Source organism: Skermanella stibiiresistens SB22 (assembly GCF_000576635.1).
Taxonomy (GTDB): Bacteria; Pseudomonadota; Alphaproteobacteria; order Azospirillales; family Azospirillaceae; genus Skermanella; species Skermanella stibiiresistens.
Genome location: NZ_AVFL01000013.1, coordinates 1 through 54,526, shown reverse-complemented (window position 1 = coordinate 54,526; position 54,526 = coordinate 1). Strand labels below are relative to the sequence as shown.

The window sequence follows — 54,526 nt, the reverse complement described above, 5'->3', positions numbered from 1 at the left end:
TTGCCCCAGTGGTTGCACGGCTCCAGCGAGACATAGACGGTGGCGCCCCGCGCGGCGTCACCGGCCCGCAGCAAGGCCTCGGTTTCGCCATGGGGCCGCCCGCCCGGCTGGGTCCAGCCGCGCCCCACCACCACGCCGTCGCGCGTGATGACGCAGCCGACCGACGGGTTCGGCGCCACCGTGCCCAGGCCGCGCCGCGCCAGCGCGATGGCGGCGCGCATGAAACCGGCGTCGGCGGGGGAGTATGAAGCTGGCGCGGAGGGTGCTGAAGACATCGGAGGTCCTAGGCGGAACTAGCCGGGGCGGAACTGGCCGGGAGCGAACTGGTCAGGGGACTTCCGGCTTCAGCGCGCCGACGAATTCATTGAAATCGGACGCCTCGCGGAAGTCCTTGTAGACCGAGGCATACCGGACATAGGCGACCTGGTCCAGGTTGAACAGGGCGTTCATCACCATCTCGCCGATCTGCTTCGATGGGATCTCGCTCTCGCCGGACGATTCCAATTGCCGGACCAGGCTGTTGACCAGCCGATCGATGCGGTCGGCATCGATCGGCCTCTTGCGCAAGGCGATGCGCATCGAGCGCAGCAGCTTGTCGCGGTCGAACGGTTCGCGCTGCCCCATGCTCTTCACGACCGTCAGTTCGCGCAGCTGCACCCGCTCGAAGGTGGTGAAGCGCGCCCCGCAGCCGGGGCAAAAGCGGCGCCGACGGATCGCCGAGTTATCCTCGGTCGGCCGGCTGTCCTTTACCTGGGTATCGTCGTGTCCGCAGAACGGGCAGCGCATTTAAGCCATGGCCTCACAGGTTGGGATAAATCGGGAAGCGCCGGCACAGGGTCAGGACGCGCTCGCGCACCTGGGCCTCGACCTCCGTGTTGTCGCCGGAATTGCTGGCGGCCAGACCGTCGAGCACCTCCGAGATCATAGCGCCGACCTGGGTGAACTCCTCGACGCCGAAGCCGCGGGTGGTCGCCGCCGGGGTGCCGAGCCGGACGCCCGAGGTCACCATCGGCTTCTGCGGATCGAACGGCACGCCGTTCTTGTTGCAGGTCATGCCGGCGTGCTCCAGCGTCGCCTCCGTCGCCTTGCCGGTCAGGTTCTTCGGCCGCAGGTCGACCAGGACGACGTGGCTGTCGGTGCCGCCGGACACGATGTCGACACCGCCCTCGATCAGGCGCGCCGACAAGGCGCGGGCGTTGTCCACCACCGCCTGGGCGTAGGTCTTGAACTCGGGACGCAGCGCCTCGCCGAACGCCACCGCCTTGGCGGCGATGACATGCATCAGCGGCCCGCCCTGGAGGCCGGGGAAGACGGCCGAGTTGATCTTCTTGCCGAGATCGGCGTCGTTGGACAGGATCATGCCGCCGCGCGGACCGCGCAGCGTCTTGTGCGTCGTCGTCGTGACGATATGGGCGTGGGGCAGCGGCGAGGGATAGACGCCACCGGCCACCAAGCCGGCGAAGTGGGCCATGTCGACCATGAACCAGGCGCCGACCTCGTCAGCGATCTTCCGGAAGCGGGCGAAGTCGATGGTCCGGGGATAAGCCGAGCCGCCGGCGATGATCAGCTTCGGCTTGTGCTCGCGCGCCAGCGCCTCGACCTGGTCGAAGTCGATCAGAGCGGTGTCGCGCCGGACGCCGTACTGGATCGCCTTGAACCACTTGCCGGACTGGTTGGCGGCGGCGCCGTGGGTCAGGTGGCCGCCGGCGTCCAGCGACATGCCGAGGATGGCGTCGCCCGGCTGGAGCAGCGCCATGAACACGGCTTGGTTGGCCTGCGCGCCGGAATGCGGTTGCACATTGGCGAAGGAACAGCCGAACAGCGCCTTGGCCCGGTCGATCGCCAACTGCTCGGCGACGTCGACGAACTCGCATCCGCCGTAGTAGCGGCGGCCCGGATAGCCCTCGGCGTATTTGTTGGTCAGCACGGAGCCCTGGGCCTCCAGCACGGCCGAGGAGACGATGTTCTCCGACGCGATCAGTTCGATCTGATCCTGCTGGCGGGCCAGTTCGCGCGCGATGGCGGATGCCAGCTCGGGATCGCCGTCGGCCAGCGAGGCGCCGAAGAAGGTGTTGGCGGAGGCTTGGGGAAGGGAGGACATGGCACGGTTCCTTATGGTCTTCTCTCGGCCGAGCTTCGTCTCTCGGCGTTTCGTCTCTGGGCGTTTCGTCTCTGGGTGGGCCTTGTTCCAGCGATCCGGCGCGGCGCCGGTTCAGCCCATCTTGTCGACGCGGCGGCCGTGACGGCCCCCCTCGAACGGTGTGGCGAGGAAGGTGGCGAGGCAATCCTTCGCGACTTCGATGCCGGTGACGCGGGCACCCAGGACGATGACGTTGGCGTCGTTGTGCTGGCGGGACAGGCGGGCGCCGGTCGTGTCGTGGCACAGCGCGGCGCGGATGCCGGCGTGGCGGTTGGCGGCGATGCTGATGCCGATGCCGGTCCCGCAGATCAGGACACCACGCTCGGCGGTCCCTTGCTTGATGGCCCCGGCGAGCGCCGCTGCGATATCGGGATAATCGACGCTATCCGTGTTGTGGGCGCCAAGATCGATCACCTCGTATCCTTGGCCGGCGAGCGTTTCCTTCAACGAAGCCTTGAAGTCGAAGCCGGCATGATCGGAAGCGATGACGATTTTTTGTTGAGACATCGAAGCAAAACCCATTTCCAGGGGACCAAACCAACCTTCGGAGCCCGACCAAATCTTGGTGACGAAGCGGCCGGGACGCCACCACCGGCACCTCGCCACCCGCCCCCGAAGCACCCCGGCGGAGCCCGTGACGGGACCCTGGGGGCACCCCCTGGGGGCGTCACCGGCCGGACCCTACCAGATATCGAAGCGACGCGCTAGAATCGCACCCCGTTCCAAGCGGCCCCGACGTCCGGGCAGATCCGCGCGGGACGCAAGTGTGGGTTGAGCCATGCGCACAGCGCGCGGCGGCCATGCGGCTTGAGAAACGACGACTCTGAAGCAAAAGCCCTGTTCTCAGTCCCGGGGCTGAATTTATGGGCAAGTGGCCGGGTGACAACCACGCTGAAATGCCATTTCGCCACGACTAAAATAGCTTCAATCCACTGGGTTTGTCAATTTGGCCACCGATCTATGGGTTCCCAATCTTGCCGTGTGGATGAAATCCATAACCGAATTAAAATAACCTTTGAACCTCTTGCGGAAATTTTATTGACACCCAAATCCCCATGTGCGACTTGAAGAGCATCGAACACAATGAATAATCAGGATACTGGGCATGAGTGACCAGCTTGAACACGACGCGCCGGACGGGGCCATTCTGAGGATGACGGCGGATATAGTATCCGCTTACGTCAGCAAGAATGTGCTTCCCGCGACCCAAATCCCGGAAGTCATCAATACGGTTTTCTCCTCGTTGACTGGTCTGAATGGCCAGCCGCGCGAGGTTCAGGCCGAGCCGCAGAAGCCCGCCGTGCCAATCCGCAAGTCGGTGACGCCCGAATACATCGTTTGCCTGGAAGATGGCAAGAAGCTGAAGATGTTGAAGCGGCACCTGCGGTCGACCTATGGGATGACTCCGGACGAGTACCGCGCGAAGTGGAACCTGCCGCCGGACTATCCGATGGTGGCGCCGAACTATGCCGCGCAGCGGTCCGAATTCGCCAAGAAGATCGGCCTCGGCCGTTCCTCCGGCAGGCAGACCCGACGCAAGGCGTCCTGAACCCCGCCGCTCCCCGCGATCGGCTTGGCGCCGCGTTCCCTCCCGCCGGATCCGGTCACCGGATACAAGGTTACGGAGCCGGCGGCGAAGCGCGCCAGTGACGCGGAAATCAGGTGGAGCGACCAGACGAGCGGGATGAAACGAATTGCCAGCCCGGCGTTCTGACAAGTCGACAAGCATGGACTGACTAACGGACAGGTTGAACGGACATCATGCTCCGTTCACCTGTCCGTTTTTATTTTCAGCTCTTCCCGCGGTTGCCCCGTGTCGTCATGCCGCACGTCAGGTGATCTCGCGACAGCCGCCAGGGATGCCGGCTGGTGCCATCTAACGTGGTGGCGCGCCAGCCTTCCGGGCGAGGACGTATTCGAGCTTGGCGATGACGGTGCGGCGAAGCAGTTCCTGACTGTGATTGACCGGGCCGACCACGCTGACCTCCGTCATCGTCTCGGGGTCCATCGCCGTCGCCTTCATGTATGAACCGACCCGCTGGAACTCCAGCAGGACCTCGCGACCCGGCGGCTTAGCCATCCCGTTCCTCCATCCGGCGGCCATGCCACCGGTAATCGCCTGTCCGGCGGCCATGCCGCCGGTAATCGACGGCATCGACTCAGGTGCTTAGTGCCGGAAGCCTTTCGATCCGGTAAATTCGTCCAACGACCGGGTGCCGCTTGGCTCGTCACGCCAGGATCGGTCCCGGAAATCGAGTCGGAGAATCAACAATGACCGCGAACCCGAACGTCGCGACGACCGAAGCGGCACCTGGTGATGAAGCAGCCATGACGGTGCCGCCAGCCATGACCCCAGAGGCCGTTTCCCAAAAGACCGCGTTCCAGTGGGAAGATCCGCTGCTGCTGGAGGATGAGTTGTCCGAGGAGGAGCGGATGGTGCGCGACAGCGCCCGCGCCTATGCCCAGGACAAGCTGATGCCGCGCGTGCTGGAAGCGAACCGGCATGAGCGCTTCGATCGCGAGATCATGACCGAGATGGGCGAGTTGGGCCTGCTCGGCCCGACTATCGACGGCTACGGCTGCGCCGGCGTCGGCTATGTCAGCTATGGCCTGATCGCGCGCGAGGTCGAGCGGGTCGACAGCGGCTACCGTTCCGCCATGTCGGTCCAGTCGTCGCTGGTGATGCACCCGATCCACGCCTATGGGACGGAGGAACAGCGCCAGAAGTACCTGCCCAAGCTGGCGACCGGCGAATGGGTCGGCTGCTTCGGCCTGACCGAACCGGACGCCGGTTCCGATCCGGGCGGCATGAAGACGCGGGCGCGCAAGGTCGACGGCGGCTGGTCGATCAGCGGCTCCAAGCAGTGGATCACCAACTCGCCGATCGCCGACGTCTTCGTCGTCTGGGCCAAGGACGACGCGGGCGAGATCCGGGGCTTCGTGCTGGAAAAGGGCATGAAGGGGCTGACCGCGCCCAAGATCGAGGGCAAGTTCAGCCTGCGCGCCTCGATCACCGGCGGCATCGCAATGGATGACGTGTTCGTGCCCGACGACAACCTGCTGCCCAACGTCAAGGGGCTGAAGGGGCCGTTCGGCTGCCTCAACAACGCCCGCTACGGCATCTCATGGGGGGCGATGGGAGCGGCGGAGTTCTGCTGGCATCAGGCCCGGCAGTACACCATGGACCGCAAGATGTTCGGCAAGCCGCTGGCGGCGACCCAACTCATCCAGAAGAAGCTGGCCGACATGCAGACCGAGATCACGCTGGGGCTGCACGGCGCGCTGCGGCTCGGCCGGCTCAAGGACGAGCATCGGGCACCGCCGGAGGCGATCAGCCTGATGAAGCGGAACAACTGCGGCAAGTCGCTCGACATCGCCCGCGTCGCCCGCGACATGCTGGGCGGCAACGGGATCTCGGACGAATACCACGTGATCCGCCACGTCATGAACCTGGAGGCCGTCAACACCTATGAGGGAACGCACGACATCCACGCGCTGATCCTCGGCCGGGCGCAGACCGGCTTGCAGGCGTTCGGCTGAGACCGGTTCCCCTGGGATTTCTTCCCAGCGGGGAAATGCGCGGACTGGACGGTGTTGGGTTGACGCCCAACACCGCTCTGGGACCAGCTGCACGCCGGGCCGCGATGGCGACGCTTCTGGTCCCCCCTTCGCCGCCTCAGGCGGCGGAGGTGACCGGGAAGCCGCTGTAGTCGAGGGACGACGACCAGAAGCGCTCGAGCTTGCGCATGGTCTCGTTGGCCTTGATCAGCTCCTCGTCGGCTAGACCGGCCTTGTCCAGCGCCTTGATCTGACGCTCGAACATGTTGCTGATCTTGTCGCGCAGATCGAGCCCCTTGTCGGACAGGCGGACCCGGACCGAGCGGCGGTCGTGAGGCGACCGTTCCTGGCCCAGATAGCCGTTCTCGACCATCTTCTTGACGTTGTAGGACACGTTCGAGCCAAGATAGTAGCCGCGCGCGGTCAACTCGCCGACGGTCAGCTCATCGTCACCGATGTTGTAGAGGATCAGGCTCTGGACGTTGTTGATGTCCTGGATTCCCAAACGATCCAATTCGGTCTTCAGCACCTCCAGAAAGTGTCGATGCAGACGCTCGATCAGGAGGATGCTGTCATAGTAGGGCTGTCGCACGGCTTTCTCCATTCTCCCGGTTCCGAAGTCCATCAAGGTCAAGGACTCCGGCGCCTTTCTAGTAATACGTTAACTCAACACGTTCCACGAAGCATCTTGATAATCGCGGAAAAATCCAGCTTGCCACTGCCGTTATTGGCGAAAACCGTATAGAGCGCCGCCGCTTCGGCACCCAAAGGCGTCGCCGCCCCGGAATTACTCGCCGCCTGCTGCGCAAGCTTCAGATCCTTCAGCATCATCTCCGCCGTGAAACCCGGCTGGTAGTCCCGGTTGGCGGGTGAGGTTGGTACGGGTCCAGGCACCGGGCAGTAGGTCGTGAGGGACCAACACTGTCCGGATGATTTAGAACTGATATCAAACAATTTCTGGTGGTCCAAGCCCAGCTTTTCGGCGAGGACGAAAGCTTCGCCCACGGCGATCATCGAGATGCCCAGGACCATGTTGTTGCAGATCTTGGCGGCTTGGCCGGTGCCTGGGCCGCCCGCGTGGATCACGGCCTTGCCCATCAGGGCCAAATAGGGCTCGGCCCTGGCGAAAGCCTCCTCCGGACCGCCGACCATGAAGGTCAGCGTGCCGGCCGCGGCGCCACCGGTCCCGCCCGACACCGGCGCGTCGAGCATGGCGAACCCGGCATCCGCCGCGGCGGAGGCCACCGCCCGCGCGCTGTCCACGTCGATCGTCGAGCAATCGATCAGCAGGGCGCCGGGCTTGGCGGAGGCGAGCACGCCCCCTCCATCCTGACCGCCCCCGGCCCCGCCCCCAGTCCCGCCCCCAGTCCCGCCCAGGTAGACCTGCCGGACATGGTGGCCGGCCGGCAGCATGGTGATGACGACATCCGCCGCCGCCACCGCCGCTCCGGCGCTGGCGGCGGACTTGCCGCCAGCGCTGGTGAGACCGTCCAGGTTGGACGCCGAGACGTCGAACCCGGTGACCTCGTGGCCCGCCTTGACCAGATTGAGGGCCATCGGCAATCCCATGTTGCCGAGACCGATGAAAGCAACGCTCGCCATCTCAGATGTCTCCCCCGGATCGTGTTCTTTGGCTGTTTTCCATTATGTCGAGGATTTCAGGAGAAGCTGAGATCTTGGGCGCCGAGCGGCGCGAAATACCGCTCCACATCGTCGGCGCCGACTTGGCCGAGGCTGGACGGGCGCCACTTGGGCGACCGGTCCTTGTCGACCAGGAGGGCGCGGATGCCCTCGTAGAAGTCGTCCCCTTGAATGAACGCCTGACTCATCCTGTACTCCATGATCATCGCGTCATCGAATGACAGGCTCGCGCCCAGCCTGATTTGCCGCAGGGTGACCTTGAGGCTCGTTGGAGACATCTGACTTAAATTTTCCAACGTGGAGACCGACCAATCGGTTCCGTCCTTTTCCAGGGCGCCCAAAATCTCCTCAACCGAATCAAAGCCGAAGCAGCGGTCGATCGCGTCGCGCCGGGACGCGAGCGGCGGCTCGCCGGCCGGCTCGGCGAACCCTTGCAGGACACCATCCACCGTGGCGTTGGCGCCGCCCGACCAGTCGGCGGCGGCCAGCGCCTCGACCAGGCCGGCGATCCGGTCGCTCGCCACATGATGGGTGGCGAGCCCGGTGTATAGGGTGTCGGCCGCGTGCATCCGGGCGCCGGTCAGGGCCAGGTAGGTCCCGATCTCGCCGGGGCAGCGCGGCAGGTACCAGCTTCCGCCGACATCGGGGAACAGGCCAATGCCGGTTTCCGGCATGGCGAACAGGGTCTTGCCCGTCACGACACGGTGCGAACCGGGGACCGACAAGCCGACGCCGCCGCCCATGGTGATGCCGTCGAGCAGCGCGATGTAAGGCTTGGACAGGGTATGGATGCGCCGGTTGAGGACGTATTCCTCGCGGAAGAAGTCGCGGGTCAACGCGCCGTCGCCGCGTCCCTCCCTCAGGGCCTTGCCCGCCTCCGCCACCGCCCGGACATCGCCGCCGGCGCAAAACGCGCGGTCGCCGCCGCCCCGGACGATCACGGCCTCGACCTCGGGATCGGCGGCCCACTCCGCCAGCCGGGGATCGAACTCGCGGATCATGCCCAAGGTCAACGCGTTCAGCGCCTTGGGCCGGTCGAGCGTCACGATGGCGAGGGGGCCTTGGCGGTCGAACGTGATTTCAGGGGCGCTGGCCGCTCCCGATGAGGCTTGGGCGGTGGTCGTCATGGGGTCCGTTTCGTGGCCGTGGATGGTGATGGTGGGATGGGGACGCGCCGCGGGAGTGGGCGGAGGGAAAAAGTCGGATGGATCAGGCGGACAGGAGGCGCCGGGCGATGATCAGGCGCATGATCTCGTTGGTGCCCTCCAGGATCTGATGCACGCGGACATCGCGGAGATAGCGCTCCACGGGATACTCCCTGATGTAACCGTAGCCGCCGTGAAGCTGCAAGGCTTCGTTGCAAATCTTGAACCCGGCATCCGTGGCGAAGCGTTTCGCCATGGCGCAATATAGCGTGGCCTCCGAGCCGCCGTCATCCAACTTCGCCGCACCGCGATGGACCATCAGCCGCGCCGCCTCCAGTTCGGTCGCCATGTCGGCCAGCCGGAACTGGAGCGCCTGGAAGTCGGCCAGCTTGCGGCCGAACTGCTGGCGGACGTTCATGTGGTCGCGCGCCAGTTCCAGGCAGGCGCGGGCTCCCCCGAGCGAGCAGGCGGAGATGTTGAGCCGGCCACCGTCCAGCCCCTTCATGGCGATCCTGAAGCCGTCGCCCTCGGCGCCCAGCCGGTTGGCGACCGGCACCCGGCAGTCGTCGAAGATCACCGCGGCGGTCGGCTGGCTGTTCCAGCCGAGCTTCCGCTCCTTCTTGCCGAACGACAGGCCGGGCGTCCCCTTCTCCACCACGACGCAGGAGATGCCCTTGGGGCCGGGCTCGCCGGTACGGACCATCACGACATAGATGTCGGCGACGCCACCGCCCGAGATGAAGGCCTTCGAGCCGTTCAGCACGTAGTGGTCGCCATCGCGCTCCGCCCGCGTCTTGAGCGACGCCGCGTCGGATCCCGCTCCCGGTTCCGTCAGGCAATAGCTGGCGAAATGTTCCATCGAGGTCAGGCGCGGCAGCCAGCGCCCGCGCTGGGCCTCGTCGCCGAACGTGTCGATCATCCACGACGCCATGTTGTGGATTGACAGATACGCCGCGGTCGAGACGCAGCCGGCGGCCAATTCCTCGAAGATCACGGCTGCGTCCAGCCTGGACAAGCCCGAGCCCCCGAAATCGTCGCGGCAGTAGATGCCGGCGAAGCCCAGCTCGGCGGCGTGGCGCAGGGTGTCGACCGGGAAGATCTGGTTCTCGTCCCAGTCGCCGGCGTGCGGCGCCATGTGTTCGGTGGCGAAGCCGCGGGCGGTCTCCTGGAACGCGCGCTGGTCCTCTGACAGGTCGAAATCCATGGCGTCTCGCTTTCCTCCCGGTTCTTATCGAAAGTGGATGATAGGGGCGCCGGAGTCGCTGTCAATCGAACCTGATCGCGGCGTCACGCGGAGCGGGGATGCGCGGGGGAACGCGCGTGGCGCCGGAGCGCCGCCGTGGGGAACATCGGCACGGCCCCTGGTGTTGACCCCAGACCAGGGCTCATCCCCGTTCACCGCCGTTCCGGAGTGGAACCCGTCCCATGAAAGTGTCTGTCGTCCTCAATGGCGCCGCCGGTTCGCTGGTGGGCAAGCCGATCGAAGAATCGGTCGGCGAGGTCAAGCGTCTGTTCGAAGAGGCCGGGCACACCGCCACGGTCACGGCGGCGTCGGGACCGGAGATCGTCGCGGCGATCGACAAGGCGGTCGCGTCCGACGCCGACGTGGTCGTGGTCGGCGGCGGCGACGGGACGGTGGCGACCGCCGCCGGCAAGCTGATGGGAACCGACAAGGCCCTAGGCATCCTGCCGCTCGGCACGCTCAACCTCTACGCCAAGGATCTCGGCATTCCGCTGGACATCCGGGAGGCGGTGCCGCTGCTGGCGCGTGGCCGGATCAAGCCGATGGACATCGGCGACGTCAACGGCACCGTCTTCCTCAACCACTCGGTTCTGGGCCTCTACCCGATGATGGTGCAGGAGCGCGAGGAGGTCCGCGAGGAGCGCGGCCTCAGCAAATGGCCGGCCATGGCGATCGCCATGTGCAGGGCGCTGAAGCAGTACCCCTTGCTGCGGGTCCGCTTGCAGACCGAGGAGGGCACGAGGCGCCTGACCACGCCGATCCTGGCCGTCGCCAACAACCCCTATGACGAGGGGTTCGGCAGCTTCCTGAAGCGCTCGCGGTTGGACACTGGCAAGCTGGCGCTCTACGTCGCCAAGCACCGCCAGCCGTTCAAGATGGCGAAGATGATGGTGGCGCTGGTCCTGGGCACCTGGCAGCGCGACGCCGAGCTGGAGGTGATGAGCCTGACCGAGTTCACCGTCAAGAGCCGGCGCCGGACCTTGAAGGTCGCCAACGACGGCGAGGTCCACCGCATGGAGGCGCCGCTGCGCTACCGGATGCTGGCCGGCGGGCTGAGGATGCTGATCCCGGCGCAGGGAGAGGCGGCCAGCCCGGTCGACGCCGACCAGCGGATGGCGGATGCGGCGGAGCAGCAAAGGCGCGAGAGCGCCTGAGCGGCGCCGGCCGAACGCGTGAGGTGAAAACCCATCCGGCAACCCCATCTGGGAATCCATGAAGAGAACCGTCGCCCATATCTCCGACCTGCATTTCGGCCGCATCGATCCCATGGTGGTCGAGGCGCTGGTGGAGGATTTGACCGAGCAGAAGCCATCGCTGGCGATCATCAGCGGCGATCTGACGCAGCGGGCGCGGCGTGGCCAGTTCGAGGACGCGCGGGCGTTCCTCGACCGGCTGACGATGCCGTACATGGTGATACCGGGCAACCACGACATCCCGAACTTCAACCTGTTCGGCCGCTTCACCGATCCCTACCGCAACTACAAGCGCTATATCAGCGAGGATCTCTGCCCGGTCCACCAGGACGACGATTTGGTGGTGGTCGGCGTCAACACGGTGCGGCCGTGGATCCTCGACTTCGCCGAGGGCCGCATCAGCAGGTCGCAGATCAAGAACATGCACCGGACGCTGCGCGACGCCGGCCCCGAGCGCTTCAAGATCTTCTTCACCCACCACCCGTTCCTGCCGCCGCCCGACGCGCCGGAGACGACGCTGGTCGGCAGGGCCCGGCTGGCGCTGCGCCGGCTGGAGGACGCCGGGGTCGACCTGATGCTGGCCGGCCACCTGCACAAGGCCTACAACGGCGACATCATGAGCCACCACACCAAGGTCGCGCGGTCGATCCTGGTGGCGCAGGCCTCGACCGCGACATCGACCCGGCTGCGGAACGAGCCCAACGCGTACAACTTCATCACGATCGACGGGCACGGCGACGACGCCACCGTCACTTTCCTGGTGCGATCGTGGGAGGGCGCCCGCTTCACGCCCGGTTTGAGGAGCAGCTATGTCAAGAAGAAGGACCGTTGGGAGCTCCAGGCACAAGATCCGGGATTGAGGCCGCTTGCCTGAAGGGCGTACAGTCCCTGCCGCCACTAACGAGTTCCAGGTCCGATGTTCACCAAGCTGTTCAATCGGCAGGCCGCCCGGCCCGCCGGATCCCCGGTCACACCGCCCGTCACGGCCGCCGCCGCCGCGATCGACGCCGCGGCGGCCGATCTCGCCGCCAAGCGGCAGCTCAGCCTGCGCATGCGGCCCCGGCGCAACCGGGCCGACGCCTGGACCCGCAGGCTGGTCGCCGAGAACCGGCTGAGCACCGACGACCTGATCCTTCCCATCTTCTCGGTGGACGGCGAGAACCGGCGCGAGCCGATCGCCTCGATGCCCGGCGTGGAACGGCTGTCGCTCGACCTGCTGGTGGCCCATGTCGGCGAGGCGGTGGAGCTGGGCATCCCGGCGGTCGCCCTGTTCCCGGTGACGCCCATCGACCTCAAGACGCCCGATGGCGCCGAGGCCGCCAATCCCGATAACCTGATGTGCCGCACGATCCGGACGCTGAAGAGCCAGTTCCCCGAACTGGGCTTGGTCGGCGACGTGGCGCTGGACCCCTACACCAGCCATGGCCATGACGGCTTGGTGCGTGAGGACGGCGTGATCCTGAACGACGAGACGGTCGAGGTGCTGGTGGCCCAGGCGCTGGCGCAGGCCGACGCCGGCATCGACATCCTGGCGCCGTCCGACATGATGGACGGCAGGATCGGCGCCATCCGCGACGCGCTGGACGCCCGCGACCACCAGCTCGTCCGGATCTGCTCCTACGCCGCCAAATACGCGTCGGCGTTCTATGGGCCGTTCCGCGACGCGCTGAACACGGGCGGCTTGCTGAAGGGTGACAAGCGCACCTACCAGATGGATCCGGCGAACACCGACGAGGCCCTGCGCGAGGTCGCCCTGGACCTGCAGGAGGGCGCCGATATGGTGATGGTCAAGCCGGGCATGCCGTATCTGGACATCGTTTCCCGGGTCAAGCAGACCTTCGCCGTGCCGACCTTCGTCTATCAGGTCAGCGGCGAGTACGCGATGCTGAAGGCGGCGGCCGCCAACAGCTGGCTCGACAACGACAAGATCGTGATGGAAACCCTGCTCGCCTTCAAGCGCGCCGGCGCCGACGCGATCCTGACCTACTCCGCGATCGAAGCCGCGAAGCTGCTGCGCCAGATGCGGGGGTGACATTGACTGGAGCCGACCTCTGAATGGCGGCGGTCGGCTGCAAGGCTTTGGACACCGTCACGTCAGGGCGGACAACCCCTTGCGATCGACCACGTCGAGCAATTTGGCAGCCGGCCCACTCGGTTTCTTGAGACCCTGCTCCCACTGCTGAACGGTGGTCTTGCCAACACCAAGAAACGCCGCGAACACGGCTTGGCTGACTTGGTTCTTGGCCCGAATGCGTTGGATATCCTCCGCGGAGAAAAGTCTCTTCGGCGGCAGGCAGAGCGCGTCGAACTCCCACATGGTGACATTGTCCATGTAGCCCTTGTCGTGGAGACGCTTCGCCGACTTATGGACGTTTTCGAGAATTCTGCTCATCACACGTGATCTCCAGAATCAGGCCTTCGGCGATCTGCCGCTCGAGCGTCGCGTTGGCGTGTTTCATATACTCATCACCAAGGTTCTGGAGAGCCTTCTTCTCCTTCTTGGTAATATTGTCCTTCTCGTTCTTGGCGAAACCATGAAGGAAGATCAAACGATCGCCCTGCCGGTACGCGGCGATGGTCCGGTAGCCGCCGCTCTTGCCGCGACCGAGTGCGGCAATCCTTTTCTTGATCAGGAAGCCACCCAATCTGGCATCGACCAGACCGTCCTCTATCTCCAGCGCGACTGCGCGAAGCATGGCGTCCGTGACCCCATCTCCTCGCGCCCAGTCATCGAATTCAAGGTCCTTGAACACTCTAACAGTCACGATTTGTATCACCCAGTGATATGAATTTCAAGCATCTCGACTGGGAGAAGCGCATGGACCCGCTTACGGAAGCATTCACGAGGGGCGCGGCAAAAAGTCCTTGACCTTCCCACGACTGGAAGCCCCATCCATATGGGTTGATGAGAGTCCAGGAGGCAGTCATGGCCTATGCCGCGGCCGAAGCGCATACCAGCGAAAAACCCAGCACGCCCGATCCGGTCGAGATCGATCTCACCATCGAGGGCATGACCTGCGCGTCGTGCGTCGGGCGGGTGGAGAAGGCGCTGCGCCGGGTTTCCGGCGTCACCGAGGCGTCCGTCAACTTGGCGACCGAGCGAGCGCACGTGGTAGGTACCGGCATCGACCAGGGAACACTGATCGCCGCCGTGGACCGCACGGGCTTCCACGCCAGCCCGATCGTCGCGGACGAGGCCGGAGCGGGCCACAAGGCCGCCGACGCGGCCCGCGAGCGGCGGCGGCATGATCTGATCCGCGTGCTGATCGCGGCGGCGCTGTCACTGCCGCTGGTCGGCGGCATGATCGGTGACCTCGTAGGGCTCGACATCATGGTGCCGGGCTGGGCGCAGTTCGCGCTGGCGACGCCGGTCCAGTTCTGGCTGGGGTGGAGGTTCTACGTCGCCGCCTTCAAGGCCGTGCGGGCCGGGGCCGGCAACATGGACCTGCTGGTCGCGATCGGGACCTCCGCCGCCTGGGGGTTGAGCACCTACCTGCTCCTGACCGCCCATGCGGGCCATGCGCCGCACCTCTATTACGAGGCGTCGGCCGTGCTGATCACCTTCATCCTGCTGGGCAAGTGGCTGGAAAGCCGGGCCAAGGGCCAGACCGCCGCCGCGATCCGCGCGCTGATGGACCTGCGGCCCGATACCGCCCGCGTCCGCCGCGACGGCGTCGAGCGCGAGGTCGCGGTCGAGCGGGTGCGCGTCGGCGACATCGTCATGATCCGCCCCGGCGAGCGCGTCCCGGTCGATGGCCGGGTGGCCGAGGGCGAGGGCTCGGTCGACGAGAGCATGCTGACGGGAGAGAGCCTACCGGTCGAGAAGGCTCCCGGCGCCGCCGTCACGGGCGGATCGATCAATGTCGATGGGTTGTTGGCGGTCGAGACGCTGGCGGTCGGATCGGAGACGACACTGGCCCGCATCGTCCGCATGGTCGAGGGCGCCCAAGCGTCCAAGGCGCCGATCCAGCGCGTGGTGGACAAGGTCAGCGCCGTCTTCGTCCCGGTGGTGCTGGTGATCGCCGCCGTCACCTTCGTCGCGTGGTGGGCCGTGGGTGGCGACCTGGAACACGCGATCCTGACGGCGGTGTCGGTCCTGGTGATCGCCTGCCCCTGCGCGCTGGGTCTCGCCACCCCGACCGCGATCATGGTCGGAACCGGTGCCGCCGCCCGCCACGGCATCCTGATCAAGGACGCCGAGGCGCTGGAACGAGCTCACGCGGTCACCGTCGTGGCGTTCGACAAGACCGGCACGCTGACCGAGGGCCGGCCGCGCGTGACCGATCTGGTGCCGTCAGCCAGTATGGACAGGAGCGTGTTGCTTCGGCTGGCGGCTTCGCTCCAGCACGGCAGCGAGCATCCGCTGGCCCGCGCGGTGCGCGATCTGGCCGAAGCCGAGGCCGTCGGCGCCGTCCCGGTGACCGGCTTCAAGGCGCTGGCCGGCCGCGGCGTCTCGGGCATGGTCGAGAGCCGCGCGCTCCTGCTCGGCACGAGGCGTTTGCTGGCGGAGAACGGTTTGGCGCCCGGTGACCTGGAAGGCGCCGCCGATGGATTGGAGGCTTCGGGCCGCACGGTGTCGTGGCTGGCCCAGATGGCGCCGGATGCCCGCGTGCTGGGTTTCGTCGCGTTCGGCGACACCGTCAAGCAAGGTGCCGGCGAGGCGGCCGCGGCACTGCGGGCGCGCGGGATCGAGACGGTGATGGTCACCGGCGACGGCTCGGGCGCCGCCAACGCGGTGGCGCGGGAGCTGGGAATCGACCGGGTGTTCGCCGAGGTCCTGCCCGGCGACAAGGCCGAGGTGGTGGCCCGCCTCAAGGCCGAGGGCAAGACGGTCGCCATGGTCGGCGACGGCGTCAACGACGCGCCGGCGCTGGCCGCCGCCGATGTCGGGATCGCCATGGCGACCGGCACCGATGTCGCCATGCACACGGCGGGCATCACGCTGATGCGCGGCGATCCGGCCCTTGTCGCGGGATCGCTCGACGTGTCGCGGCGGACCTACGCCAAGATCCGCCAGGGCTTGTTCTGGGCCTTCGCCTATAACGTGATCGGCATCCCGCTGGCGGCGCTAGGCTATCTGAGCCCGATCCTCGCCGGTGCCGCCATGGCGCTCAGCTCTGTCAGCGTCGTCGCCAACGCGCTGACGCTCCGAGGCTGGAAGCCGTGAGGTCCCAAGCCGGCTTTCGCCCTCAGATGCTGTAATCCGGCTCCGGGAGGCTCTGGTCCATGGCCAGGGCCGCCGCCGGGCCGCTGCACCAGCCGACCACCTTGGCCGGGACGCCGACGACGGTGGCGCATTCCGGCACCTCCTTCAGCACGACGCTGCCGGCGCCGATCTTGGCGCCCCGGCCAATGACGATGTTGCCCAGCACCTTGGCACCGGCCGAGATCAGCACGCCATCGCGCACCTTGGGATGGCGGTCGCCATGCTCCTTGCCGGTGCCACCCAGCGTCACCTCCTGGAGGATCGACACGTTGTTGCCGATCTCGGCGGTCTCGCCGACCACCAGACCGGTGCCGTGGTCGATGAAGACGCCGCGCCCGATCGGCACCGCTGGATGGATGTCGATCGCGAAGACCTCCGACACCCGGCTTTGCAGGAAATGGGCGAGGCTGTGGCGGCCGTGGGTCCATAGCCAATGGCCGATGCGATGCCATTGCAGCGCGTGGAAGCCCTTGAAGTAGAGGAACGGCGTCAGATAGCTGTCGGCGGCGGGATCGCGCTCCAGGATGGCGATCAGGTCGGCCGCTCCCGCGTCGACGATGCCGGGATCCTCGATCAGGGCCTCGTGGGTCAGGCGCTCCAGCCGCTCGGCCGGCATGTTGCGGTCGCCCAGCTTGTGCGCGAGCAAGGCGCCCAGCGCGCTGGCGTAGTCGTCGTGGAACAGCACGGCGCCATGGATGAACCCGCGCAGGATCTCCTCCTCCGCCGAGATCCGCACCGCGTCGGCGCGCAGCAGGTTCCACACCTTGTCGCTGGGACGCGAGACCGACACCGGCGTCGTCATATCGTCCGGCGCGGCGAATTCCGGCACCGCGAACTGTACTTCACTCATGGACCCGTTGCTCCCACGCGCGACGATGCGATGACCGGGCCGCGTCGCGACGGCCGAACCCTGGGAGGGAACATAAGGTCTCCCGGCCATGAAGCAATGTCGATCATCACACTCGACAGAAAAGTCGTTCCAGCAAAGTCGCGATGCAGGCGCCCGATGAATATACATGACGCGCCTGCTGAATATCCGAGAGATACACTTCAATTCACACATCATCTCACGAAGGCGATACACAGCGGGCCCGCGATCGTGTAGCGTGGCGCCCACGCGGACCTGAACCGCACTCAGGAACGAGCCCAAGAAACGAGGAATCGCGAAGCCATGAGCGCCACCGGCAAGACCCCCGACGCCCCCCATCCCGAGACACTGGTCCTGCACGCCGGTTATCGCGCCGATCCCGCGACCGGCGCCGTCGCCGTGCCGATCTATCAGACGACGTCGTACCAGTTCCAGCACACCGAGCACGCCGCCAACCTGTTCTCGCTGAAGGAACTGGGCAACATCTACACCCGCATCATGAACCCGACGACCGATGTGCTGGAGAAGCGCATCGCGGCGCTGGAGGGCGGCGTGGCGGCCCTGGCGGTCAGCTCCGGACAGGCGGCGTCGGCGCTGGCGGTGCAAAACCTGGCGCAAGCCGGCGACAACATCGTCAGTTCCACCAACTTGTACGGCGGCACCTGGAACCTGTTCGCCAACACGCTGAAACAGCAGGGCATCGAGGTCCGCTTCGTCGATCCGACCGACCCGGAGAACTTCCGCCGCGCCACCGACGAGCGCACCCGCGCCTATTACGCCGAGACGCTGCCCAATCCCAAGCTGACCGTCTTCCCGATCCGCGAGGTCGCCGACATCGGCCGGCCGTTCGGCATTCCGCTGATCGTGGACAACACCGCCGCCCCCATCCTGGCGCGGCCGTTCGACCATGGCGCGGCGGTGATCGTCTATTCGACCACCAAGTACATCGGCGGCCACGGCACCTCGATCGGCGGCATGATCGTGGACAGCGGAACCTTCGACTGGGCGACCCACGCGGAACGCCAGCCCCTGCTGAACCAACCCGACCCCAGCTACCACGGCGCCGTCTGGGTCGAGGCGGTCAAGGGCATCGGGCCGGTCGCCTACATCATCAAGGCGCGCACCACCCTGCTGCGTGACCTCGGCTGCGCGCTCAGCCCGTTCAACGCCTTCCAGATCATCCAGGGTCTGGAGACGCTGCCGCTCCGCATCCGCGAGCACAGCCGGAACGGCGCCGCCGTGGCGGAATACCTGTCGAAGCACCCTTCCGTCACCAAGGTGATCTATCCCGGCCTCCAAAAGGGTCTCGACCGCGAGCGGGCCGACACCTACCTCAAGGGCGGCTACGGCGGTTTGGTCGGGTTCGAGCTGCAAGGGGGCCGCGACGCAGGCCGCGCCTTCATCGACGGGCTGAAGCTGCTGTATCACGTCGCCAATATCGGTGACTCGCGCAGCTTGGCGATCCACCCCGCCAGCACGACCCACTCGCAGCTGACGGCGGAGGAGCAGTTCTCGACCGGCGTCAGCGAGGGGTATGTCCGCCTGTCGATCGGCATCGAACATATCGACGACATCATCGCCGATCTGGATCAGGCGCTGGCGGCCAGCCGCTGACACTCGGCCGCTGATCTTCCACGGGCCGGGTGCGGATCGGTGATCCGTACCCGGCCCATTAACGAAAAAATCACGAACCCCCTAATCTCTATTGAGTTGGTCGTGATTATGGGGAATGATGGAGCCCTGTTGATGACGCATGCCTGATAACGGATAAACGACGGAGGAGCGATGCCTATGGATGCCATGATCATTCCACTGACGTCGCGCCGGAACGGTCAACCGGGCGCGGAACCTGCCTTCAATCCCGACCGCCACCTGGCCATCGAGCCACCGGCTTGGTCGGTCAGCCTCCGCGGGGAGGCGCCCAGCCATCGCCAAAGCCCCGCTTCGATCGCCGCTCCCTTCCGCGTCCTGGGCGCCGAGGGTGTCATGGCGATCGGCGCCGCCACGCGGCTGGGCCATCCACCGCTGAAATTCCTCGCGGCGCTGGCGTCTCACCCGATGATGATCGACGCGGTCAGCGCGCTGGCGGGCACCTGGGTCGTCCCGGCGCCGGTACCGGCCGGTGGCGAGCGCTTCAAGCCCGCCGACGCCTTCGACGTGATCCTGAGCCTGACCGACGATGGCGCGTGGCGCGCCGGTTTCGCCATGATCCAGTGTCCGGGAACCGTGCTGCGCCAAACCGGCGGGATGCCCGCCGCCTACATCCGCCTGACATTCCTGTCCGAGGACACCGTGGTCAGCCTCCGCGACGTCGAGGACCGCGTCGGCGACCCCGACCAGGCGCGTGTCGCCTGGGTCCGCCACAAGGCCCTGATCACCCACCGCAAGCTGGGCCGCCTGATCGGCAACGTCGGCGCCAACCAGGATCGGCGCGCCTTGGCGCACGAGCTGTGGGACGCCCTATCCGACGCCGAGCACGCCGTGGAGGCGCTGACGTCGGAGTCCGAGGGCTTGGATATCTTCTACGCGAATTGAGGGGCGGGGGGAGCGACCCGCCGGATCATCCAGCGAGCCTCCCCCCTTACGCCAGCAGCGTCACGCCTTGTGACGGGCGCGGATCTGCGTGCGGTGCATCAGGCGGCGGTGCTGGTTGTCGAAGCTGTCGCGGCGGTGCATCGTGACGCGGTTGTCCCACATCACCAGATCGCCCTTCCGCCAGGAATGGGCCCAGGTGAACTTGGCCTGCGCGACATAGGCCCACAACTCGTCCAGCAGGGCCTCGCCCTCCTCGATCGGCAGGCCCACCACATAGGCGTTCAGGCGGCGGCCCAGGTACAGGGCGCGGTCGCCGCTTTCCGGGTGGGTGGTCACCAAGGGGTGGACGGTGCCCGGCGAGGTCGAGAGATCGGTCGGCCGCTTGTAGCCGTGGCGCAGGTAGCCGCCGCTGTTGGTCGTGCTGTCATGCTTGAGCGACAGCGTGTCGACGCGGGCGCGCAAGGCGTCCGGCAGCGACTGATAGGCCAGCACCGTGTTGAGGAACCACGTGTCACCCCCCGTCGGCGGCACCTCCAGCGAATAGAGCACGCTGCCGAGCGGCGGGTCGGGCAGGAACGACATGTCGGTGTGCCATGACGCCTCGCCGGCGCCCAGCGCGCCGATCGCGACGCCGTTCTCGATCACGTTGGAGATGACGTAGATCTCCTCGTAACCGGGCACGAACTGCTTGCCGTTCTCGTTGGGTGGCGCCTTGTCGAGCGTGCCGAAGCGGCGGCTGAACGCCAGCAGGTCGTCGTCCGACAGGTCCTGGCCGCGCAGCACGATGACGCGATGGTCCAGCAGGGCCTGGTTGACGACCTGGTACTGACGGTCGTCCAATCCGCCCGACAGATCGATCCCGGTGATTTCGGCACCGAGCACCGGCGAGGTCGGGGTGACCTGGATATGGTCCCGCGTCGCGTCGAGAAGCGTCGAGCTCTGGCTCATCGCTGCATTCCCCATTTTCTGACCGTGTTGATTTCCAAGGTCCGGAAGATCACGCTCTCGACCAGCAACCCGATGATGATCACCATCAGCAGGCCGGCGAAGACGCTCGGGATCTCCAGTTGATTTCGATTCTCGTAGATGAACCAGCCGATGCCGCCCGATCCGGAGCTGACGCCGAACACCAGCTCGGCCGCGATCAGCGTGCGCCACGCGAAGGCCCAGCCGATCTTCAACCCCGTCAGGATCGACGGCAGCGCCGCCGGCACCAGGATCAGCATGACGTAGCGCAGGCCCTTCAGGCCGTAGTTCTGCCCGGCCATCCGCTGGGTCTCGCTGACACCCATGAAGCCGGAATGGGTGTTGAGCGCCATCGGCCACAGCACGGCGTGGACCAGCACGAAGGTGATGCTGCCCTCCCCCAGGCCGAACCACAGCAGCGCCAGCGGCAGCAGGGCGATCGCCGGCAAGGGGTTGAACATGGAGGTCAGCGTGCTCAGCAGGTCGTTGCCGAAGCGCGTGGTGACAGCCAGCATGGTCAGGACCGCCGCCGCGACGATGCCGATCGCGTAACCGACCAGCAGCACGCGGAGCGAGGTCAGGCAGCGCTCCAGCAGGTTGCCATCGACCAGGCTGGTCCACAGCGTCGCCAGCGTCTCCGACAGCGTCGGGAACATCAGCGGGTTCTGCGACCACACGGCGTAGCCTTGCCACGCGGCGCCCAGCAGGACCAGGATCAGGACGCGGCGGGCGAGCGTGTTGCCGGCCAGCCGCTCCCACGGGGAGAGCGGCCGGCTGATGTCGCCGATGACGCCAGCCTCCAGGACCTCGCGCTCGAACTCGGGGCGGATCTGGGGGACCAGGCGGTTCTGGTGGGAGGTCATGGCCGGGCGGCCCGCGTCGTCTTGACCGGCGCCGTCGGCTGGTCGGCGAACAGCATGGTGTGGATGCGGTTCTCCAGGGCGGCGAAGCCCTCGCTCTTCTCGTGGCCGAAGGCGTGGGCGTTCAGTTCGGCCTTGACCTGCCCGGGATGCGGCGACAGCACCAGGATGCGGTTGCCGACGATGATCGCCTCCTCGATCGAGTGGGTGACGAACAGCATGGTGAACCGCACGTCGTCCCACAGCTGGAGCAGTTCCTCCTGCATCCGGCGGCGGGTCAGCGCGTCGAGCGCCGCGAACGGCTCGTCCATCAGCAGGATTTCCGGCTCCGTCGCCATGGCTCGGGCGATGGCGACCCGCTGCTTCATGCCGCCCGACAAGGTGTGCGGGTAGCTGTCGCGGAAACGGTCCAACCCGACCTTGGCGATGTAGTCGCGCGCCCGCTCGGCCGCCTCCTTGGCGGGAACGCCGCGGGCGCGAAGCGGGAACAGCACGTTCTGGAACACCGTCTTCCACGGCAGCAGCTGGTCGAATTCCTGGAACACGACCATGCGGTCGGGACCGGGGCCGCGCACCGGCTCGCCATTCAGGCGGATGGCGCCCTCGACCGGCTTGATGAAACCAGCGACCGCCTTCAGCAGGCTGGACTTGCCGCAGCCCGACGGCCCCAGCAGGACGAAGCGGTCGCCCCGATGGACCTGGAAATCGACTTTGTACGTCGCGGTGACGAGCCGGTCGTCCGTCTTGTACTGGAGCGTCACGTCATCGACATCGAGCAGCACGCCGGAGTCGACATCCCGCGCTGCGCCATCCTGCGTGGAAAAAGGGAGAACGCGGCCCATGGCTTTCGGTGCCTCCGTCATGCGGTTGGATTCCCGGCGTCGCGGATCATCAGCTGCCGGCGCGATCGTGCAGATCGGGGAAGAACAGCTCCCGCCAATCCGCCGGCTTGTTCTTGATCGAGCCGACCCGCGCCATGAAATCGGTGTATTTCAGAATGTTCTGTGGCGTCGTGGAGTACTGGATCTCGGGATCGGTGATGATCCGCTCGATGAACTCCGGCGCCAGCTTCGAGTTCTCCAGGCGGATATAGATCTCGGCGGCCTTCGCCGGGTTCTCCTTGATGAAGGCGCCAGCCTCGTCCATCGCGTCCAGCACGGCCTTTGCGGTCTTCGGATTGTCCTTGACGAAGCGACCGGTGGTCCACAGCGCGCTGAACGAGCCCGGGCCGCCCAGCACGTCGTAGGAGCTGATCACCCGGTGGATCTTGTCGCTCTCAAGCTGCTGGTACTGGAAGGGCGGGCTGGTGAAGCTGGCGGTCACCTCGGTCTTGCCGGACAGCAGGGAGATCGTCGCCTCGGGATGGCTGAGCGAGACGGTGCGGGTGTCCAGCTTGGCGTACTGACCCTCGCCGAACTGCTTCTCCGCCGCCATTTGCAGGATGATCGCCTGATACGACAGCTTGACCGTCGGCACCGCGATCCTGTCCTTCTCGGTGAAATCGGCCAGGGATTTCACATCGGGGCGGTTGGTGTTCAGGTAGGCCGGCTGGGAATTCAACGTTCCCAGCGCGCGGACATCGACGTTGGAGCGGGTCTTGTCCCACAGGATGATGAAGGGCGGGATGCCCGCCGCCGCGAATTCGGCGCTGCCCGACAGCAACGCGTCGTTGACGGCGGACGGACTGCCAAGCGGCGTGTAGGTGGCGGTCAAGTCACCGAGGCCCGCGTCCTTGGCGTGCTTCTCGACCAGCTTCAGGTCCTGCGCCACGTAGAGCTGGAGATAGCCAAGGCCGAGCTGGCGGGCGAACCGCACGCTGGACACCTCGGCCTGGGCCTGAGCACCCAGCAGGCACAGGGCCGCGGCCACACCGCCCGCGATCATCCTGTTCACCGCCCCATCGATCCGCGTCATATCGATCCGCCTCGCTTATTCACAGAAATTTTTGATAGAATGCCAAAAATAGCGGCATGGCACCCTGTTCATTCAAGCCTCCACCATATTTGTCACATTCTCGGATTGTCAAATTGATTCCCTCGCAGACGAGCTTACGCGTTTTCGCATGGTACAATTTTTAGATTTAGCCATTTGATCTGAAGACAGTTCCGTTCCGTTAACGGATGGGCTGTTTTTTTACCCCGAAGCCATTGGAGAGACCCTCATGTTGAAATCCGCGCTCATCGTCGGCGCCGGCGGTATCGTTGGCGGCAATCTCGCCGAAAGGCTGATCGAGGATGGCTGGACCGTCCACGGACTGGCGCGGCGGCCAACCTTCCGCCAACCGGCGATCAAGCCGATCGCCGCCGATCTCACCAAGGCCGAGGAGACCGCCACCGCCCTCAAGGGCCTGGACGTCAGCCACGTCTTCATTTCCGCCTGGTCGCGCCAAGCCACCGAGGCGGAGAACGTCCTGGTCAACGGCGGCATGGTGCGCAACTTGATGGATGCCATCGGAGCGGCGCCCAGCCTCAAGCACGTGGCATTGGTGACCGGCCTCAAGCACTATCTCGGTCCGTTCGAGGCCTATGGCGCGGGCGCCGTGCCCGAGACCCCGTTCCGCGAGGAGCAGGGCCGGCAGGAGGTCGCCAACTTCTACTACACCCAGGAGGACGAGGTCTTCGCCGCCGCCAAGCGCGAGGGCTTCGGCTGGAGCGTCCACCGCCCCCACACCATCATCGGCTACGCCGTCGGCAACGCCATGAACATGGGCGTCACGCTGGCGGTCCACGCCGAGATCTGCCGCGAGACCGGCACCCCCTTCGCCTTCCCTGGCTCCGCGACGCAGTGGAACGGCTTGACCGACATCACCGACGCCCGCCTGCTGGCCCGACACCTGGAATGGGCGGCGACCTCGGACGCCGGCCGCGACCAAGATTTCAACGTGGTCAATGGCGACATCTTCCGCTGGAAATGGCTGTGGCCCCGGATCGCTGCGTATTTCGGCGTGGAGCCCGCCCCCTTCTCCGGCGAGATCCGCCCGCTGGAGCAAGCTATGGCGGACGCCGCCCCGATCTGGCGCCGGATCGCCGAGCGGCACGATCTGGTCGAGCCCGATGTCGCCCGGCTGGCATCCTGGTGGCACACCGACGCCGACCTGGGGCGGCCGATGGAGGTCGTGACCGACATGACCAAGAGCCGCAAGGCCGGCTTCCTGGACTATCAGAGCACGCCCGACAGCTTCTACGACCTGTTCGCCCGGCTGCGGGAGGAGCGGATCATCCCCGACCACGGGTGACGCGGGGTCACCCTTCCGGCGCTCAGAACCCCCAGACGCGGGGAATGATCAGCAACGACAGGACGATCACGATCAGCTCCAGCGGCAGGCCGACACGCCAGAAATCGCCGAACCGGTAGCCGCCGGGGCCGAGGATGATCGAGTTGTTGTGGTGGCCGAAGGGCGTCAGGAAGTCGCAGGACGCCCCGATCGCCACCGCCATCAGGAAGGCGTCGGGCGAGACGCCGAGTTGCCGGGCGATGCTGATCACCACCGGGGCCATGATCACCACGGTCGCGGTGTTGTTCAGCACCGGCGTCACCGCCATGGTGGCGAGCAGGACCACCACCAGCATCCCGAAGGCGCCCGCCTGGGGCGCCAGCATGATGACGGCGTCGCCGATCCTGTCGGCGAGGCCGGTCGTCTGCACCGCCGTGCCGAGCGGGATCATGGCGCCCAGCAGCGTGATCACCGGCCAGTCGACGCCCTCGTAGAGGGTGCCGAGGCGGATGACGCGGGTCGCCAGCATCGCGATCACGGCGCAGGTGAAGGCGACCGCGGCGGAGGCGAGGTCGAAGGCGGCGATGGCGACCGAGATGCCGAACAGGGGAAACGCCAGGATCGAGCGCTGGGGCTCGAACTCCAGCTTGCGGTCGGCCAGCGGGACGCAGCCCAGCTCGGCCATGGCCTCGGCCACGATGTCGCGGTCGCCGTCGAGCAGCAGGATGTCGCCGGCGCTGAGGTTGGCGTCGCGCAGCCGTCCCTCGAACCGGCGGCCCTGACGCGACACCGCGACCAAGTTGACGCCCCAGCGCTGCCGGAGGTCCAGCGACAGCGCGCTGCTGCCCTGGATCAGGGCGTTGGGGATCACGATGGCCTCGGTCAGGACCAGTTCCCGTCCGCCGGCACCCTGCGCCACCAGGGCGAAGCCCTCCAGCTCGACCAGATGGCGGAGCGTGGCGGTGTCGGTCTCCAGCAGCACGATGTCGCCGGACTGGAAGCTGACGGTGCCGGGACGGGCGAAGACCCGGCGGCCATCGCGGATGGTGCCGATCACCTTGGCGCCGTGCTCGGCCTCCAGATGGGCCACCTTCCGGCCGGCCCAGGGCGAACCGGGCCTGACGAGGGCTTCGGTCACGTAGTCGCTGACCCGGAAGCGGTCGATGTCGTCGCGTGGAACGCCGCGCTCGCGCGGGATCAGGCGCCAGCCGACCAGCGCCAGATAGGCCACGCCGGCGACGCTCACCGCGAGGCCAATCGGCAGGAAGTCGAACATCAGGAACCGGTTGCCGGTGGCATCGGCCCGGAACGTCGAGATCAGTAGGTTGGGCGGTGTCCCGATCAGCGTCGTCATGCCGCCCAGCAATGTCGCGAAGGACAGCGGCATCAGCAGGATGGCGGGCGAGTAGCCGTACCGCTTGGCGGTGGAGAGCGCTATCGGCATCAGCAGCGCCAGCGCCCCGACATTGTTCATGAAGGCGGACAGCAGCGCCCCCAGACCGCAGACCGCCGCGACATGCCCGGCCGGAGAGGTGATCCCCGCCGTCAGGCGGTGCGCCACCTCGTCGACCACGCCGGAGCGCCCCAGCGTGCGGCTGATGATCAGGACCATGGCGACGGTGATCACGGCTGGGTTGCCAAACCCGGCGAAGGCGGCTTCCGGGCGGATGATGCCGGCCAGCACGCAGGTCATCAGGCCAGCCATGGCGACGATGTCGAAGCGCCAGCGGTCGAGGATGAACACCCCGAGCGTCGCTCCCAGCACCACCAGGAGCGCACCCTGTTCCCACGTCATGCGGTCACCCGGTTGCGGTTGCCCGGTGCCTACCCGGTCCGGTTATCCGGTGCCGCGCAGCAGCTCCCGGACTTCCCCGCCGTTCAGTGCCCGCGTGAGAGTCATGCTGTCAAGGATTTCCGTGGTCGCGTCGTGGACCGAGGCGAAGACCCGGCGCACCGCGCACCGCTCCTCGTCGACGCAGTCGTCGCACTTGCGATAGGCCATGCGGCTGAGGCACGGCAGCGGCGCCAGAGGGCCGTCGATGATCCGCACGATCTCGCCGAACGTGATCTTGTCCGCCGATTTCAGCAGCGCGTAGCCACCGTTCTTGCCGCGCCAGCTCTGCACGACGCCCTGATGCTTGAGATCGAGCAGGATCTGTTCGAGAAAGCGCTTGGGCAGCCTCTGCTTCTCGGCGATGTCGCCGATCATCAGCGAATCGCCCTCGTCAAGTTCGGCGAGCGCCAGCAGGGCCTGCAACGCGTACTTGGCTTTCTGGGACAGCAACTCCCGGTTCCCTCTGGTTCAGTCTGGAGAACGGCCTTCCCGTAGGGAACACCACATGTTGATTATGGAATATAGTGCGGTGCGGACAAAGCCGCAAATCGCCAACCACGGTAATTTGATCGAAATGATGCAAATGAGCCACGCGCCGGCGCGAAATCTCACCCCGCGAAGGCGGAACCGGAAATGATCACGGCGAAAAGCCCCAGCACGGCGGCGCTCGCCCGCCCCACCCATAGCCGCCGTGAACCACTGGCATCGCCAACCGTGAGGCTGGCGCCGATCGTGATCCAGGTGGTGGCGAGGACGGCGATCAGCCCGACGAGGCTGGCGAGGTAAGGCGTGGCCGCAATGAAGTCGCCGCTGGCGAGATGAGGGATCACGGTGAAGGCGAAGATCAGCGCCTTGGGATTCAGCAAGGTCGTGACGAACACCCTGTCGAACGGAACCGGCGCCGGATCGATCGACGCGGTGACGGCGTTCCAGTGGCGCCAGGCGAGATAGGCCAGGTAGCAGCCGCACAGGACGCGAAGCAAGGGATTGAACGGCGGCCAGGATTGCGCGATCGGTCCCAGCACCAGGGACAGCGACAGGATGGAACACAGGTATCCCGCCGCCTCGGCCACGATCAGGGGCAGCGACCGCCTAACCCCCACCGCGGCGCCGGAGGCGGCCAGCAGCGTGTTGGTTGGTCCGGGGGTGGCCAGCAGGCCGATGACGGCCAGGAGGAATGCGACAGGATCCGTCATGGAGCGTCCATCACCCGAAAGATAACCACTCGAAAGATACAGGCCTCACCATCGATGATTCCCCGCATGAAGGCTAGGGCGAATCCTAGTATCGGACGATTTGTCGCCGCGTGAAGAAAAACACGTCACCCGACTACCACTTAATCAAGCCGGAACCCCGGACGAGGGACCGATGTTTAGGTGCCACGTCTTGGAGGGGTGGAAATCGGCATGCGTACTTACGTGGTTTCATTTGTCACGGCACTTGGGTTGAGCGGCGCGCTTCTTGGGACAGCCATCGCCCAGGAGAAATCCAGCGACGGCAAATCCGATGACAGCGTCGTCATCGAGGGCGAGGCCTCCTTCTACGGCGGCAAGTTCAACGGCCGCAAGACCGCCAACGGCGAGAAGTTCGACGAGAAGAAGCTGACCGCCGCTTCAAAGGAGTTGCCGCTCGGTTCGACCGCGACGGTGACGCACGAGGAGACCGGCAAGTCGGTCGACGTCAAGATCAACGACCGCGGTCCCTATGTCGAGGGTCGTGTGCTCGACCTGTCGAAGGCGGCGGCGAAGAAGCTCGACATGATCGATGACGGCACCGCGCCGGTCAAGATCGAGGTCGATCCGGACAACCAGCCGAACGACAAGGTGCGCGAGAAGGTCGAGGATCTGGCCGAGAAGCAGAACGGCGGCGGTGACGGTAAAGGCAAGGAAACCGCGAAGGCCGACTGACGGCGCTCTCCGTGCGAACCAGACTAAGCCGGGCCCGAAAGGCTCAGACCAGGATGTTCAGAACCGTTCCGATGGTTCCCGACCCGAGCGGCTGATTGGCGTCCTTTGCCGGGCCCGGCGCCAGGATGCTGGTCTTGGCTCTTCCCGCATCGGCGTCGGGCTGAACGCCGGGATCGATACCCTTCTTCGCCTTTTCGACATCAGCGCAGTCGCGGCACACATAGCCGTTGACCATTTCGATGGCCATGGATCCGATCCTCGGAAAATCGATGACCATCATGCCATGCCATGACCGATCGGGGGATCAAGACACGGTAACATCCTCGTGAGTGGCGCCGCGGCGGAACCCCACGACATCTTGGCGGGTTGAGTCTGGAGCCGGGGTGAAGCAGCGGTGGCCGCCGGAGTTGAGGAATGCTTGGTTAAATTAGCGTAAACAGAACTAGATTAAAAATCAGGCAACTGGCGGCGGATCACAAAAACGACATAGGGCTTCATTTTACCCCTACCAACCGTCCCGCTGTTGCACCACTCTAATTAGCAACGAAGGAGAGGATACATGGAAATCGCTCTGATAGCTTTGATCACCTCTGTTGCCGTCGCTGGCTGCTACCATGTCGCCAACACGCCGCGCCTCATCCCGGTGCGCGTGCGCTCGAACCGCCGGAGCCAGCGCCGCTGACCGTGGTCCCGCCGGTCATCCTCGAACCGGCGAGATCACGACCGACATCGAATGGAAACGGACCTCGACCCGGATTCAAACCCGGGCCGAAGCCTTTTCCACAAACCGCTCGATGGGCCACCCGCTCGGTCAGCGGTCGAGATCGCCGATCGCGCGGTTCAATTCGAATTCCTTGGATGAGACGTATGTCTCCATCCCGCCCAGGCGTCGTTCCATCTCGCGGAACTTGTGCCGGAGCCCCGCCAGGGTGACGTCCGGTTTGGCCGCCACCGAACGCCAGAAATCCTCCTCCTCGCGGCTGGCGTAGACCCGCGCGGGTTTGTGCTTGAGCACCAGCGCCGCCAGTAGATAGGCGCCCACGACCGGCATCGTGAAGAACACAGCCCCCAGCACGGCGAACACCCGGACGAGACGGACCTTGACCCCGAGATAATCGGCGATGCCCGCGCAGACGCCGAACAACTTGCCCCGCGTCTGGTCGCGATACAGCCGATGCGGGTTGGGCGAAGCGAAGGGCGAACCCGGCCAACCGCCGGACGGATCGCCGGAATTGTCCTCACGCCACGTCATTGACGGTTCCTCCACCCCGGAGCCTCGGCGTCCAGGATCTTCTCCAGACTGACGATCCGGTTCTCCATCCTTCCGGCGCTTTCCCATAGCTCGGCCAGGGTATGCTCATCCTCGGCGGTCAGCCCCTTCGAGGACCGCCACTTGGTGATGTAGTGGAAGATGATCCAGAGCGGTGCCACGATCGTCATGAACAGCACCGACAGGACCAAAACGCCTCCGCCGCCCATGGCTTAGCCCGCCATCGGCTTGGAGTTGTGCAGGCGGGCCTTGAGGTCCGCCAACTCCTGCTCGACCTTGGTCGAGGCCTCAAGGTCGGAGAACTCCTCGGCCAGCGTCTTCTTGCGGCCGATGTCGAAGGCTTCGACGCGGCCTTCCATCTCGTCGAGATTGCGCTCGACCTGCTCGAACCGGGCGAAGGCCTCGTTGATCCGATCGTCGTGCAGGCGGCCGTTGACCTTCAAGCGGTTAGCCGCCGACTTCTGGCGCATGACGATGGCCTTCTCGCGCTTCTTGGCGTCGGTCAGCTTCTCCTGGAGACGGCTGATGTCCTCGCCGCTCTTGGCCAGCGACTCCTCGATATGGACCAGCTGGTGCTGGAGCATGTCGATCTGCTCGGCGATCTTGGACTTGGCGACCAGGGCGCCCTTGGCAAGGTCCTCGCGGTCGCGCGACAGCGCCAGTTCGGCCTTGCGCTGCCACTCCTCCATCTCGCGGTTGAGCGTGCCCAGGCGGCGCTCGATCTCCTTCCGCTCGGCGATGGTCTTCACCGTGCTGGAGCGGACCTCGACCAGCGTGTCCTCCATCTCCTGGATGACGAGGCGGATCAGCTTCTCCGGATCCTCGGCGCGGTCCATGATGGCGTTGAGGTTGGAGTTGACGATGTCGGTCAGGCGCGAAAAAATGCCCATGATGTCGTGTCCCGTATGTCGGTTCGTTGATCTGGCTTGGGGCCAAGCCCGCGGTCAGGCTTGGGAATTCTCGATGGTCCGGCGAGGTCCGGTCAGCCCAGGAAGGCGCCCGTGATCAGGCCTGCGGCGAAGAACACCCATGTCTCGGTCGAGCGGGTGCGCAGATAGGCCAGAAAACGCTCACCGGTGCTCCGCGTGGAGCGGGCAGTGCCCTGATAGGTCGTCCGGTAGCGTGTGTAGTCCTGCATGTCTGTCTCCAAAGGGAACGGTCATGATGTCCATCCCGGTATTGCAGTCCGCGTGCCAGTTCCGGCTTTCATCATCAACTCATTGAAATCATTGAATTTCCAGAAAAGGGCAAAGCCGCACTCCTTGGTATTGATGGTGGATGTCGCCATATGATGGCGAGAAATCTCATTTATTGGCGAAATCGACCACATGGCTGGTTCCCCTCCTGATCTCCCAGCGTTGATGGGCGAGTCGCCTGCCTTCCAGGCGATGCTCGAGCACGTCTCGAAAGCGGCGCCGCTCAACAAGCCGACCCTGGTGATCGGTGAGCGCGGCACCGGCAAGGAGTTGGTGGCGGCCCGCCTCCACTACCTGTCGCGCCGCTGGGACCGCCCCTTCGTCAAGCTGAACTGCGGCGCGCTGGCCGAGTCGCTGCTGGAGAGCGAGTTGTTCGGCCACGAGGCCGGCGCCTTCACGGGCGCCGTCCGGCGCCATGTCGGCCGGTTCGAATTGGCCGACGACGGCACCCTCTTCCTCGACGAGATCGCCAACGCGCCGCCGTCGGTCCAGGAGAAGATGCTGCGCGTCATCGAATATGGCGAGTTCGAACGGGTTGGCGGCTCCACCACGCTGGCGACCAATGTCCGCCTGATCGGAGCGACCAACGCCGACCTGCCGGCACTGGCCGATCGGGGCCGCTTCCGCGCCGACCTGCTGGACCGGCTGAGCTTCGACGTCATCACGATCCCGCCGCTCCGCGCCCGACCGGAGGACATTCCGCTGCTGGCGGAACACTTCGCGGTCGCCATGGCGCGGGAGCTGGAGCGGCCCTATTTCGCCGGCTTCACCGACCGGGCCAGGGCGCTGCTGCTGGCCCATGATTGGCCGGGCAATGTCCGCGAGTTGAAGAACGTGGTGGAACGCGCCGTCTACCGCGCCGAGCGGCCCGACCGGCCGGTCGACACCGTCGTGCTCGACCCCTTCGCCTCGCCGTGGCGCCCGGCGGCGCCAGCCGGCGCCCCGGCTGCCGGCGCGCCGGTCCCGGCTCCAAGCGCCTCCTCCCCGCCCGTGCCCGTCGACTTTCCCGAAGCCGTCCGCGCGTTCGAGACCGGCCTGCTCCATGCCGCCCTGGAGAGGAACCAATTCAACCAGAAACGCGCCGCCGCCGAACTGGGCCTGCGCTATCACCAGTTCCGCGGCCACCTCCGGAAATACGGTTTGCTTGAGGATCCGCCGGCCCGCGCCCCGGCGCGCGGTCGGGACAAGGCGGCGATTTGATCGACATCAAACCGCGAAGGCCCCGATCCTGTTACGATTTTGAATTATGCGAAAAAGCCTAATCCTTTCGATAAGGGCGAGCGTCGTGATCATGGCCCTCGCCGCCACCACGGCCGCCGCCACGGGAAGCGCCCTCGCGCGCCCGATGCTGCTGGTGTCGACCGAGAATGGTCCCGATCATGTCCAGACCCGCATCGTCAGGCGCTTCGTGGAGCGGGTGATCGAGTGCTGCGCCGACCGCGTCGAGATCGACCACCGCTTCGGCGGCGAGTTGTATCGTGACCGTGACGTGCTGGCGGCCTTGATCCAAGGCAAGGTCGGCATGGCGGTGGCCGGCACCTGGCAGCTTGGCCAAGTGGCTCCCGATGTCGGAGCCTTCATGATGCCGGCGCTGTACGGGCGCTCCGCCGAGGAGACGGCGCTGATCCAGGACGGACCGGCGGTCGAGGCGATGAATAGCCAGATCGAGGACGGCCTTGGCGCCGTCGTGCTGGGCCGGTGGATCGGCCTGGGCTTCGCGCAGGTCTTCTCGACGCGGAAGCGGATCGACGACGTGGACGATCTGGTGGGACTGCGCGTCAGGTCGCCGGGGGGTGTCGCCAACGCGTGGCGGCTGGCCGCCCTGGGGGCGGAGCCGATCACGATCGCCTGGGCCGACCTGCCACGCGCCCTGGCGGAAAACAGGATCGACGGCCTGATCAGCTCCTTCGCGACGCTCGACAGCATCTCGCTCTGGCGGCGCGGGGTCCGGTTCGCGCTGGAGGACCGGCAGTATTTCTCGCACTACGTTCCGCTGGTCTCCGACTATTTCTGGCGGCGGATCGACGAGGCGACCCGCCGTGATCTGCGCGACGCCTGGAATGGCGTGGTCGAGGAGGGACGCGTCATGGCCGCGCGGGCCCAGGAGGAGGCTCGGAACCGCGCCGTCGCCGCCGGTGTCCGGATCGTGACGCCCACGCCCGAACGGACGGCCGCCGTGAGGGCCCGGCTGCTCGCCGGCCAGGAGGCGGTGATGCTGCGGTCAGGAGTTTCCCGCCAAGCGATCGAGCGCGTTACCGAGGGCCTCCGGGAATGACCGGCGCTCGGAGCGAACAAGACGACCGACGGAACCGTCAGGTCTTCTCCGCCCTCTCCGGAACCACGGCGTTCGCCGTCGTCACGGTGGGCTTGGTCGTCCTGCTGCTGGCCATCGGCCTGTGGAAGGACAGGGAAGACGGTTTGGCCGAATTGCGCCTGGAGGCGGAGACCCGGGCCGTCCTGCTGGCGCAGCACGCCGACGGTGTCCTGCGCCAAGTCGACATCGCCTTGGCGGCGGTGGCCTTCGACCTGGAGGAGCGGGCCGTCGCCGTGACGGCATCGTCCGGCGACGGCCCGCTCCTCCAGCGATTTCTCGCGCGCCATCTGCCGGCGGGAGGCTGCCTCGTCGTCCTGGATCCGGAGGGCGTGGCGCGGTCGTCCGCCTGCCCGAGACAGGTCGACCTGGAGATCGACCCCGCCACCCTGGCGGACCACGCGAGCGGCCGGATCACCAGTGGCGTGGGGCATGACCACGCCTTGGGCCTGATCGGGGTGCGCCGCTCCATCCTGGACCGTCAGGGACGCTTCCTCGGCATCGTCCAAGCCAGTTTCGAATCGGCGGCCATGCTCGGCCATGGGCGGCGATTCAGCGACGATCAGGTGGACGCCCTGGCGATGCGCGACGGCAACGTCGTGGTCGGACCGACCGACCTGTTCACCGGACGCTGGCGGCGGGTGGCGACCGACGCGATCGGCATGATCCGAGACCTCGACGTCGCCACCGGCGTGCGGCTGGCCGAGCGCGACGGCCTGATCGCGGTCGCGGCGCAGACCAGCGCCCTGCCCCTCCTGGCGGTGTCGGCGACCCCGACGGCGGAGACGCTGGCCGCGTGGTGGCGCACCGTGTCGATCGCGGCGCTGATCATCGGCATCCTCGCGGCGGGCGCCATGCTGCTGCTGTTCCGGCTGTCCCAGATCGAGCGATCCCGCGCGTCGGTCCTGTCCGAGCTGCGGCTGAAGGACCACGCGCTGGCCCAGTCCAGCAACGGCATCATGATCTGCCGGGCGAGCGGTGACACGCCGATCGTCTGGGTCAACCGGGCGTTCGAACGGAACACGGGCTACGTCCTCGCCGAGGTGCTGGGCCGCAACCCCCGCTTCATGCATGGCACCGAGACCACCCAGCCGGCCCTGGATCAAATCCGCCAGGCGCTGCGGGCCGGCGCCGGCGCGCTCGCCACCGTCCGCAATTTCCGGAAGGACGGTTCGCTGTTCCACAACGAGGTCAGCATCGCCCCGGTGCGCGACGACGAGGGCCGGCTGACCCACTTCATCGGCATCCAGCACGACGTGACCGACCGCATCGCGGCGGAGCGGGCGCTGGAGGACCGGCTGCGGTTCGAGCACACCCTGCTCGACACCATCCCGCTGCCGGTCTTCTTCAAGGGCATGGACGGCGTCTATATAGGCGCCAACCGGGCGTTCGAGCAGGCGCTGGGCTTGGAGCGGGGCGCCATCAAGGGATTGCGCGCGACCGACATCGCAGATCCGGACGCGGCCGAGGCCTACGCGGCGGCCGACCGGCGGCTGGCGGAACAGGGCGGTTCCACGACCTTCGAATCGGTGATCCGGCACGCCGACGGCAGCCGCCGCGCCGCGATCATCAGCAAGGCCGTGTTCCTCAACGCGTCCTCCGCCAGGGCGGGGATCATCGGGGTGTTCAACGACATCCACGAGATCAAGCGCCGGGAGGCGGAACTGGCCAGTCTGGTCGACCAGCGAGATCGCGAGCGCGCCCGCGCCGAGGAGGCCAACCGGGCCAAGTCGAACTTCCTCGCCTGCATGAGCCACGAGCTTCGGACCCCGCTCAACGCCATCCTGGGCTTCTCGGAGATCATCCACGACCGCTGCTTCGGCGACGACCTGGAGCGCTACGCGGAATACGCCGGCGACATCCACGCCAGCGGCGAGCACCTGCTGTCGCTGATCAACGACATCCTGGACCTGTCGAAGATCGAGGCCGGCAAGCTCGACCTCTCCCCGACCAGCCTGGGGATCGAGCCGGTGGTCGCCTCCGTCATCCGGCTGGTGCGCCAGCGGGCGGAGGACCATGGCCATACCCTGCGCGTCGATCTGGAACAGGCGCCGGACGAGAATTCCGGCGAGGAGCTGTTCGCCGACGAGCGCGCGGTCAAGCAGATCCTATTCAACCTGCTGTCCAACGCCATCAAGTTCACCCCCGACCGGGGCCGCATCGACCTCGTCTGCCGGTCCGGCCCCCACGGGTTCGTGGAGATATCGGTGTCGGACACCGGCATCGGCATCCCGGCCGACCGCCTGCAAACCGTGCTGAAGCCGTTCGAGCGGATCGACACCGCCTATACCCGGACGCAGGAGGGGACGGGGCTGGGGTTGTCGCTGGTCGACGCGCTGGTCAAGGGACATGGCGGCGGCCTGACGATCGAGAGCACGATCAATGTCGGAACCCGGGTCGTGATCACCCTGCCGACCGCCAAGCTGGCCCCCGGCATGGCGGCGTGAGCCGATCCATCGACCAGAGGGTCGCACGCCGACGGTATTTGTGATAAAAGGCAACCATCCGCCACGTGGATCACGGGTGCGGTGTGCGGGGCTCGGAACGAACGGATTGAGGTTTGGATCATGGCGTCCATGGGATTGTCTGATATCGCCAAGACGATGAGCCCGGTGCGGGCCAGCTATCAGGCGCGCGTCCAATCGCAGAACGAGGCCACCGAGCAGGTGGTCACCCGGGTCAAGAACCAGCAGGCCGAGACGCCGAAGCTGATGAGCGCCTCGTTCGACATCTCGAACCAGGGGCTCCGCAGCCGCGGCGGCAAGATCGACATCCAGGTCTGACTAACGTCAGGGCTTGGCCGAAGTCAGGGCCTCGCCGGCCCATACATGGCCCGCTCGTCGCAGCGCGGTTCCTTCCGTCCCGTCACGACACGCGGTCGTCGGCGCGGCCACGAGAACAACCACTTCAAGCCCAGCCGGTTGATCACCTCGATCGCGAGCAGGGTCCCGGCGAAACCGGCGCACCCCAAGGTCAGCATCAGGATCAGCCCGCGGGTTTCCGGCTCCATGCCGTGATCCGGGATGATCCGCTTCAGCGCCAGCAGCGAGACCGCCAGGATGATCCAGTGCAGGATATAGGCCGGTAGCGAGTTCCGTCCGATGTGGCGGAACAGGGCGGCGCCCGGCTTGTCGCCGATCCGTCCAGCCAGCAGGATCATGATCCCGATGCCGCCGATCGCCAGGGGCACGCTGGGCAGGTGGTAGCGCAGGTCGGTTTCCAGCAGCAGGACGGAGGCCGGCATCCCGAGCGTCAGCAGCGCCAGCCCTGCCACGACCCTCTTGTCCGCCAGCAGCCGGGCGATAAGGTCCTCCTTCTGGACGGCGAGATCGCCCAGCGCGAAGAAGCCCAGCAGGAACAGGAAGCGGTCGATGTACCAGAAATCGATCAGCCCCGAGACGGCCAGGGCCACCACGGCGATCGTCAGGCGCGAGACACGCCGCAGAGCCAGCATGATCAGGTAGAAGATGAACAGGTTATGCAGGAACCACAGGTGCCCCTGGGGTGCGTAGGGGATCATCGCCAGCTCGCTCCAGTAATGCGGCGTGCCGGATATCGGCGCCGCCAGCACCCAGAGCGAGCCGTAGATCAGCGACCATAGGATGTAGGGATAGAGGATGTTGCGGGTCTTGCCCGCGATGTATTCCGGCGCTCCCTTGCGGAGCGACGGACTGAGCAGCATGCCCGACAGGAAGACCATCAGCGGCATCCGGAGCGGGTTGAACATCAAGGTCAGCGTGTTCGCCCACTCGGGGACGCTGACGGAGCTTTGGGTGGCCTGATAGAGCGCGTGGTCGAAGATGACGAGGATGATCGCCATCCCGCGCAGCGTATCCATCCAGCCAAGGCGCGCTTTTCCACCCGGCGGAACCGCCGGGCTGACACTTGGCGATAGAACCATGAGCCGATTTCCACGAATGCGAATGCGTGGCGGGAACCCGGAGGGTGCCCGCGGCGGCGCGGTCCCCCCATGGGGAAACCGCTTCAGCGAAATTCGCCTGTTGGAACGGTCAGGTCAGGGCGGTGAGGTCTTGACGCAGCGTTGGCCCCGCACGGCCATGATGGTGCCGCCGGAGCGCCGCGAGGTCGGGATGAAGCCAAGCAGGACAGCCGCCACCCGGATCAGGATGACGGTGACGCGGGCTTCCTCACCCGATGTCGTCTGGACGTCCCGGTACGCCGGGCTCGTCGCTAGGATGGTTGTCCACATGCCGTCTTCTCACCTCGGCATAGGGCGGCGCCGATACTTCACCACACCTAACGTTTGGATAGGTCGCCTTGTTGCCGGCGGAGCAGGAGTTTGTTCATCCCGTTCAATGCCGCGTACATGTCCTGGAATTGTGCCATGAAGGCGGCGTGGGTCAACCCTCGATCGACTTGGGCCAATTCCTCGAACAGACGGCCCACGGTGATCCGCCCGTCGATCCGCGCCAGCATGGGTCCCGCCAGCCGGGGCAGCGCCAGATTGATGGGCACGCCTCCCAGGTCGGCGCGCAATCCCGCCCCCGGCTTCAGCCCACGCGCGATGGCCGCGCCGTCGAAGTCGCGGAGCACCGGCGCCATCTCCAGGTCGTCGGGCCGCGCCACGGCGGTGGCGGCGTCCTCGGGCCGGACCAGATACGCGACATGCTTCGCCATGCTGCCGGACAGCTGTTCCGCCAGCGCCGCCCGCGCGATCGGATCGAGGCCCTCCAGCCGCCGCAGCACGCGCGGATCGGCGATGAGGCGGGCGGGATCGTAGCGCGCCGGCTCGATGAAGGTTGTGATCGCCAAGCCGCAACCCGACACCAGTTCCGCCAGTTCCGGCACGGTATAGGCGCGATCCCGGCTGTGCAGCAGCAAGTCGAACAGGCCGGCGTCGGATTGCTGGTGGTCGTCGATGAAGGGATTGCGCTTCAGCCAGTTGGTCGCCGGCAGGGTCTTGAGCAGCCGCTTGGCGATGTCGACGCGCTCGCCGTCGGGCAGGCCATCCGCCAAGGTGCGGAGCGCGTCCTGGAGTGGGTAGACGCCGGTCCGTCCCAGCGTGCCATAGACCATGATCCCGATGCCGCCGCCCGGTTCCAGCGCCGCCAACAGCGACCGCAGCCCGGCGGCGGGGTCCTCCAGATGATGCAGCACGCCGCAGCAGTCGATGTAGTCGAAGCTCCCCAGCCCCGTCAGGTCGAGCAGCGAGCCGCCAAGGAAGCGGATATTGGTCAGCCCCCGCGCCTCGGCCCGCCGCTCCGCGATGGCGCGGGACGCGTCGGACAGATCGAGATAGGTCACCTCGGCCGCGAGACCGGCGTCGGCCAGTTGCTGCGCCAGCATGATCGTGCCATCGCCGGTGCCGCCCCCCGCGAACAGCACCCGGAAAGGCTTGTCCCGCTCGAACAGTCCCCGCTCGAACAGCCGGCCGCCGAAGACGTGATGGTTGACCTCGTCCAGATGCCCCGGCGAGCCGGTGATCAACCGCTTGGCCTCGTCGCGGGGATCTCGCGCGGGATAGGGAAAAGCCTCGTACTGGGCGCGCAGCCGGTCAGTCATTCAAGCGGTATCCAAGTATTCGATGCTCGGCCAAGTTCATTCATGTGACGTTCTTCTTAACACGGATAAAGAGGATTCACAGGATGGACACAGATCTGAGCAGCCTGATGAATCCCCACGACGCCGATCGGGATCGACGTCCTGGGATCTGTGTCCATCCTGTGAATCCTCTTTATCTGTGTTCAAGACTCCGTCACCAGCACCACCTTCCCAGTGGACCGGCGCTCGATCAGCAGCGCCATCGCGTCGCGAAACTCCGCCAGCGGCAGCCGGTGCGACACGTGGGGGCGGATGCTTCCGGCCTCGTGGAGCGCGAACAGCGCCTTGAAGCTCTCCGCGATGGTCCCTGGCGCGTGCTGGCGATAGGCGCCCCAATGGACGCCGATCGCGGCGATGTTCTTGACCAGCAGGAGATTGGCCGGGATCTGCGGGATACGCCCCTCGGCGAAGCCAATCACCAGCAGCCTGCCACCCCAGGCGACGCAGCGGAGACTGGTGTCGAACACGTCTCCACCGACCGGATCATAGATCACGTCGGCCCCGGCCCCGCCGGTCAACTCCTTGACCCGGAGGCGGATGTCCTCGGTCTTGTAGTCGATCAGGTGATCGGCGCCGCGCCCGGCCGCCACCGCCAACTTGTCCGCCGACCCGGCGGTGGCGATCACGGTGGCGCCCATGGCCTTGCCGATCTCGACGGCGGTCAGGCCGACGCCACCGGCGGCGCCATGGACGACCAGCATCTCGCCCGCCTTCAGCCCGGCGCGCTCCCACAAGGCGATATGCGAGGTGCCATAGGCGATCGGGAAGCCAGCGGCGGTCTCGAAATCCATCGTGTCAGGCAGCCGGAAGACATCCGTCGCGCGCGCCAGCGCCCGCTCGGCGTAGCCGCCGTGGTCGAGCAGAGCCATCACCCTGTCGCCCGGCGACAGGCCCGCGACGGCGGAGCCGACCTCCTCGACCACGCCCGCGACCTCAAGGCCCGGCGAGAACGGGAACTCCGGCTTGACCTGGTACTTGCCGCGGATCATCAGAGTGTCGGCGAAGTTGATTCCAGCGGCCTTGATCGCGATCCGCACCTGATCCGGCGCCAGCGATCCAGGGTCCGCCACCTCCTCCAGGTTCAGCCCCTCGGGCCCGCCCCACTCCCGGCACACCACGGCACGCATCGGCTCCCCCTTCGCTAACGCCATTCCTTGATCAGACCTGTTCCGGCCAACCCTCGGCCGGGCGGATCCCGCCGACCGCCAGACCGGCGCGGTTGGTGATGTCCGGGTGGGTGACGCCCGCCAGCTCGTTCCAGCGGGCGTCGGTCAGCACCTTGCACTGGCGCAGCAAGGCCGCCATGGCGATGCCGGCGGCGCGGCTGGCGCCATCCTCGATCTTGAGCGCGATTCCCAGCCCCAGCTTGGGCAGGACGGCGCACATCACGCCCTCGGCGCCGATCTTGATCAGCGCGTCGCCGCCGGTCGCCTCCATCATGCGAGTGTCGAAGGTGTCGCGACCGCCGATCAGATAGGGGTTGGCCGCCCAGGCGCGCCGGATGTGGGTCACGGCCTCGGCCCTGTGGTCCGGCAGTTCGCGCGGGTCGGCCAGCCTCGCCATGGCGAGCGCCACCGAGCCCAGCGGAATGGCGATGGTCGGAATGCCGCAGCCATCGACGCCCCAGGGCGCCTTCGACAAGTCGCACGCCGTCATCTGCTCGAACACGCCCAGGATGCGCTGCTGCACCGGATGGTCGAAGCGGATGTAGCCCCTGGTCGGCTCGCCCTTGCGCAGCGCCGTCGCCAGCATGCCGGTGTGCTTGCCCGAGCAGTTGTTGTGGACGGGGCTGGGCGCCTCGCCGGCGCGGATCAGCGCGTGGGCGGTGGCATCGTCATACGGCAGGTGGGTGCCGCATTCCAGGTCGGCGGGAGTCAGGCCGATCCGCTCCAGCCAAGCCGACACCAGGGTCGTGTGGCGCGTCTCACCGTTATGGGAGGCGCAGGCCAGCGCCAGTTCCTCGTCGGAGATCCCGAACGCCTCGACCGCGCCGCTCTCGACCAGCGGGATCGCCTGGAGCGACTTGACGGAGGAGCGGGCGTAGACCGGCTTCTCGAAATCACCCCAGTGGGCGACCACGTGCCCCTCCGCGTCGACGATCGCCGCGATGCCCCGATGGCGCGACTCGACGATGCCGCCCCGCGTCACCTCGACCAGCACCGGCGTCTCGGCGGCGCCGAACTCGGCGTGTCCCTCCAGAGGGCTGGCCAGGGCGCCAGAGTGGTCGTTTCCATGGTCATGCCCGCAACAGGCGTGGTCGTGGGAGGTGTGGTGGGAGGAGCCGTGGGTATCGCTCATTCGGGTTCCAGTCTGGATGCCGGTCGGTGTGAAGTGCCTCGGAACGCGTGATACTTGCCCCGGCGGAGGCGCCGGTGCAAGGTGCGCCCATGCGCGGATATTTTGCAATCGGGGTAGAGGGCGTCAGCAAGGCATTCAACGTGGGCAATCTCGTCAGGTCCGCCCACGCCTTCGGCGCCAGTTTCGCCTTCACGATCGACGCCCGGCTGGACAAACGCCAGCTGCGCGTCTCGGACACATCGGATGCCGGCGGTCACCTGCCGCTCTATCATTATCCCGACCTGGCGTCGGTGGACCTGCCGCAGGGCTGCGCGCTGGTCGGGGTCGAGCTGCTCGACATCTCGATCGACCTGCCCAGCTTCCGCCATCCGACACGCGCGGCTTACGTGTTTGGGCCGGAGCGCGGCAACCTGTCGCCCGAACTGGTCGAGCGCTGCGAGTTCGTGGTCAAGATCCCGACCCGCTTCTGCGTCAATGTCGGCGTCGCGGGCGCCTTGGTGATGTACGACCGGATGATCAGCCTGGGCCGCTTCGCCGAGCGTCCGGTCCGCGCCGGTGGCCCGACCGAGGCGCCGCCCCGGCATGTCCATGGCGAGCAGATCTACCGGACCCGCAAGGGCTGACCTCTCACGTCAGAACTTGACGAAGGGGTTCAGCAGCCGCATCAGCGGCCCGGTCAGGCGCAGCGGCGCGTCGGTCACCGCGAGGCAGACGCAGCCACCGTCCGCGTCGGCCACGGGGCTATGGTCGACCTCGCCGTCGCTACAGGTCACGTCGCCCCGGTCGTAATGCCGGCCGCCGTCGCTGAAGCCGCCCTCCACCACCATGACCAGTTCGAAGCCCTCGTGGGTGTGGCGGGGGACGGCGACGCCGCCCTTGATCCGCATCAACCGCGTCTTGAACCGGTTTGGGGCGGAACCGACAACGATATCGTGGACATCGATGCCGCTGATCAGCTTCCTCCAAGGGACCGCGCCGAGATCGCCGCCGACATAGTCGCGGAGAGGCCGCGGCAGGATCGGGGCTGATGGGATCGGCGAAGCGTCGACCGGCGGGGGTGCCGCGGGCTCGTCCAGTAGGGTCATCAGCGCCGCCAGAGCTCCCGCCGCGGGTTCCACCGGAGCCGTCTCCTCAAGCAGCACGCCGCCCACCGCCTCGTGTCCCGCCACGACGCGGCGGCAGTCGGGGCACAGTGCCAGATGGGTGGCGATCACCAGACTGGTCGGCTCGTCCAGCGAACCCGCCGCGTAATCGAGCAGAAGCGCCTCATCCGGATGATGGGCGGGATGGTGTGCCGGTGATTTGGGGTCCAGCGTCACCGGGTCTCTCCCATGGCGCGGCGCAGCCGGTCCATCGCCAGCCGAAGCCGCGACTTGACGGTGCCCAATGGCAGTCCCAGCGTCTTGGCGATGACCGAGTGCGGCTGATCCTCGAAATAGACCAGCCTCAGCAGGTCGGCCTGCTCCGGCGGCAGGTCCCGGAGGGCGGTCCGCAGCCGCGCCGCGTCCTCGACCGACTCGATCGCCATGTCGGCGCTCAAGGGCCGGTCTGGTACCAGGGCCGGGTCGTGGGGGTCGATCTCGGGGCGGCGGGCGCGCCGGATGCCGTCGATCCGTTTGTTGCGGGCGATGGTGAAGATCCAGGTGGCCGCCCGCGCCTGCCCGGGGTCGAATGCGTCCGCGCGGCGCCAGACCAGCAACATGACCTCCTGTGTCAACTCGTCGGCGTGGGACGCGCCAGCCCCCAGCCGCATCAGATAGCCCTTCAGCCGCGGCGCCACCCGCTCGAACAACGCCGCGAACGCCGCCCGGTCCCTATTCCGGGCGACCGCGACCACCAGATCGTCGAGCGACGACTCGGGGGTGGCGGGGGTCGCGCGGGCGACACCATCGACGGTGACTTCCAAGGCGGTCAGGGGCGGCACATCCGACATGACACCATTGAAGGCGAAGACACCGTCCAGGACAAGCGCGCGTGTGGCCGGCACCGGCTTTTACGCCGACGTTCCGGCGATGGATCACCGCATTAACGAATATTTTTCCATACGCGGGGCAGAAGATTGCCCACACGGTTAATTTGGGCGCTACGGGCGCTGGAAATCCTCCCTCAACCTGTATAGTGTGGCGCCATGCCGATACCACTTCGCACCTGCACAATGATCCTCCGATCCAAGCTTCTCCCGCTCGCCTCCGTTCTCCCAGCCTTCTGCCTCGCCGTCGCGACGCTCGCCTGTGGCACGGTCGCCCATGCGGCGGAGCCGCAGCTGATCGGCTCGTTCAACGACTGGAACGCGTTCTCGTATGACGAGAACGGCCAGAAGGTCTGCTACATGTCGAGCAGGCCCAAGAAGGACGAGGGCAATTACAAGCAGCGCGGCGACATCTATGTGCTGATCACCCACCGCCCGGCGGAGAAGAGCCTGGACGTGGTGAGCGTGACGACCGGCTACACCTACAAGGAAAAGAGCGAGGCGCAGGTCTCGGTCGGCAACCAGAACTTCAAGCTGTTCACCGACGGCGACACCGCCTGGGCGCGCGACGAGAAGACCGACAAGTCGCTGGTCGAGGCGATCCGCGGCGGCTCGGCCATGGTCATCAAGGGCACGTCGAACCGGGGCACCGCGACGACCGACACCTACAGCCTGTCCGGCACCTCGGCCGCCTATGAAGCGATCAACAAGGCCTGCAACGTCAAGCGCTGAGGTCGAGCGGTGAGCTTGACGCCGGGCGCCGTTGCCCAAACGGCATTTGACACCGATGGCGCGAAGGCCCATCTAGCGCGCCATGGGTGTTTCAAGTCATGCAAGCATGTTCGCGTCGTCCGCCGCCACGGCTGACGGACGCCGTAATCTGATCGGGCTCGACCGCGTCGAGTTGGCCGCCGAACTGGCGTCGCTGGGTTTGCCCGCGTTCCGCGCCCGGCAGATCTGGCACTGGCTCTATCACCGCGGCGCCACGACCTTCGACGTGATGACGACGCTGGCGAAGCCGGTGCGCGAGCAATTGGCGGAGCATTTCAAGATCGACCGGCCGGAGGTCAGCCGCGACCTCAAATCGTCGGACGGCACCGCCAAGTGGCTGCTGCGCATGGCCGACGGCCAGCAGTTCGAAACGGTCCACATCCCGGAGGAGGACCGCGGCACGCTGTGCGTCTCGTCCCAGGTCGGCTGCACCCTGACCTGCCGCTTCTGCCACACCGGCACCCAGCGCCTCGTCCGCAACCTGGAAACCTCCGAGATCATCGGCCAGGTGATGCACGCCCGCGACCAGCTGGGTGAGTGGCCGGCCCCCAAGGAGGGCCGCATGCTGACCAACATCGTCATGATGGGCATGGGCGAGCCGCTCTATAACTACGACAATGTCGCCAAGGCGTTGCGGATCATGATGGATGGCGAGGGGATCGGCATCTCCAAGCGCAGGATCACGCTGTCGACCTCGGGCGTGGTGCCGATGATGCGCCGCTGCGGCGAGGAGCTGAACGTCAACCTCGCGGTCAGCCTGCACGCCGTCACCGACGAGCTGCGCGACCGCATCGTGCCGTTGAACCGCAAGTATCCGATCGCCGAACTGCTGGACGCCTGCCGCAACTATCCCGGCGTCAACAACGCCCGCCGCATCACCTTCGAATACGTCATGCTGAAGGGGGTCAACGACAGTCTGGCCGATGCCCGCGAATTGGTCCGCCTGCTCGACGGCATCCCGGCCAAGATCAACCTGATCCCGTTCAACCCGTGGCCGGGCGCCCCGTTCGAGCGCTCGACCGACGCCGCGATCCGCGCGTTCGGCGATCACGTCAACAACGCCGGCTACGCCAGTCCCGTCCGCACCCCGCGCGGCGAGGACATCATGGCGGCCTGCGGCCAGCTGAAGTCGGACAGCGTCAAGCAGCGGGCGGTGGACCGGCTGACCGAGGAGGCCGCGGCGCGCGCCGCCGTGGCGCTGGCGGTGGCGGAGAAGGAGGCCAGCCTTTCCCTTCAGGCCGATTTGCTCTAGATCAGGCTTGGACGAGACCACCGCTGGAAATTGGCAACCGTGCAGTACTTCCTCGACCCGTTCTGGATCAATCTGGCCTCCAGCTTGGCCGTGCTGTGGCCGCTGTGGCGGATCTTCAAGCGGGCTGGCCTCAACCCGGTCTGGTCGCTGCTGATCTTCGTGTCGGTCGCGATTCCGCTGCTGGGCCAATTGCTGGTGCTGCTGGTGCTGTTCCATTCGAAATGGCCGACCCTGCCGCCCAAGCCGGCGCCCCAGCCGCGCAAGAAGCCGCGCACGGTTTAAGGAGACTTCCGGCATGGGCAATCTGAGCGAGACGGTCACGTTCTTCCGCGACGTCGATCCCAACGTGTCGCTGATCATCATCGGCATCATGCTGACCTGGACGCTGGCCGCCGGCTCGTTCCTGCTGGCCCGCCTCGGCATCAAGCCGCTCTGGGTCCTGCTGCTGGTGATCCCCGGCCTCAACGTGCTGGCGATCTGGGCCTTCGCCTATGCGCGCTGGCCCCGCTACGAGGAAGCGAAGCGTCAAGCACTCCAGACCCAGCGCTAGGGCCTGGCGGCGTTTTTTCCGATCGGCATCCGGAGGCGACAGGAGTCTGGTGGCTCCCCTGGTCTTCAAAACCAGTGGTTCGTCCAAAACGAACGGTGGGTTCGATTCCCATCCGCCTCCGCCAACTCCCCCAGTCATACACCATAAGTAATATGTGATAAAAACAAGCCGGCGGCAAGGTTATACCCGAACGACTGAACATTGCCCGAATGAATTTGTTATAAAGCGGAACGCAGCCGCCTTTTGGGCACATTCGGAATGCAAGCTACCCTAATGAACAATACCGTATCCCGGCTCGAGGCGGCCCGTGACGCCGAAGTAGAGCGCAAATTGGTGTGGGTTCCCAATACCCTCACCCCCGTCGCCCTGATCGAGATCTTCGAGGGCTGGGCCCTGGTCGAGGACTCCACCGGCCTGGTCCACGCGGTCGATGCCGATCAAGTCGAATACGCCTATCCGACCTGATCGGCCTTCCAGAACCACCACCCTCCCAATCAATCCCAGCGGCGGTTGAGCTGCGCGGTCGACAGCCGCAACCCCTCGCGGGCCTCCGAATTGCCATAGACCTCGGCCAAGCGGCGGAACGCGGTTTCCGATTCGGCGAAACGGTTGCTCTTGTAGAGGCTCCAGGCCTCGACCATGGCCAGCGACTGGTCTTCCGGGGTGAGCTTCCTGACCTGGGCGATCAGGCGCAGGGTCTCGCCGAAGGCTCCCCGATTGAAGGCGGCCAGAGCGTCCTGGCTCAGGATGCCGGCCTCCACCTTGGCCGATTTCTCCGGCGCCACCGCGGTGGCCTCGATCACGGCCCGCGCTTCGCGCGACAATCCCTGGGCGTTCTTCGCCAGCGCCAACCCCTGCGCCGCGTCGGACGCCTTGGCCGGGTCGCCGGCCGCCTGCTTCAAGGCGGCCTCGAAGGCCCGGGCAGCCTCGGCGTGGCGGTTCAGCTTCATCAGGGTCCAGCCGCGCAGGCTCTGCCCGGTGGCGGCCTCGGCACCGTGGCCGGGCTCGGTCAGGCTGAGGACCGTGGCGAAATCACCTTCCTTGAAGGCGCTGGCGGCGCGGCTCGATCCACCGCCGGTCGCCAGCACCTGTTTCAGCTTCGGCACCTTGCCGGCCCAGGTGGCGGCGAGCGCCCGGGCGTCCTCTTCCCGGCCAAGCTTCTGATAGGTGTAGACCAGCCCCTCGGCGGCCTTGGCCGTCGGCTTCCAATCCATCGAGGTTTGGAACCAGGTGCCGGCGTCGGCCCAGTTCCTGGCGTTGAAGTGGTACCAGCCCAAGGCCTCGGCGGCGCGGGTCTCGCGCTTGTCGCGGGCGGTCCGTTCGATCCAGGCCACCTCGGCGGCGTCGGAACGGCCCTTGACCAAGCGGCCCAGCGCCTCGCCCATCTTGTCCGGGGCGCTCGCGACCTGACGCTTGCCATCGGACTTGCCGTCACCCTTGCCGCCGTCGCCGTCGCCGCCAAAATCCTTGACGATGCCGGCGAAGCGGTTCTGCTCGGCCGCGGTCTTGGGCAGCCCCTGTTCCCGCTCGATCAGCGCCTTCAGCGCCGGGGTGTCGCGGTTGGCCAGGGCCTTCTGCAAGGTCGACAGGCGGAGGTCGGCTGTCGGGCAGGTCTCCAGCGCGCCGCCATAGGTCTGGTAGGCCGCCGCCTTGTCGCCCGTATTGAACTGGGCCTCGGCGAGACCCCACAGGTTCTCGATGTGCTCGCAGGTGAACAGGTCGGGCTTGCCCTTGGCTAGCGTCATGATGCCGTCCCAATCACCGCCACCGATGGCGCTGGCGATAGTCTCGCGGGTGCGCCGGGCCTCCATCAGCTCGACCAGCTTGGCCGGCGGCGACCAGCCCGGATTGAGGCTGCGCAGGATGGCCGTCTCGCGGTCGACCGCCGCGACGTCGCCGCGCTCCCAGCTCGCCCACAGCCCGCGCTCGTCCACGGCGGCGGCCTTGGGGGCGAACAGGTCGGTCGGCGGCGTCCAGCCCGGATGCTGCGCCTTCAGGCGGCGGATCTCGTCGTCGACCCGCTGATAGTCGAAACGCGAGGCGTAGGCCCGCAGCGTCGAGATATCGACCTGCTCGCCGGTCATCGGGTCGGCCGACGGTGCCGCCCGCTCCACCGTCAGGTCGACGGTGACGCCCTGGCGCATGGCCCGGTACTGGTTGTCCTGCTGGGCGAGCGAGGCGGTCGAGACGCTGGCGAGCAATACGGCGGCCAAGGTGGAGGCGGCCAGTGCGGAGGCGGACAAGATGGCGGGGGAGCGCATCACTGGAACCTTTCGGAAAAAGCGATTTTGGTGAGCAGAATCAGGGTCGCGGAGTAATAGTCGTCGGTGTCGCCAAGGCTCGGCATCATCGGCTGGGCCTGGGCGCCGAAGCGGGTCAGGACGCTGACCGCCCGGCCACCGTTGGACAGCCCGTAGGGCGCCTTGGCGTTGGTCGCGAGATCGACGGTCGCCGGAATGAAGGGGGCGCCATCGTGGCCGCTCCACCAGGAGCGGACCGGGGCGTTGAGCGCGTCGGCGTCGGCCAACCCGCCCCAGATCGTGTAGAGCGGCACCCGGATCGCGTTGAAGCCGAACACCGTCTCGAACCCCGCCGCCAGCTTGACGTCCGGTCCGGCCACCTCGGCCCAATCGGGCGGCAGGCCCATCGGGCCGATCCGGGAGCGGGTGATCGCGGCGCGGCCGCTCTCGATCACCGCCCGCCACAAAGCCTCGTCGTGGCGCCGGGCGAAGTCGTTCAGCGCCGGGAAGACCCAGTAGGACGGGTTGATCACCACCGAGGCGACCGTTCCGGGAGCATCCTTGGCCTGCCGGACGAACCCCATGGGGCCGGGGAGCAGGGTCTTGCCCAGCGCCGTGTCCACGAACATCTGGGCGCGGATGTCGTCGAGGATGGCGAGGGAGGCTTGGCGATACGTGTCGTCGTTCCACCGGTCGGCGGCGCGCAGCAGGCCCCAGGCGATCAGGATGTCACCATCGGAGGCGCTGTTCGGGTCGGTCGCCTTGCCCTGCCCCGCCTCGGGACCCGGTTCCCACTTCCAGGAGAACAGATGGTCGCCGCGCACCTGGAGATTTGCCTTGGTCCACGTCCACAACCGGTCGAACGTCGCCTTGTCGTCATAGGCGGTGGCCATGATCATGCCATAGCCCTGGCCTTCGCTGTGGCTGATCCCCTTGTTGCCGGTATCGGCCACGCGGCCTTCGGGCAGGATGAAGCGGGTCGCGAAGGCCTGCCACTCGGACTGGTAGAGGGTGGCGTCGGCCTTGGTGCTGGTGCAGGCCGTGGCGAGCACGCCCGCCCCCAGCAACGCCACCAGCGCCACGATGGTGAAGATCGCCCGCATGTCTCAGGAACCCTGCCGCTTGTTCAGCGCGAGCTGGGTCAGCCCGGTGAGGACGAGCAGACCAACGAGCGCCAGGAAGGCCCAAGCTACAGGATTGCGCGCGAAAAGCGCGTTGACGAACAGCATACGCTGATGCCAGTCGTCCGGGATATCGCCGAGGCGATAGTTGTCCTCGGGAGCCCAGGACTGCATGGCCATCGAGCCGGCGTTCCAGGCCACCGTTCCACCGGACAGCCGATCCCAAAGGGCCGGCTTGACCAGGGCGGCGACGCTCGACTCGACCGTTTCGCTGGTGGCGCCGGTGATCAGGGTGACGGTGCTCTGCGCTTTGACCGGGTTCTCGAAGGCGGCCATCATGGCGCTACCCTCATCGACCGATGACAAGCTGCCAGCGACGCGGCCGTAGCGGCTGGGCCACACCGCCTCGCGGAAGTCGCGGGACAGTTCGGAGGTCCAGGCGACCGCCCGCTCCAGCATCGCCAGATCGGCCATCGAGGCGGTGATCACGCCGGTGCCGGTCGCGGCGTTGGGCGCGCGGACGGTGTTGGTGGCCACGCCCGGCCGGGTGGCCGGCCCGGTGGCGGGATCCAGGCTGGACTGGAACAGCGGCGACTGGTCGAACAGCGTGCCGGCCGGGCGCAGCGCGTCGCGGACGCCGCGGGCGGCGGCCGGCAGGTCGGCCGCGATCTTGCCGTCCAAGGTGTCGGCCGGGCCGATCATCAGCACGTCGCCCTGGTAGCGGGCCTTGGCGCCGATGGCGAAGTTGTCGATCGGATGGCCGGCCGTCTGGGCCAGCTTGGACAGCAGGGTGAGCGCGCCGCCGATGGTGGCGTCGTCGCCGCTGGTCAGCACGACCTCGAAGTCGCGGCGCGAGCCGACCCGCGGATCGGAGGTTCCGACATAGGGGAAGCCGCCGGACGCGAACAGCTGGAGGTCGGGCAGCGAGGCGACCCGCGCCATGTCGGGGATGGTGATCAGCGAATCGCCGGAGATCGCGACGCTCTTGCCGGAACCGGGACGGACCACGCAGCCCGACGAGCCGTCGCTGCCGATCATCGGCTCGAAGGCGATCGTGTTGGTGCCCGGCCGAAGCTGGTCGATCGGCAGCAGCACCCGCTGGTTGACGACCTTGGCGCCACGCGGATCGTTGAGCGCGATCATCGAGGCGTAGCGGCCGTTGACCAGCACGTTGACGACCGAGTTGGGCGCCAGGTTGGCGGCGTAGGTGTAGTCCAGCTCCATCACGACCTTGCGGCCACCGGCCGGCAGGCTGTCGGCCGGCAGGTTCAGTTCCAGGCCGGTCCGGGCCTCGGTGCCGTTGCTGATGCCGCCGGTCGTCGCCCGCAGCTCCTTGAAGCGATAGCTGTGACCGGGCTCCTGCATCGACTGGACGCGGAGCGCCGCGCGCTTGACCTGGTCGATCGTCCAGTCGGCCGTGGCCGGCAGGGTCACCGACGGATCGGAGAACGCGGCGGCGGCCTTCATGACCTCGGCGTCGTCCCGGCCGGAGATGACCAGAAGCTGGCCGTCACCCGGGTTCACGGCGGCGCGCAGCCCGATATAGGGGCCGCGGATGTCACCCAGATCGGCGACCAGATCGGCGATGTCGCCGGCGGCGCCGACCAGCACCTTGCCGTCGCGGCCGTTCAGCGACCCGGCGGTGGCGGTGCGGTGGCGGACGGCCAGGCCGCTTTCCGGCAGCCGAAGCGAGAAGCCTTGGGCTACCAGCGCCCCGGCCTTCAGGGTCGCGTCGCTCCGCTTGGCGGGGGTCAGCAGCTCGATCCGGTCGGCGCCGGCGCCCAGGAACGAGGCGGCGTCGGACAGGTCGGCGAGGTTGCGGTCGCGGTCGGGGCCGGTGGTCTCCAGCGCGATGTAGGAATTGGCCGGGTCCAGCCGGGTCCACAGGGCGGCGGAGCTGCCGGCGTCGCAACCCCGGCTGTTCTCCTGCTGGGCCCACAGCGACAGGGTGTTCTGCCCGGTGGTCAGCAGTTCCGGCGGCAGCACGATGTCGGCGCGGAGCGCGTCGTCACCGCCGGTCAGGGGAAGCTGGGCGATGCCCTGCTGGTTCAGGTAGACCCACATCTTGGAGCGCTCGGCCACGACGGCGTCGGTCGTCTGGTAGACCAGCCGCAGCCGGGCGTCCCGCACCTTGGCGCCGGCCTCGACCGGTACGCGGAACTGGAGCTGCCCCGCCTGGCCGCGCAGTTCGAGCTGGCCGCCCTGGTTGTCCACCGAGCGCAGCGGGATGACCCGCAGTTCCTTGGCGGCCCCACCGGCGGCGGCCTCACCGGTGACCGTATCGGCGGCGGTCGCCAGACCGGGGTTGAGGGCGGCGCCGAGGCCGATCAGCAGCGCCACCTTGGCGGCGTTCAGTCTGTTCACCATGGTCGACATTCCTTGCTCAGGGCTGATCGCTCAGCGGCCGATCGGCTGGTTCAGGGGGGCGCCCAGGGCGGCGCGTTTCTTGGCGGAGGAGCGGCCGAACAAGGTCATCGACAGGCAGCGCTTGAGGCCGCGGACGAACAGGCCGAGCAGGCTCATCAGGATCGGTACCCGCTTCTGGCGGCCTTCCTGGAAGGCGACCCAGACCGAGCTGTCGCCGTAGCAGAGGCGGACCAGGTCACCGTCGTCCTCGATGTCGCGGGGCATGTACTTGACGTCCAGGATCATGCCATGGCCGGCGGTCTTGGTGCCCTCGACCACCACCGGGATGCTGCTGAGGTCCTCGCGGCCCGGAACGATCAGCTGGATCGCCGCCTTGCCGGAGGCGAAGGCCAGGGAGTTGGCGGCGACGCCCTCGACCAGGATGCGGCCCTTCTCGATCGTCGTCTCGATCAGGGTGGCCCGGACGGCGCCCTCGGGGGTGACGAAGTTCAGCGGCTTGGACCGTGGGATGGCGCCGGCCACCTGATGCCGGGCCTTTTCGAACATGACGCCGAAGGCGCCGGTCGCCAGGACGATGTTGACGAAGTGCCACGCCATGACGATCGCCAAGTGCTCGCGCTCCAGCGGGAACTCGATCCAGCGGTAGACGCCGACGGCGGTGGAGCCGAGCAAGATCGCCAGGATGACGGCGAACGGCTTGACCAGCTGGGAGACGAAGTCCTGGTCGACCGTCTCGGCCTTGGGCGTCACCTTGAAGGTCGGCTTGCGGGGGTTGACCAGCACCGAGAGCAGCGCGCCGAAGGTGAAGACCGCCTGGAGCAGTTCGTAGAGGTCGGAGACGAAGGGCCGGCGATGCTTGCCGAACAGGAAGTTGCTCATCATCAGCGAGCAGACGACGTGGAAGACCGCGAAGGCGTAGAACTCCTCCAGGCTCGCCTCGAACACCTTCAGGCCGAAGATCAGGTAGAACAGCGGCGCCACCAGGAAGGTCAGGCGGGCGAAGGGGAACAGCCAGAAGGTCGAGCTGCTCAGGTAGCACAGGCGCTGGGCGACGGTCAGGCCGCGCTTGAACGCGGGGTTCTTCAGCAGCAGGATCTGGAACATGCCCTGCGCCCAGCGGGTCCGCTGCACGATGAAGGACGAGAAGGTCTCGGGCGACAATCCGGCGACCATCGGGCGGTCGACGTAGATGCTCTTGAAGCCCTTGGCGTGCAGGTCGAGCGCCGTCTCGGCGTCCTCGGTGATGCTGGTGCCGGCGATGCCGCCGACCGACATCAGGTGGGTCCGGCGCAGGACGGCGGCGGAACCGCAGAAGAACGAGGCGTTCCAGCTGTCCAGGCCCTTCTGGATCACGCCGTAGAACATCTCGTTCTCGCTGGGAGCGCTGCCGAAGGTCCCCAGGTTGTGCTCGATCGGGTCGGGGTTGATGAAGAAGTGGGGAGTCTGCACCAGGAACAGGTCCTGGTCCTTCAGGAAGTGGCCGACGGTGCGGCGCAGGATGTCCTGGGTCGGCACGTGGTCGGCGTCCAGGATCAGGATCAGGTCGCCGTCGGTATGGGCCAGCGCCGCGTTGATGTTGCCGGCCTTGGCCGAGTTGTTGCGCTCGCGGGTCAGGTAGTTGACGCCCAGTTCGGCGCATAGCGCCTGCAGGACCTCGTGACGCTCCAGCGCCTCGGCCGCCTTGCGGGGATCGGCGTCGCGGCGCTTCTGCAGCGTGCCGCCGTCATCCAGCAGGTGGATCGCCATCTTGTGGGCGGGATAGTCGATCTGGGTCGCGGCCATCAGGGTGACGCGCAGCAGGTCGGCTTCCTCGTTGTAGCTGGGAACCAGGATGTCGACGGTCGGCAGCAGCTCGGGGTCCTCGGGCAGCGGCGCCTCGGCCCGGTTCAGCGGCCGGATGTTGACGAACATGCCCAGCACGTAGACGACCATGCCCTGGAGCTCGGCCAGGTACAGCAGCAATCCCGCGATGAAGCCCGAGCTGTCGACCGGCGGGATGGTGTAGAGCGTCCGCCAGGTGAAGTAGCGGATCGACATGAATCCGACCAGCATGATCAGCATGACCCGGAGCACGCCGGTGGGCTTGACCAGATGCAGGATGGCGAGGCCGACGAGCGCCGCGGCGCCCAGCAGGTACTGGCCTTCGAGACCGACGTCCTGGGCCGCGAACCAGATCAGCGCCGCGGTCTGCGCGACCCACATCAGGGACAGGAGGAGCGGCGTGCGCTTGTGCGGCGCGGGGGCGCGGTAAACCGGAGGAGACCCGGCCGGGCGGGGCTTCTCGGTGGATTTGGCGGCGGCGATGAGCTGGTGCATCTCGAAATTCCCGGCTTACAAGTCGAGGCGGAGGGAGTCGAACGACGCGATCAGCTCGGCCGGCTGGGCCCGGGCGTCGCAGACCCGCATCTGAATTCCGGCGCGGCGCGGGGCGCCACCATCTCCGAACCCTTGGGCGATCGCGTCGCCGTCGAGCACCTGCCAGGCCAGCACGCATTTGGCTTGGCCGGGATACTCGGCGGCGACATAGCCGTAGAGGCCGTAGCGGTTCTTGCGGATCTGCGGCTCGCCCTGGACATTGGCGCGCGGCAGCATCTCGCCGATCAGGCCGCTCAGGGCGGAGGGCGCCATGGCGTAGCGGCCGACCTTGGGAGCGTGGATGTCGGTCGCGAAGATGCTGGACGGGCCGTAGTCGAACGACGCCACCAGCTCGTTGTCGCCGGGTATCGCGGTGTTGTTGGACAGCGTCAGGGTCTGGATCAGCTCGCCCTGCGAGGTGCGCAGCTCACGCCCCGAGAGGGTGTCGGTGCCGGTGCCGCTGTTGGCGGTGTTGGCCGGGGCCAGGGCGACATGGGCGCGGGCCGGCTCGATCGGGACCCAGCGGCCGATGTCGCTGGAGCCCGACGCGCTGGAGACCGGACTGGAGGTAGTCGCGCAAGCCGAGGTCAGCAGGAGCGCCGCCACGGCCGAAGCCCGCGAGATGGTGCGGAGGGTTGGGGTCATGACACGCTCCTTGGAAACCTGGGTTGATTGGCGCCGATCACCTGGGTGAGTTCGGACACCGCCTTGCCGAGACGATCGAGTTGGCCGGTGATCTGTTCTTGCGACTGGCTCTGGACTTCCCGTTCGGCCGACTGTTCCTTGACGACCATGGTCCGCATCAGGTCGAGCAACTGCCTGTCGCGGTTTTCGAGGAACTGGAGGAACATCCTGGTCGTCTCCAACCCGTTATCCACCGGCGGTGGGGCGGGTGCCGGAGCGGGAGGCGGCGCCGGCGCGGCGACCGCTTGCTGGGGCGCCGGGGCCGGGGCC

General features: G+C 66.9%; 57 protein-coding genes, 1 tRNA gene and 1 pseudogene (1 of these 59 cut by a window edge). 22 read left to right on the top strand and 37 right to left on the bottom strand.

Annotation, left to right across the window (positions count from 1 at the left end; genetic code table 11):
- The 4 genes from ribD to rpiB all read right to left on the bottom strand — a co-directional run.
- Positions 1 to 275 carry the 5' portion of a bifunctional diaminohydroxyphosphoribosylaminopyrimidine deaminase/5-amino-6-(5-phosphoribosylamino)uracil reductase RibD gene (gene ribD / locus N825_RS18095; RefSeq protein ID WP_051512533.1) on the bottom strand. 853 nt of this gene lie to the left of the window's left edge, so only the first 275 of its 1,128 coding nucleotides appear in the window; the start codon lies at positions 273 to 275; the stop codon falls past the left edge of the window.
- Positions 276 to 327: 52 nt separating this feature from the next.
- Positions 328 to 786 carry a transcriptional regulator NrdR gene (gene nrdR, locus N825_RS18090; protein WP_037454996.1) on the bottom strand — a complete coding sequence of 153 codons (459 nt, stop codon included), beginning with the start codon at positions 784 to 786 and terminating at the stop codon, positions 328 to 330.
- 13 nt (positions 787 to 799) lie between these two features.
- Complete coding sequence (gene glyA, locus N825_RS18085) at positions 800 to 2,101, bottom strand: serine hydroxymethyltransferase (RefSeq protein WP_037454994.1); 1,302 nt, start codon at positions 2,099 to 2,101, stop codon at positions 800 to 802.
- A 111-nt stretch (positions 2,102 to 2,212) separates the two neighbouring features.
- Positions 2,213 to 2,647 (bottom strand): ribose 5-phosphate isomerase B, encoded by a 435-nt coding sequence (rpiB, locus tag N825_RS18080; RefSeq protein ID WP_051512532.1) that lies wholly within the window; start codon positions 2,645 to 2,647, stop codon positions 2,213 to 2,215.
- Between the two features lie 598 nt (positions 2,648 to 3,245).
- On the opposite strand from rpiB, the gene N825_RS18075 reads away from it, so the two are divergent.
- On the top strand, positions 3,246 to 3,689 hold the full coding sequence (locus N825_RS18075) for a Ros/MucR family transcriptional regulator (protein ID WP_037454989.1): 444 nt from the start codon (positions 3,246 to 3,248) through the stop codon (positions 3,687 to 3,689).
- A 327-nt stretch (positions 3,690 to 4,016) separates the two neighbouring features.
- Here the strand turns inward: N825_RS18075 and N825_RS18070 are convergent, their stop codons facing one another.
- Positions 4,017 to 4,220, bottom strand: coding sequence for a DUF6898 family protein (locus N825_RS18070; RefSeq protein WP_037455244.1), 204 nt, complete (start codon positions 4,218 to 4,220; stop codon positions 4,017 to 4,019).
- Between the two features lie 266 nt (positions 4,221 to 4,486).
- On the opposite strand from N825_RS18070, the gene N825_RS18065 reads away from it, so the two are divergent.
- Positions 4,487 to 5,680, top strand: coding sequence for an acyl-CoA dehydrogenase (locus N825_RS18065; RefSeq protein WP_037455241.1), 1,194 nt, complete (start codon positions 4,487 to 4,489; stop codon positions 5,678 to 5,680).
- Between the two features lie 136 nt (positions 5,681 to 5,816).
- Here N825_RS18065 and N825_RS18060 read toward each other — a convergent pair whose 3' ends face one another.
- The 4 genes from N825_RS18060 to N825_RS18045 form a co-directional block, all read right to left on the bottom strand.
- Positions 5,817 to 6,290 carry a MarR family winged helix-turn-helix transcriptional regulator gene (locus tag N825_RS18060; protein ID WP_037455237.1) on the bottom strand — a complete coding sequence of 158 codons (474 nt, stop codon included), beginning with the start codon at positions 6,288 to 6,290 and terminating at the stop codon, positions 5,817 to 5,819.
- A gap of 74 nt (positions 6,291 to 6,364) precedes the next feature.
- Positions 6,365 to 7,300, bottom strand: coding sequence for a 3-hydroxyisobutyrate dehydrogenase (gene mmsB, locus N825_RS18055; protein WP_037454987.1), 936 nt, complete (start codon positions 7,298 to 7,300; stop codon positions 6,365 to 6,367).
- A gap of 56 nt (positions 7,301 to 7,356) precedes the next feature.
- Complete coding sequence (locus tag N825_RS18050; protein ID WP_051512531.1) at positions 7,357 to 8,466, bottom strand: enoyl-CoA hydratase/isomerase family protein; 1,110 nt, start codon at positions 8,464 to 8,466, stop codon at positions 7,357 to 7,359.
- An 82-nt stretch (positions 8,467 to 8,548) separates the two neighbouring features.
- Complete coding sequence (locus N825_RS18045; RefSeq protein WP_037454984.1) at positions 8,549 to 9,688, bottom strand: isobutyryl-CoA dehydrogenase; 1,140 nt, start codon at positions 9,686 to 9,688, stop codon at positions 8,549 to 8,551.
- A 221-nt stretch (positions 9,689 to 9,909) separates the two neighbouring features.
- Here N825_RS18045 and N825_RS18040 point away from each other — a divergent pair, with 221 nt between their 5' ends.
- The 3 genes from N825_RS18040 to hemB all read left to right on the top strand — a co-directional run bounded on the left by N825_RS18040 (position 9,910) and on the right by hemB (position 12,952).
- Complete coding sequence (locus N825_RS18040) at positions 9,910 to 10,881, top strand: diacylglycerol/lipid kinase family protein (RefSeq protein ID WP_037454981.1); 972 nt, start codon at positions 9,910 to 9,912, stop codon at positions 10,879 to 10,881.
- Between the two features lie 58 nt (positions 10,882 to 10,939).
- Entirely contained in the window at positions 10,940 to 11,794 is an 855-nt protein-coding gene (locus N825_RS18035; protein WP_037454978.1) for a metallophosphoesterase family protein, read from the top strand.
- Positions 11,795 to 11,971: 177 nt separating this feature from the next.
- Positions 11,972 to 12,952, top strand: coding sequence for a porphobilinogen synthase (hemB, locus tag N825_RS18030; protein WP_037455231.1), 981 nt, complete (start codon positions 11,972 to 11,974; stop codon positions 12,950 to 12,952).
- A 57-nt stretch (positions 12,953 to 13,009) separates the two neighbouring features.
- On the opposite strand, the gene N825_RS18025 is transcribed toward hemB, so the two are convergent.
- The gene (locus N825_RS18025; RefSeq protein WP_037454975.1) at positions 13,010 to 13,312 is read right to left on the bottom strand and encodes a helix-turn-helix domain-containing protein; all 303 of its coding nucleotides are present in this window, start codon (positions 13,310 to 13,312) and stop codon (positions 13,010 to 13,012) included.
- Positions 13,284 to 13,673 carry a type II toxin-antitoxin system RelE/ParE family toxin gene (locus tag N825_RS18020; protein WP_245613156.1) on the bottom strand — a complete coding sequence of 130 codons (390 nt, stop codon included), beginning with the start codon at positions 13,671 to 13,673 and terminating at the stop codon, positions 13,284 to 13,286. Before N825_RS18020 ends, N825_RS18025 begins: the two co-directional genes overlap by 29 nt.
- A 173-nt stretch (positions 13,674 to 13,846) precedes the next feature.
- On the opposite strand from N825_RS18020, the gene N825_RS18015 reads away from it, so the two are divergent.
- The gene (locus N825_RS18015; protein ID WP_281174368.1) at positions 13,847 to 16,087 is read left to right on the top strand and encodes a heavy metal translocating P-type ATPase; all 2,241 of its coding nucleotides are present in this window, start codon (positions 13,847 to 13,849) and stop codon (positions 16,085 to 16,087) included.
- 22 nt (positions 16,088 to 16,109) lie between these two features.
- Here N825_RS18015 and cysE read toward each other — a convergent pair whose 3' ends face one another.
- The gene (gene cysE, locus N825_RS18010) at positions 16,110 to 16,976 is read right to left on the bottom strand and encodes a serine O-acetyltransferase (RefSeq protein ID WP_425423738.1); all 867 of its coding nucleotides are present in this window, start codon (positions 16,974 to 16,976) and stop codon (positions 16,110 to 16,112) included.
- Positions 16,977 to 17,297: 321 nt separating this feature from the next.
- On the opposite strand from cysE, the gene N825_RS18005 reads away from it, so the two are divergent.
- Both N825_RS18005 and N825_RS18000 read left to right on the top strand, forming a co-directional pair.
- Positions 17,298 to 18,608 (top strand): O-acetylhomoserine aminocarboxypropyltransferase/cysteine synthase family protein, encoded by a 1,311-nt coding sequence (locus N825_RS18005; protein WP_037454973.1) that lies wholly within the window; start codon positions 17,298 to 17,300, stop codon positions 18,606 to 18,608.
- Positions 18,609 to 18,794: 186 nt separating this feature from the next.
- Entirely contained in the window at positions 18,795 to 19,529 is a 735-nt protein-coding gene (locus N825_RS18000) for a hypothetical protein (protein WP_157619356.1), read from the top strand.
- A 60-nt stretch (positions 19,530 to 19,589) separates the two neighbouring features.
- On the opposite strand, the gene N825_RS17995 is transcribed toward N825_RS18000, so the two are convergent.
- From N825_RS17995 to N825_RS17980, 4 genes are read right to left on the bottom strand one after another with little or no spacing between them, the layout of a single operon-like run.
- Positions 19,590 to 20,477 carry a TauD/TfdA dioxygenase family protein gene (locus N825_RS17995; protein WP_037454965.1) on the bottom strand — a complete coding sequence of 296 codons (888 nt, stop codon included), beginning with the start codon at positions 20,475 to 20,477 and terminating at the stop codon, positions 19,590 to 19,592.
- Positions 20,474 to 21,358 (bottom strand): ABC transporter permease, encoded by an 885-nt coding sequence (locus tag N825_RS17990; protein WP_037454962.1) that lies wholly within the window; start codon positions 21,356 to 21,358, stop codon positions 20,474 to 20,476. The genes N825_RS17995 and N825_RS17990 overlap by 4 nt, the downstream gene beginning before the upstream one ends.
- Positions 21,355 to 22,218 (bottom strand): ABC transporter ATP-binding protein, encoded by an 864-nt coding sequence (locus tag N825_RS17985; protein ID WP_084164842.1) that lies wholly within the window; start codon positions 22,216 to 22,218, stop codon positions 21,355 to 21,357. Before N825_RS17985 ends, N825_RS17990 begins: the two co-directional genes overlap by 4 nt.
- 28 nt (positions 22,219 to 22,246) lie before the next feature.
- Positions 22,247 to 23,269 carry an ABC transporter substrate-binding protein gene (locus N825_RS17980; protein WP_051512530.1) on the bottom strand — a complete coding sequence of 341 codons (1,023 nt, stop codon included), beginning with the start codon at positions 23,267 to 23,269 and terminating at the stop codon, positions 22,247 to 22,249.
- A gap of 247 nt (positions 23,270 to 23,516) precedes the next feature.
- On the opposite strand from N825_RS17980, the gene N825_RS17975 reads away from it, so the two are divergent.
- Complete coding sequence (locus N825_RS17975) at positions 23,517 to 24,590, top strand: SDR family oxidoreductase (protein ID WP_037454959.1); 1,074 nt, start codon at positions 23,517 to 23,519, stop codon at positions 24,588 to 24,590.
- Positions 24,591 to 24,612: 22 nt separating this feature from the next.
- Here the strand turns inward: N825_RS17975 and N825_RS17970 are convergent, their stop codons facing one another.
- The 3 genes from N825_RS17970 to N825_RS17960 form a co-directional block, all read right to left on the bottom strand.
- Positions 24,613 to 26,364, bottom strand: a complete 1,752-nt coding sequence (locus tag N825_RS17970) for an SLC13 family permease (protein WP_037454956.1) — start codon at positions 26,362 to 26,364, stop codon at positions 24,613 to 24,615.
- 42 nt (positions 26,365 to 26,406) lie between these two features.
- A complete protein-coding gene (locus tag N825_RS17965) occupies positions 26,407 to 26,853 on the bottom strand; it encodes an RrF2 family transcriptional regulator (RefSeq protein ID WP_037454953.1) in 447 nt (148 codons plus the stop codon).
- Positions 26,854 to 27,011: 158 nt separating this feature from the next.
- Positions 27,012 to 27,599 carry a LysE family translocator gene (locus tag N825_RS17960; RefSeq protein WP_037454951.1) on the bottom strand — a complete coding sequence of 196 codons (588 nt, stop codon included), beginning with the start codon at positions 27,597 to 27,599 and terminating at the stop codon, positions 27,012 to 27,014.
- A 210-nt stretch (positions 27,600 to 27,809) separates the two neighbouring features.
- Here N825_RS17960 and N825_RS36625 point away from each other — a divergent pair, with 210 nt between their 5' ends.
- The gene (locus tag N825_RS36625) at positions 27,810 to 28,310 is read left to right on the top strand and encodes a septal ring lytic transglycosylase RlpA family protein (protein ID WP_084164863.1); all 501 of its coding nucleotides are present in this window, start codon (positions 27,810 to 27,812) and stop codon (positions 28,308 to 28,310) included.
- Between the two features lie 43 nt (positions 28,311 to 28,353).
- Here N825_RS36625 and N825_RS17950 read toward each other — a convergent pair whose 3' ends face one another.
- Positions 28,354 to 28,557, bottom strand: coding sequence for a hypothetical protein (locus tag N825_RS17950; protein ID WP_157619354.1), 204 nt, complete (start codon positions 28,555 to 28,557; stop codon positions 28,354 to 28,356).
- Positions 28,558 to 28,869: 312 nt separating this feature from the next.
- On the opposite strand from N825_RS17950, the gene N825_RS40805 reads away from it, so the two are divergent.
- The gene (locus N825_RS40805) at positions 28,870 to 28,992 is read left to right on the top strand and encodes a hypothetical protein (RefSeq protein ID WP_281174367.1); all 123 of its coding nucleotides are present in this window, start codon (positions 28,870 to 28,872) and stop codon (positions 28,990 to 28,992) included.
- Between the two features lie 129 nt (positions 28,993 to 29,121).
- On the opposite strand, the gene pspC is transcribed toward N825_RS40805, so the two are convergent.
- From pspC to N825_RS38985, 4 genes are all read right to left on the bottom strand, one after another.
- The gene (gene pspC / locus N825_RS17945; protein WP_051512528.1) at positions 29,122 to 29,562 is read right to left on the bottom strand and encodes an envelope stress response membrane protein PspC; all 441 of its coding nucleotides are present in this window, start codon (positions 29,560 to 29,562) and stop codon (positions 29,122 to 29,124) included.
- A complete protein-coding gene (gene pspB / locus N825_RS17940) occupies positions 29,559 to 29,789 on the bottom strand; it encodes an envelope stress response membrane protein PspB (protein ID WP_037454945.1) in 231 nt (76 codons plus the stop codon). Before pspB ends, pspC begins: the two co-directional genes overlap by 4 nt.
- 3 nt (positions 29,790 to 29,792) lie before the next feature.
- On the bottom strand, positions 29,793 to 30,470 hold the full coding sequence (gene pspA, locus N825_RS17935) for a phage shock protein PspA (protein ID WP_037454942.1): 678 nt from the start codon (positions 30,468 to 30,470) through the stop codon (positions 29,793 to 29,795).
- 92 nt (positions 30,471 to 30,562) lie between these two features.
- Positions 30,563 to 30,718 (bottom strand): hypothetical protein, encoded by a 156-nt coding sequence (locus N825_RS38985; protein ID WP_157619352.1) that lies wholly within the window; start codon positions 30,716 to 30,718, stop codon positions 30,563 to 30,565.
- Between the two features lie 190 nt (positions 30,719 to 30,908).
- On the opposite strand from N825_RS38985, the gene pspF reads away from it, so the two are divergent.
- From pspF to N825_RS17915, 4 genes are all read left to right on the top strand, one after another.
- Positions 30,909 to 31,976, top strand: coding sequence for a phage shock protein operon transcriptional activator (gene pspF, locus N825_RS17930; protein WP_037454939.1), 1,068 nt, complete (start codon positions 30,909 to 30,911; stop codon positions 31,974 to 31,976).
- Positions 31,977 to 32,067: 91 nt separating this feature from the next.
- Entirely contained in the window at positions 32,068 to 33,051 is a 984-nt protein-coding gene (dctP, locus tag N825_RS17925; RefSeq protein WP_051512527.1) for a TRAP transporter substrate-binding protein DctP, read from the top strand.
- Positions 33,048 to 35,534: a sensor histidine kinase gene (locus N825_RS36620; RefSeq protein ID WP_051512526.1), complete on the top strand. Its 2,487-nt coding sequence runs from the start codon at positions 33,048 to 33,050 to the stop codon at positions 35,532 to 35,534. Before dctP ends, N825_RS36620 begins: the two co-directional genes overlap by 4 nt.
- A 129-nt stretch (positions 35,535 to 35,663) precedes the next feature.
- Entirely contained in the window at positions 35,664 to 35,870 is a 207-nt protein-coding gene (locus N825_RS17915; protein ID WP_157619350.1) for a hypothetical protein, read from the top strand.
- A 23-nt stretch (positions 35,871 to 35,893) separates the two neighbouring features.
- On the opposite strand, the gene N825_RS17910 is transcribed toward N825_RS17915, so the two are convergent.
- From N825_RS17910 to N825_RS17890, 5 genes are all read right to left on the bottom strand, one after another.
- Entirely contained in the window at positions 35,894 to 36,925 is a 1,032-nt protein-coding gene (locus tag N825_RS17910) for an acyltransferase family protein (RefSeq protein WP_037454933.1), read from the bottom strand.
- Between the two features lie 177 nt (positions 36,926 to 37,102).
- Complete coding sequence (locus tag N825_RS17905; protein WP_037454931.1) at positions 37,103 to 37,297, bottom strand: hypothetical protein; 195 nt, start codon at positions 37,295 to 37,297, stop codon at positions 37,103 to 37,105.
- A 47-nt stretch (positions 37,298 to 37,344) separates the two neighbouring features.
- On the bottom strand, positions 37,345 to 38,610 hold the full coding sequence (locus N825_RS17900; RefSeq protein WP_037454929.1) for a class I SAM-dependent methyltransferase: 1,266 nt from the start codon (positions 38,608 to 38,610) through the stop codon (positions 37,345 to 37,347).
- A gap of 182 nt (positions 38,611 to 38,792) precedes the next feature.
- Positions 38,793 to 39,776, bottom strand: coding sequence for an NADPH:quinone oxidoreductase family protein (locus tag N825_RS17895; protein ID WP_037454925.1), 984 nt, complete (start codon positions 39,774 to 39,776; stop codon positions 38,793 to 38,795).
- A gap of 31 nt (positions 39,777 to 39,807) precedes the next feature.
- Entirely contained in the window at positions 39,808 to 40,947 is a 1,140-nt protein-coding gene (locus tag N825_RS17890; protein ID WP_084164839.1) for an asparaginase, read from the bottom strand.
- 89 nt (positions 40,948 to 41,036) lie between these two features.
- Here N825_RS17890 and N825_RS17885 point away from each other — a divergent pair, with 89 nt between their 5' ends.
- Positions 41,037 to 41,570, top strand: coding sequence for an RNA methyltransferase (locus tag N825_RS17885; protein WP_037454923.1), 534 nt, complete (start codon positions 41,037 to 41,039; stop codon positions 41,568 to 41,570).
- A 9-nt stretch (positions 41,571 to 41,579) separates the two neighbouring features.
- On the opposite strand, the gene N825_RS17880 is transcribed toward N825_RS17885, so the two are convergent.
- Together N825_RS17880 and N825_RS17875 are read right to left on the bottom strand one after the other, a co-directional pair.
- A complete protein-coding gene (locus N825_RS17880) occupies positions 41,580 to 42,266 on the bottom strand; it encodes a ChrR family anti-sigma-E factor (protein ID WP_051512525.1) in 687 nt (228 codons plus the stop codon).
- Positions 42,263 to 42,934, bottom strand: coding sequence for a sigma-70 family RNA polymerase sigma factor (locus N825_RS17875; protein WP_245613155.1), 672 nt, complete (start codon positions 42,932 to 42,934; stop codon positions 42,263 to 42,265). Before N825_RS17875 ends, N825_RS17880 begins: the two co-directional genes overlap by 4 nt.
- Positions 42,935 to 43,102: 168 nt before the next feature.
- Here N825_RS17875 and N825_RS17870 point away from each other — a divergent pair, with 168 nt between their 5' ends.
- The 6 genes from N825_RS17870 (at position 43,103) to N825_RS17845 (ending at position 45,954) form a co-directional block, all read left to right on the top strand.
- On the top strand, positions 43,103 to 43,648 hold the full coding sequence (locus N825_RS17870; RefSeq protein ID WP_037454921.1) for an invasion associated locus B family protein: 546 nt from the start codon (positions 43,103 to 43,105) through the stop codon (positions 43,646 to 43,648).
- 82 nt (positions 43,649 to 43,730) lie between these two features.
- Positions 43,731 to 44,939 carry a dual-specificity RNA methyltransferase RlmN gene (gene rlmN / locus N825_RS17865; RefSeq protein ID WP_037454917.1) on the top strand — a complete coding sequence of 403 codons (1,209 nt, stop codon included), beginning with the start codon at positions 43,731 to 43,733 and terminating at the stop codon, positions 44,937 to 44,939.
- Between the two features lie 39 nt (positions 44,940 to 44,978).
- Complete coding sequence (locus N825_RS17860; protein ID WP_037454914.1) at positions 44,979 to 45,221, top strand: hypothetical protein; 243 nt, start codon at positions 44,979 to 44,981, stop codon at positions 45,219 to 45,221.
- A 13-nt stretch (positions 45,222 to 45,234) separates the two neighbouring features.
- A complete protein-coding gene (locus tag N825_RS17855) occupies positions 45,235 to 45,489 on the top strand; it encodes a hypothetical protein (protein ID WP_037454911.1) in 255 nt (84 codons plus the stop codon).
- 31 nt (positions 45,490 to 45,520) lie between these two features.
- Positions 45,521 to 45,613: transfer RNA gene (locus N825_RS17850), tRNA-Sec, on the top strand.
- Positions 45,614 to 45,762: 149 nt separating this feature from the next.
- Positions 45,763 to 45,954 (top strand): hypothetical protein, encoded by a 192-nt coding sequence (locus tag N825_RS17845; RefSeq protein ID WP_037454908.1) that lies wholly within the window; start codon positions 45,763 to 45,765, stop codon positions 45,952 to 45,954.
- A 29-nt stretch (positions 45,955 to 45,983) separates the two neighbouring features.
- On the opposite strand, the gene N825_RS17840 is transcribed toward N825_RS17845, so the two are convergent.
- The 6 genes and pseudogenes from N825_RS17840 to N825_RS40380 all read right to left on the bottom strand — a co-directional run.
- The gene (locus N825_RS17840) at positions 45,984 to 47,750 is read right to left on the bottom strand and encodes a hypothetical protein (RefSeq protein WP_037454903.1); all 1,767 of its coding nucleotides are present in this window, start codon (positions 47,748 to 47,750) and stop codon (positions 45,984 to 45,986) included.
- The gene (locus N825_RS17835; protein ID WP_037454899.1) at positions 47,750 to 48,832 is read right to left on the bottom strand and encodes a family 8 glycosyl hydrolase; all 1,083 of its coding nucleotides are present in this window, start codon (positions 48,830 to 48,832) and stop codon (positions 47,750 to 47,752) included. The genes N825_RS17840 and N825_RS17835 overlap by 1 nt, the downstream gene beginning before the upstream one ends.
- Before the next feature lie 3 nt (positions 48,833 to 48,835).
- On the bottom strand, positions 48,836 to 51,217 hold the full coding sequence (locus N825_RS17830; protein WP_198038383.1) for a cellulose biosynthesis cyclic di-GMP-binding regulatory protein BcsB: 2,382 nt from the start codon (positions 51,215 to 51,217) through the stop codon (positions 48,836 to 48,838).
- Between the two features lie 30 nt (positions 51,218 to 51,247).
- Positions 51,248 to 53,533 (bottom strand): UDP-forming cellulose synthase catalytic subunit, encoded by a 2,286-nt coding sequence (bcsA, locus tag N825_RS17825; protein WP_051512524.1) that lies wholly within the window; start codon positions 53,531 to 53,533, stop codon positions 51,248 to 51,250.
- Between the two features lie 15 nt (positions 53,534 to 53,548).
- A complete protein-coding gene (gene bcsN, locus N825_RS17820) occupies positions 53,549 to 54,217 on the bottom strand; it encodes a cellulose biosynthesis protein BcsN (protein WP_037454893.1) in 669 nt (222 codons plus the stop codon).
- Positions 54,214 to 54,526 (bottom strand): annotated as a pseudogene (locus N825_RS40380) (hypothetical protein); the annotation flags it as partial. The gene bcsN and the pseudogene N825_RS40380, both read right to left, overlap by 4 nt.

What these genes read in the sequence shown, in the direction of transcription:
- nrdR (WP_037454996.1), bottom strand. Translation starts at nt 786, where the DNA reads ATGCGCTGCCCGTTCTGCGGACACGACGATACCCAGGTAAAGGACAGC.
- glyA (WP_037454994.1), bottom strand. Translation starts at nt 2,101, where the DNA reads ATGTCCTCCCTTCCCCAAGCCTCCGCCAACACCTTCTTCGGCGCCTCG.
- rpiB (WP_051512532.1), bottom strand. Translation starts at nt 2,647, where the DNA reads ATGTCTCAACAAAAAATCGTCATCGCTTCCGATCATGCCGGCTTCGAC.
- N825_RS18075 (WP_037454989.1), top strand. Translation starts at nt 3,246, where the DNA reads ATGAGTGACCAGCTTGAACACGACGCGCCGGACGGGGCCATTCTGAGG.
- N825_RS18070 (WP_037455244.1), bottom strand. Translation starts at nt 4,220, where the DNA reads ATGGCTAAGCCGCCGGGTCGCGAGGTCCTGCTGGAGTTCCAGCGGGTC.
- N825_RS18065 (WP_037455241.1), top strand. Translation starts at nt 4,487, where the DNA reads ATGACCCCAGAGGCCGTTTCCCAAAAGACCGCGTTCCAGTGGGAAGAT.
- mmsB (WP_037454987.1), bottom strand. Translation starts at nt 7,300, where the DNA reads ATGGCGAGCGTTGCTTTCATCGGTCTCGGCAACATGGGATTGCCGATG.
- N825_RS18050 (WP_051512531.1), bottom strand. Translation starts at nt 8,466, where the DNA reads ATGACGACCACCGCCCAAGCCTCATCGGGAGCGGCCAGCGCCCCTGAA.
- N825_RS18045 (WP_037454984.1), bottom strand. Translation starts at nt 9,688, where the DNA reads ATGGATTTCGACCTGTCAGAGGACCAGCGCGCGTTCCAGGAGACCGCC.
- N825_RS18040 (WP_037454981.1), top strand. Translation starts at nt 9,910, where the DNA reads ATGAAAGTGTCTGTCGTCCTCAATGGCGCCGCCGGTTCGCTGGTGGGC.
- N825_RS18035 (WP_037454978.1), top strand. Translation starts at nt 10,940, where the DNA reads ATGAAGAGAACCGTCGCCCATATCTCCGACCTGCATTTCGGCCGCATC.
- hemB (WP_037455231.1), top strand. Translation starts at nt 11,972, where the DNA reads ATGCGGCCCCGGCGCAACCGGGCCGACGCCTGGACCCGCAGGCTGGTC.
- N825_RS18025 (WP_037454975.1), bottom strand. Translation starts at nt 13,312, where the DNA reads ATGAGCAGAATTCTCGAAAACGTCCATAAGTCGGCGAAGCGTCTCCAC.
- N825_RS18015 (WP_281174368.1), top strand. Translation starts at nt 13,847, where the DNA reads ATGGCCTATGCCGCGGCCGAAGCGCATACCAGCGAAAAACCCAGCACG.
- cysE (WP_425423738.1), bottom strand. Translation starts at nt 16,976, where the DNA reads ATGAGTGAAGTACAGTTCGCGGTGCCGGAATTCGCCGCGCCGGACGAT.
- N825_RS18005 (WP_037454973.1), top strand. Translation starts at nt 17,298, where the DNA reads ATGAGCGCCACCGGCAAGACCCCCGACGCCCCCCATCCCGAGACACTG.
- N825_RS18000 (WP_157619356.1), top strand. Translation starts at nt 18,795, where the DNA reads ATGATCATTCCACTGACGTCGCGCCGGAACGGTCAACCGGGCGCGGAA.
- N825_RS17995 (WP_037454965.1), bottom strand. Translation starts at nt 20,477, where the DNA reads ATGAGCCAGAGCTCGACGCTTCTCGACGCGACGCGGGACCATATCCAG.
- N825_RS17990 (WP_037454962.1), bottom strand. Translation starts at nt 21,358, where the DNA reads ATGACCTCCCACCAGAACCGCCTGGTCCCCCAGATCCGCCCCGAGTTC.
- N825_RS17985 (WP_084164842.1), bottom strand. Translation starts at nt 22,218, where the DNA reads ATGACGGAGGCACCGAAAGCCATGGGCCGCGTTCTCCCTTTTTCCACG.
- N825_RS17980 (WP_051512530.1), bottom strand. Translation starts at nt 23,269, where the DNA reads ATGACGCGGATCGATGGGGCGGTGAACAGGATGATCGCGGGCGGTGTG.
- N825_RS17975 (WP_037454959.1), top strand. Translation starts at nt 23,517, where the DNA reads ATGTTGAAATCCGCGCTCATCGTCGGCGCCGGCGGTATCGTTGGCGGC.
- N825_RS17970 (WP_037454956.1), bottom strand. Translation starts at nt 26,364, where the DNA reads ATGACGTGGGAACAGGGTGCGCTCCTGGTGGTGCTGGGAGCGACGCTC.
- N825_RS17960 (WP_037454951.1), bottom strand. Translation starts at nt 27,599, where the DNA reads ATGACGGATCCTGTCGCATTCCTCCTGGCCGTCATCGGCCTGCTGGCC.
- N825_RS36625 (WP_084164863.1), top strand. Translation starts at nt 27,810, where the DNA reads ATGCGTACTTACGTGGTTTCATTTGTCACGGCACTTGGGTTGAGCGGC.
- N825_RS17950 (WP_157619354.1), bottom strand. Translation starts at nt 28,557, where the DNA reads ATGGCCATCGAAATGGTCAACGGCTATGTGTGCCGCGACTGCGCTGAT.
- N825_RS40805 (WP_281174367.1), top strand. Translation starts at nt 28,870, where the DNA reads ATGGAAATCGCTCTGATAGCTTTGATCACCTCTGTTGCCGTCGCTGGC.
- pspC (WP_051512528.1), bottom strand. Translation starts at nt 29,562, where the DNA reads ATGACGTGGCGTGAGGACAATTCCGGCGATCCGTCCGGCGGTTGGCCG.
- pspB (WP_037454945.1), bottom strand. Translation starts at nt 29,789, where the DNA reads ATGGGCGGCGGAGGCGTTTTGGTCCTGTCGGTGCTGTTCATGACGATC.
- pspA (WP_037454942.1), bottom strand. Translation starts at nt 30,470, where the DNA reads ATGGGCATTTTTTCGCGCCTGACCGACATCGTCAACTCCAACCTCAAC.
- N825_RS38985 (WP_157619352.1), bottom strand. Translation starts at nt 30,718, where the DNA reads ATGCAGGACTACACACGCTACCGGACGACCTATCAGGGCACTGCCCGC.
- pspF (WP_037454939.1), top strand. Translation starts at nt 30,909, where the DNA reads ATGGCTGGTTCCCCTCCTGATCTCCCAGCGTTGATGGGCGAGTCGCCT.
- dctP (WP_051512527.1), top strand. Translation starts at nt 32,068, where the DNA reads ATGGCCCTCGCCGCCACCACGGCCGCCGCCACGGGAAGCGCCCTCGCG.
- N825_RS36620 (WP_051512526.1), top strand. Translation starts at nt 33,048, where the DNA reads ATGACCGGCGCTCGGAGCGAACAAGACGACCGACGGAACCGTCAGGTC.
- N825_RS17915 (WP_157619350.1), top strand. Translation starts at nt 35,664, where the DNA reads ATGGGATTGTCTGATATCGCCAAGACGATGAGCCCGGTGCGGGCCAGC.
- N825_RS17910 (WP_037454933.1), bottom strand. Translation starts at nt 36,925, where the DNA reads ATGGATACGCTGCGCGGGATGGCGATCATCCTCGTCATCTTCGACCAC.
- N825_RS17905 (WP_037454931.1), bottom strand. Translation starts at nt 37,297, where the DNA reads ATGTGGACAACCATCCTAGCGACGAGCCCGGCGTACCGGGACGTCCAG.
- N825_RS17900 (WP_037454929.1), bottom strand. Translation starts at nt 38,610, where the DNA reads ATGACTGACCGGCTGCGCGCCCAGTACGAGGCTTTTCCCTATCCCGCG.
- N825_RS17895 (WP_037454925.1), bottom strand. Translation starts at nt 39,776, where the DNA reads ATGCGTGCCGTGGTGTGCCGGGAGTGGGGCGGGCCCGAGGGGCTGAAC.
- N825_RS17890 (WP_084164839.1), bottom strand. Translation starts at nt 40,947, where the DNA reads ATGAGCGATACCCACGGCTCCTCCCACCACACCTCCCACGACCACGCC.
- N825_RS17885 (WP_037454923.1), top strand. Translation starts at nt 41,037, where the DNA reads ATGCGCGGATATTTTGCAATCGGGGTAGAGGGCGTCAGCAAGGCATTC.
- N825_RS17870 (WP_037454921.1), top strand. Translation starts at nt 43,103, where the DNA reads ATGATCCTCCGATCCAAGCTTCTCCCGCTCGCCTCCGTTCTCCCAGCC.
- rlmN (WP_037454917.1), top strand. Translation starts at nt 43,731, where the DNA reads ATGGGTGTTTCAAGTCATGCAAGCATGTTCGCGTCGTCCGCCGCCACG.
- N825_RS17855 (WP_037454911.1), top strand. Translation starts at nt 45,235, where the DNA reads ATGGGCAATCTGAGCGAGACGGTCACGTTCTTCCGCGACGTCGATCCC.
- N825_RS17845 (WP_037454908.1), top strand. Translation starts at nt 45,763, where the DNA reads ATGAACAATACCGTATCCCGGCTCGAGGCGGCCCGTGACGCCGAAGTA.
- N825_RS17840 (WP_037454903.1), bottom strand. Translation starts at nt 47,750, where the DNA reads ATGCGCTCCCCCGCCATCTTGTCCGCCTCCGCACTGGCCGCCTCCACC.
- N825_RS17835 (WP_037454899.1), bottom strand. Translation starts at nt 48,832, where the DNA reads ATGCGGGCGATCTTCACCATCGTGGCGCTGGTGGCGTTGCTGGGGGCG.
- N825_RS17830 (WP_198038383.1), bottom strand. Translation starts at nt 51,217, where the DNA reads ATGGTGAACAGACTGAACGCCGCCAAGGTGGCGCTGCTGATCGGCCTC.
- bcsA (WP_051512524.1), bottom strand. Translation starts at nt 53,533, where the DNA reads ATGCACCAGCTCATCGCCGCCGCCAAATCCACCGAGAAGCCCCGCCCG.
- bcsN (WP_037454893.1), bottom strand. Translation starts at nt 54,217, where the DNA reads ATGACCCCAACCCTCCGCACCATCTCGCGGGCTTCGGCCGTGGCGGCG.